The following is a 57,671-nucleotide window of genomic DNA, read 5'->3' as shown; positions in this document are numbered from 1 at the left end:
CCGGCCGGGCCTCGATGCTGAAGCGGCGCAGCCCCCCGAGGAAGTTGCGATCTTCCCACCCGGCGACGAGGTGCGCCTCGACGCGCGAGCCGACCTCGGCGCCTCCGCCGAGCTTCACGGCGCGCAGCGCGGACGGCTGCACGGAGAAGGTCACAGGGACGACCGGGTTCCTGGGCTGTCCGGGCGGCGCGAGCTCGGGCTTCACGGCGACGGAGCCGAACACGCCGAAGTCGGCGAGCGCCTGCTCTGCGTCCGCCAGATCCGCGGTCGAGAAGCGCTCGCCCTCCTCGATGCCGATCGCCGTCCTGACGGGCCCCTCGGGCAGCTCGCCGAGCCCCTCGAGCTTGACCTTGCCGAACCTGCACTCGGGGCCGAGCTCGATCGTGTAGCGGACCCGCGCCTCGTTCTTCACGAGGTCGACGTCGACGTGCCCCTCCACGTTCGCGTAGGCGAAGCCGCGATCGGTGAGGACCCGGAGCAGGTTCTTCTTGAGCTCCTCGTACCGGGCCTCGTCCAGGCGCTCGCCGACCTTGAGCTCGTCCTTCGCCTCGGTCACCGGCCGGCCGATGTCCCTGCCCTTCTCCAGGGTCCAGTCCCGCCACGCGAGATCCACCGACGCGATCTTCACCGGCGCGCCCTCGGAGACGACGATGCGCACCCGCACGCGCCCCTCCTTGCCGGGGCCGCCGAAGCGCTGCACCCGCGCCGCCCGCACCCGCGCCCCGTAGAACCCGCGCGCGCGGTAGTACCGCTCGATGCGGGCCAGGTCCCGCTCGAGGACGAACCGGTCGAAGCGCTCGTACTCGACCGTGAGCGCGTCCCAGACGCTCAGGATCGGCACGGGCTCGAGCGCGCCGCCGAGGAGGCGCGAGCTCTCGGCCGTCGCGATCCGCGCGGCGAGCTCGTCGCCGCTGATGACGTCGTCGCCCTCGAACGAGACGTCCTCGATGGCGCACCCGCTGAGGTCGGGACGCGTACACACCGGCGGTTGACGCGTGGCGGCACACGCGGAGGACCCGAGCACGGCGAACATCACGAGCGCTGCGGCGACGGGACGAGGCATCGGGACCTGGACAACGGAAGGAGAACTTTCGGCTGTGCCGGCCGAAGCGCAATCGCCCCGATGTGCGCGATGGCGAGGATTCAACGTCACGCCTGTGTTTTCGATATGCTGCGTCCGCTTCGGCCGCCGGGGGCCCCGCTCCAGTCTGGGCGGCCTTCGGAGAGCGGCGCGAGCGAGGGAGAGCCTACGAGATGGCAGAGCCGACGCAAAAGGAACCTGGTGCCGGTGGGTACCTCGGACATGGATTGGCGCACGAACCTGGGCCTCACGGGGTGCCCGCGAGCGCCGGCGCGCCGTCCGCGGGCCCGGCCCCCGAGGAGCGGCGTGGCGCCCTGAAGGCGCTCGTGGCGATCGGCGGTCTGGCCTGCGCCGGCGCGATCGCCGTGCCGGCGGCGAGCTTCATCGCGGCGCCCGCCGCGGGCAGCGCCGGCGCCGCGGGCGGGCGCGAGCGCTGGGTCCGGGTCGGGCGCCTCGCGGACCTCCCGCCGGGCGAGCCGCGGCGGCTCAAGGTGATCGGCGAGGAGCGCGACGCCTTCACGGTCGCGAAGGACCAGATGCTCGGCGCCATCTGGGTCATCCGGGAGGGCGAGAAGATCCGCGCGATGAGCGCCACGTGCCCCCACCTCGGCTGCGGGATCGAGCTCAACGACGACAAGAAGAGCTTCAACTGCCCGTGCCACGCGTCGCGCTTCGGCCTGTCGGGTGTGCCTGAGACGGGGCCGTCCCCGCGCCCCATGGATCCGCTCGCGACGCGGGTCGTCGATGGATGGCTCGAGGTGGATTTCCGGCGCTACCGTGACGGGGTCGCCGAGCTCCAGGAGATCGCAGGATGAGCCTCGGCGACTGGCTGAACGAGCGCATAGGGCACCGCGAGCCGCTGCGCCGGTTCCTCGACGCGCCGATCCCCGGCGGCGCGCGCATCGGTTACGTGTGGGGAGGCGCGCTCGCGCTGCTGCTGCTCGTCGAGGTCGTCACGGGCGCGCTGCTCATGTCGGCGTACGCCCCGAGCGCGACAACGGCGTGGGCGAGCGTCGCGCACATCAACTTCACCCTGCGCGCCGGGTGGCTCATCCGAGGCCTCCACTACTTCGGAGCGCAGGCGCTCGTCATCTTGATCGCGATCCACGTGGCGCGGATCGCGCTCCACGGGGCGTACCGCGCGCCGCGCGAGATCGGCTGGTTCTTGACCCTCGGCCTGCTCGGCGTGATCCTCGGCTTCACCTTCACGGGCAACCCGCTCCCGTGGGACCAGGACGGCTACTGGGGCGCGCGCGTCGAGACCGGCATCATGGGCTCGGTCCCCGTGGTCGGGTCGTTCACGCAGCAGCTCGTCGTCGGCGGGAGCTCGCTCGGCCACCTGACGCTGACGCGGCTCTACGGCCTGCACGTCTTCGTGCTGCCGGCGGTCATGGCCTTGCTGCTCGCCGCGAGCTTCGCGCAGTTCCGCAGGCACGGCTTCGGCACGCCGCACGGCGCCGACCTCGGCAAGGCGGATCGGTTCTTCCCGAAGCAGCTCGGCCTGATCCTGCTGGCCGTGGCGCTCGTGCTGGTCGTCGTGTTCGATCTCGCGGCCATGGAGCACGGCGCCCCGCTCGAGGCGCCGGCGGATCCCGTCAGCGACTACAACGCCCGCCCCGCCTGGTACTTCCGCCCGCTCTTCGAGCTGCGCAAGTACTTCCCCGGCTCGTTGGAGCTCATCGCGACCGTCGGCCTGCCGGGGGTGGTCGGGCTGTACCTTGCGCTGCTGCCGTTCATCGACAGGAAGCCCGGCCCGCTCCGGGCGCGGCTGCCGGCGCTCGCGCCGCTGTTCCTGATCGGCCTCGGGGCCGTCGGCCTGCTGGCGACGTCGTTCGTGAAGGACGCGAAGGACGAGGGCTTCCAGCGCTCGGAGGCGCAGAGCGCCGCGCGGACGGCGCGCGCGGTGGCGCTGTTCAAGCAAGGCGTCCCGCCCGAGGGGGCGCTCGCGATGCTCCGGAACGACCCGGAGACGCGCGGCGAGGACCTCTACAAGAAGGAGTGCGCGAGCTGCCACCGGCTCAACGATCTCGGGCCGCCCAAGGACAAGCAGACGGCGCCGGACCTCACCGGGTTCGGGACGAAGGCCTGGGCGCTCGAGGTGCTGAGGGATCCCGACGCCGACCACCTCTTCGGCAAGACGGCGTTCAAGGAGATGATGCCGTCGGCGGTGAAGCCGCCCGCGGATCCCGAGGCGGCGAAGGTGTTCACGCCGATGAGCGAGGCCGACCAGGAGACGATCGCCGCGTTCCTCGAGGGGCAGGCGCGCGGGGAGCCCGGCGCCGGGACGCCCGGCGAGAAGATGGTCCGGCAGCGGTGCACGAGCTGCCACCGGCTCGACGGCAAGACCGACGACGAGGAGTCGGCCGCCCCCGAGCTCCGCGGCTGGGCCTCGGTCGCGTGGATCGAGGCGCAGATCACGAACCCCGGCAGCGGCAAGGCCTACCCGCCGGCCGCGATGGCGAAGGACCTGGAAGGCCACATGCCGGCGTTCGAGGAGAAGCTCTCCGCGAACGACCGGAAGGTCCTCGCCGCCTGGGTGTACCGCCGCGGCCGCGGTGAGCCCGGGGCGACGGCCGCCGCCAAGGCGCCCGACAAGAAGCCCTGAGCGAGCCGCCCGCCGGCGCTCGCTGCCCCGCCCTTTCCTCCTCTCGATCCCCTTCTCGATGAGCGCCGCCGCGGCGCGCGCGCGGCTCGTGGACGCCCGCGCGGCCCGTGGACGCGCGCCGATCCGTTCGGGTCAAGGCGCGCTCTGACAGGCGCTCGCGCGGGCGCGCCGGCGCGACGGGCCGGCACGCGCGGTGCTGCGCGTCCCGGGAGGGAGGGTCGGTGGCGACATTGTGCACGGTCGCCTCCACGCCGGCGTGCGCGTGGCGCTCGCCTCGATCGCAGGCAGCGGTCGTGCCCCAGAAAGAGCAGGACCCGTGGACCTGGATGCGGCTGTGAAGCACCACTTCCTGTGGATCGCGGGCACGATGATCGCGTCCGCCGCCTACTTTCAGGCGTCGGGGGTGTCTCACTTGATCGGGAGGACGATCATCCCGGACAGAGCCACGAGGCTCTCTTCCTTGCCCCCGGCGCCCCACCGCGCGCCGCGCGACGGCCTCCACGCGACGAGCGCTGAAGCGATCCTCCAGCGCAACCCGTTCGACTCGGCGACGGGGCCGCTCCTCCCGCCCCCGGGCGGCGCGCCCGAGGAGCGCGCGCCCGCGGCGCACGGCGATCCGTGGAGCGATCCGACCTGCGACGCCGGACGCGTGGTGCTGATCGCGGCGTCGCAGGACGCCGCGTGGTCGTTCGCGGCCATCGAGGGCCCCGACGGGCAGACGCAGCTCCGCCGGCTCGGCGGCGACGCGGCGGGGGGCACGCTCACGCGCATCGCGTGGGACCGCGTCTGGATCACCGCGGGCGGCGCCCGCTGCCAGATGCAGCTCGGGAAGGCCGGGAAGAGCGCGCGCGAGGAGGCGCCCGCGCCGCAGCCCCGGCCTCAGGCGAGGCCGGTCGGGAGCGACAACAGCCTGAACTCGATCCCGCCGGAGATCGCCGCCCGCATCCGGCGGGTGAGCGCCACGGAGTTCAACGTCGACCGCGCGGCGGTCGATCAGATCCTCGAGCAGCAGGCGCTCCTCATGCGCTCCGCCCGGGTGACCCCGGAGCGACGAGGAGACCAGGTCGTCGGGCTGAAGCTCAGGATCAGGCGAGGCTCGCTGCTGGAGACGCTCGGGCTGGAGAGCGGAGACACCCTGAGGTCGATCAACGGCTTCGACGTCACCGATCCCCAGAAGGCGCTGGAGGCGTACGCGCGGCTCCGGACCGCGGACCGCCTGTCCGTCGCGATCGAGCGCGGCGGACAGCTGATGACGGTCGACTTCAACATCCGCTGAGGACCCGGGCCGGGCGCGCGCGGAGCTCAGCCGAAGGCGTCGACGGTCGCCCTGGCCGCCTGGCCCGAGAGCGACGGCGGCGCGATCGCCTCCCACCACGCCGCCGCGTGCTGCTCGGTCCAGTCGGCGTCCATGCGGAGCGCGGCGAGCCGCTCGGACAGCTCGCGCGCCGACTGCGGCCGCCGCGCGGGGTCCTTCTCGAGGCAGTCGAGCACGATGCGGTCGAGCGCGGGCGGGATCGCGCGCGCCGCGCGCTTCGAAGGCGCGACGGGCGCCTCCGTCGCGTGGAGCAACATCGTCTTCATCGCCGTCTCGGCGTCGAACACGAGGGCGCCGGTGAGCAGCCAGTAGGCGACGCACCCGAGCGCGTAGATGTCGGTCCGGCCGTCGATCGGGCGGTCGCCCAGCACCACCTCCGGGGCCATGAACGCGGGCGTGCCGGTGATCGCGTTGTCCGCCGTCAGCTTGGAGGGATCCGCGTCTTTCCTGCGCTGGGCCACGAGGCCGAAGTCGAGCACCTTCAAGAAGTCGAGATCTGCGCCGTAGCGGCACAGGAAGAGGTTGGCGGGCTTGATGTCGCGGTGCACGAAGAGGGCCTTGTGCGCCTCGTGGAGCGAGTGGCAGGCCTGCCGGAGCAGGTGGACCACGCGCGCGGGCGGCTGCGGGCCGTCCAGCTTGACGAGGGTCTCGAGGTCCATGCCGTCGAGCAGCTCCATCACGTAGTAGAACGACCCGTCGCGGGCGACGCCGAAGTCGAAGATGCCGATCGTGTGCGGCGATCGGAGCGCGGCGGTCGCCTGCGCCTCGCGCTCGAACCGCGCCTTCGCGTTGCCGTTGCTCGATGGCTCGCCCTGGAACGCCTCGGGCCGGATCAGCTTCACGGCCGCGGGGCGGGCGAGCATCCGGTGCTTCGCCCGCCACACCTCGCCCATGCCGCCGCCGCCGAGCCGCTCGACGAGCCGGTAGCTGCCGAGCTCCCGCGCCGCGTCGAGCTTGCGCCCGAGCCCGAAGACGACGCGCGACACGAGGACGGAGAGCGCGAGCGCGATGACGCTCGGGAAGAAGCGGCGGAGCATCGCCTCGCCCGAGGGCGGCTCCATGAAGCCCGAGCGGACGAGCACCCAGAGGCAGGCCGGATCGGTGAGGATCGCCAGCGTCGAGGTGAACAGCGTGCGCACGCTCGGGGCGGGGACGATGATGGGAAACATGAGCACCCAGACGGCCACCGGCGGCCATCCCGGCAACACCGGCCCCTCCGGCCACGGCTGCGCGTTGGAGATGACCGAGAGCAGCGCGGCGCCCAGGATCTTGTAGGCGAACGAGAGATCGACGATCCGCGGCGGCGACAGGAGCCCCTTCCGCGCGATGACGAAGAGCGCGGCCGAGACCAGCATGAACGGCAGGAAGACCGCGACGCGGATCGGGGAAGGGCCGAGCTCGAGGCCCGGGATGAGCTCCGACACGACGAAGCCGAGGGCGCCCGCGACGATCGTGCAGAGCGCCATCCACGCGACGCGCCTCGTCGCCTCCTGCTCGAGGTCCGGGGGGAGGCGCGGCGACAGCCACTCCCAGCGCTGCCTCGCGCAGGTCTTGCTGGCGTCGGGGCCGAGGAAGACGGTCTCGCTCATCGAGTCGCGCGCGCGACCCACGGCCGCGTCGGTCTGCTCTAGGGGAGGAGGAAGGCGGCGGGAATAGAAGAGTCGCGCGAGGCGCGCGCCTCTCGGCACGCGCACGGCCGGGCGTCTTCGCGTGCGGGCGGACTCGACTCGGCCAACCCGCGCGAGGGAGCGTTACTTGATGAAGACCTGCGCGGCCGCGATCCCCGCGCCCTTCGTCGCCTTGAGGATCACCTTGCCCGGACCGCCGATCGGCAGGGGGTTCTTCCAGCAGCCGGAGGCCTTGCCGCCGAGCGTCGCCGCGGCGCCGGTGGTGCTGTCCTGCGCGAGCACGACGGGCGGCAGCGCGGGCGCGGGCTGCGAGACGAGCTGGATGTCGAGCTCCTGGACCCCGAGGCCGATGCCGACGACCGTGTAGCACTTGCCGGGCGAGATGTTGATCTGCTGCTCGAGCGCCTGGCCCTCCTGGAACTGCCCCGCGAACGGCCCGCCGTCCGGCTTCATCCCCGGGGCCTCCGTCGTGCCCATCCCCTGCAGGATCGGCGTCGCGGCCACCGCGGCGACCGGCGGGATCGGCGTGGCGGCGGAGCCCGCGGGCGCGGCGGTGGTGGTGGGCGTGGGCACCGCCGTCGCCGGCGTGGTCGGCACGGCGGAGGCGCACCACTGGCCCGGAGGGCACGGGTTGTTCGGGTCGATCGTCGGCTCGGGGGTCGACGAGCACGCGAGCGCTCCGAGCGCGGCGAGGGAGAGCGGGAGTACGTGGAAGACACGCATCATGAGAATGCTCCTTCGATGGGCATGAGCTCGCCCGATCGCAGAACGAGTGCCAGCGCTTCTTACACCGGCTGCGGTTCGACGTGTGGGCCGAGCTCACGGAGCAGCGATCTCTACAGCGCGCGGGGTGCAACCCGAGCGCAACGGGCGCAACGGGCGCAACGGGCGCAACGGGCGCAACGGGCGCAACGGGCGCAAACGGATGCGAGCGGATGCAACCGGACGCAAGCGGACGCAAGCCGAACGCAAGCCGAACGCAAGCCGAACGCAACCGCGCCGCTTTGCGCCCCGCGCGTGGCGTGCTACCGAAGTCGGGCACGCGTGGTCTTGCAATCCCGAGTAGCTAAACTATACACGTGATCCGCGTCATCTGCGTGGGGACGGCAGTGCGCGCCCAGTGGCGGACTCCGCAGCGTGCCTTGCCTCCTGGCCACCTCTGGCCCGGGCGGCGTGCTCACGCCGCACAGGGCCCGAGCCGCTGCATCCTGTGCGCCCGGCGTCGTCGCGCGGACAACGCGCATCGCCGGAGCAGCCAGCAGCCATGAGCCAGGATCAAAAGCCCCCTCCCGCCGAAGGCAGCGCCCTCTGGTACAAGGACGCCATCATCTACGAGGTCCATGTCCGCGCGTTCAGCGACTCGAACGCGGACGGCATCGGCGACTTCGAGGGGCTCGTCGACAAGCTCGATTACCTCCAAGATCTCGGCGTCACCGCGATCTGGCTCCTGCCCTTCTACCCCTCGCCGCTGCGCGACGGCGGATACGACATCGCGGACTACGCCAACATCAACCCGTCTTACGGGACCCGGCGCGAGTTCGCCCGCCTCCTGCGCGAGGCGCACCGCCGCGACATCCGGGTCATCACCGAGCTCGTCCTGAACCACACCTCGAACGAGCATGAGTGGTTCCAGCGGGCGCGGACCTCGCCCAAGGGCTCGCGCTGGCGCGATTTCTACGTGTGGAGCGACACGCCGCACCGCTACAAGGACGCCCGGATCATCTTCAAGGACTTCGAGACATCGAACTGGGCCTGGGATCCGGTCGCCAACGCCTATTACTGGCACCGCTTCTACTCCCACCAGCCCGACCTCAACTTCGAGAACCCGGACGTCCACGCCGCCGTCTTCAAGGTGGTCGATTTCTGGCTGGAGATGGGCGTCGACGGGCTCCGGCTCGACGCCGTGCCGTACCTCTACGAGCGCGAGGGGACGAACTGCGAGAACCTGCCGGAGACGCACGAGTTCTTGCGGAAGCTCCGGCGCCACATCGACGCGAATTTCGCCGATCGCATGCTCCTCGCGGAGGCCAACCAGTGGCCCGCCGACGCCGCGGCGTACTTCGGGAGCGGCGACGAGTGCCACATGAACTTCCACTTCCCGCTCATGCCCAGGATGTTCATGGCGGTCGAGCTCGAGGACAGCTTCCCGATCGTCAACATCCTGAAGCAGACGCCCGTTGTCCACGAGACCTGTCAGTGGGCGACGTTCCTCCGGAACCACGACGAGCTGACGCTCGAGATGGTGACCGACGAGGACCGGGACTACATGTACCGCGTCTACGCGCAGGAGCACACCGCGCGCATCAACCTGGGCATCCGCCGGCGGCTCGCCCCGCTCATGAAGACGCGGCGCAGGATCGAGCTGATGAACGCGCTGCTCTTCTCGCTGCCGGGGACCCCCGTCCTTTACTACGGCGACGAGATCGGGATGGGCGACAACATCTATCTCGGCGATCGCGACGGGGTGCGCACGCCGATGCAGTGGAGCGCCGATAGGAACGCCGGGTTCTCCAGGGCGAACCCGCAGAAGCTCTATCTGCCGATCATCATCGACCCCGAGTACCACTACGAGGCGATCAACGTCGAGGCGCAGCAGCAGAACCCGGCTTCGCTCCTCTGGTGGATGAAGCGGCTCATCACCCTGCGCAAGCAGAACAAGGTGCTCGGCCGCGGGACGATCGAGTTTTTGCACCCGGACAACAGCAAGGTGCTCGCGTTCATCCGCGCGCACGCGGACGAGCGGCTGCTCATCGTCGCGAACCTCTCTCGGTACGCGCAGCACGTCGAGCTCGATCTCGCGCGCTTCGAGGGCATGGTGCCTGTCGAGCTGTTCGGCAGGAGCCGCTTCCCGGAGATCACGAGCCGCGGTTACTCCCTGTCGCTCGGTCCGCACGACTTCTTCTGGTTCGCGCTGGAGCCGGCGACGCCGGCGACCTCCGCGGGCGACGCCGAGGCGGCGCCCGCGATCGCGACGAAGGGCTCGTGGCGGGCGCTCCTCTCCCCGGAGGGGCGCAGGGTGCTCGAGCCGGCGCTCGGGAAGTTCATCGCGGCGCGGCGCTGGTTCCGCGGCAAGGCGCGCACGCGGCGCGCCACGACCCTCGCGGACGTCATCCCGATCCTGCGCGGCGAGCAGACCGCGGCGGAGCACTACCTCCTGCTCGCGCGCGTCGAGTACACGGACGGCTCGCCGGAGACGTATGTCGTGCCGATCGGCTTCGCCACGGGCGAGCACGCGCGGACGCTCGCGACGCGCGCGCGCCACGCGGTGATCGCGGACGTCACGATCCGCGATCCCGAGCCGGAGAGCGCGGCGGCGCCGGAGGGCGTCCTCTACGACGCGCTGGCGACCCCGGAGTTCGCCGCGCTCGTCCTCGCCGCGATCCGGGCGCAGGGGGTCGCGACGGGCTCCTTCGGCGAGCTCCACGCGCTGCCGCTCGGGACGACGCTCGAGACGCTCGGCGCCGAGGGAGAGCTCCCGGCGCGCATCTCCGAGACCGAGCAGAGCAACACGACCATCATCTACGGCGACAAGCTCCTCCTCAAGATCTTCCGGCAGGTCGAGGAGGGCATCAACCCGGAGCTCGAGATCGGCCGGTACCTGACGGAGCACCAGTTCCCTTCCACGGCGCGGCTCGCCGGGGCGATCGAGTACCAGGCCCGCGGCCGCGAGGCGACCACGGTGGCGATGCTCCAGGAGTACGTGCAGAGCCAGAGCGACGCGTGGACGAGCACGCTCGAGGCGCTGAACCGCTTCTTCGAGCGGGTGCTCGCCGACGAGACGGCGAAGGGGGGCGCGCCGCCGGTGCCGGCCGGCACGCTGGTCGACGCGTCGCGCGCGACGCCGCCGCCGCTCGTGAACCAGCTGATGGGCACCGAGCTCGTGAGGATGCGGCTGCTCGGCGAGCGCACAGCGCAGCTCCACCTCACGCTCGGCAAGCACAGCAAGGACCCCGCGTTCGGGCAGCAGTCGTTCTCGACGCTGCACCAGCAGTCGATCTTCCAGTCGGCGCACGGCATGCTCGCGCGCACCTTCGCGCTGCTGAGGAAGCGCGAGCGCTCGCTCCCCGAGAGCGTGCGGGAGCAGGTGTCGGCGATGCTGCCGCGCGAGGCCGAGATCAACGCGAAGCTCCAGCAGATCGTGTCGAGGAAGTTCGACATCCCCCGCATCCGGACGCACGGCGACTTCCACCTCGGCCAGGTGCTCTCGACGGGCGACGACTTCATCCTGATCGATTTCGAGGGGGAGCCGGCGAGGCCGCTGAGCGAGCGCCGCTACAAGCGCGGCCCGCTCCGGGACGTGGGCGGGATGCTGCGCTCGTTCGACTACGCCGGCGCCTCGGCGCTCCGGGACGCTCGCCTCCGGCCGGAGGACGTCGCCGTCCTCAAGCCGTGGACCGACGCCTGGGTGACGTGGATCTCCGCGAGCTACCTCGCGGGATACATGGAGACGGTCACGCGCGCTCAGGCGACCGCAGAGCCGCGGACCGACGAGACGGCGCCGTACGTGCCCGCGAGCGACGCGGACACGGTGCTCCTCATCGACTTCTACATGCTCGAGAAGTGCATTTACGAGGTCGGCTACGAGCTCAACAACCGGCCTGACTGGCTGGACATCCCGCTGCGCGGGCTGGAGCGTCTGATCACGCCCAGAGGATAGGAGCGCTGGTGGCGCGATGATCCGGCTGGAGCTCGCGGGCATGCATACGCGGTTGCACTCGACGTTGTGCGGCTCGTGCCCGCAGGGCCCGACGGGCTGCTGCGCCAGCCCGCCTGGTGTCGAGTGGTCGGACATCGGGCGGATCGTCTCGCTCGGCGGCGCTGGCTGGCTGCTCGATCAGATGGCCGCGGGCACCCTGCGCCCGGGCCAGCGCGGCCTGCTCATCCAGCGGGTCGAGCCCCAGGGCAGCGATGGTGGAGCGCTCCCCAAGAGGTGCGCTTTCCACGGTCATGAGGGCTGCACCATCCCCCCCGAGCGGCGCGCGGCGACGTGCAACTACTATGTTTGCGATGACGCCTTCGCGCACGGGGGCGAGCCTCGCGGGGCCCCTGAAGCGCTGGCCGGCCGCAAGGCGCATGACGCGCTCGTGGATCTCTACGGGAGCTGGGATCTCGAGCTCGCCGCCCGCATACGCGAGCGCTGGCCCGACGGCCCTCCGTGGAACCTCGATTTCCTCGACTGGCTCGGTCGAGAAGTCCGCCGCCTCGCCGCCAAGGCAGGTTCCTCCATGCGTGTCCTCCGGGCCGGCCCCTGAAGTATCCCCTCGAATTTGTCAGGGGAATTCAAAGGGAGACGGGGAGATCTAATTGGAGGGTATCGTGCTGATGTCCTGACGCCGGAGCGCGACGGTGCGCTCTACGACGTCCGACGCGGAGAGCTGCAGGAAGATCGACACGTCGACCCAACCGGCCCTGGACACCACGACGACCTGCATCCCTTGAGGCAGCTCGACGCTGAGGGGCGTCTTGCCGAGCATGGTCCCGTTCCAGCTCACGTTCGCGTCCGCGGGCTCGCTCTTGATGGTGACCTTGGCCTTCATCAGGCCCGGATCGAGCGCCGTCGCAGCCGTGGACACGGCAGCAGGCTGCTCCGACGCGACGGGCTCCACCGAGCGCCCGCGGAACATCACGAAAGCCCCCGCGGCGAGCAGCGCGACCACCCCGAGCACAGAGGCGAGATACCCACGCTGCCGCCAGGACGAGACGCGCCCCACCGTCGCGCCCAGGCTGCCGGGATCGACGGCCGGGGGCTCGTGATGATGGTGGGCGGGGAGGCTGTGGCTGTGATCGCTGAGGAGGGGTAGACCGGCCGCGGTCGCCGAGGGCCACATCGAGCGGTTCATCCCCATGACCATCGAGGCGCGGGGGAACTCTCCGACCATCGAGGCGCGGGGGAACTCTCCGACCATCGAGGCGCGCTGGATGTCGCCCGCGACGTCCAGCGAGCTCAGGTACTCGAACTGCGCGGTGACCTGCTGGCGCACGAGCGCCCGGCTCTCCGCGAACATCTCGAGCACGTGCGCGCCGAGCTGCTCCGTGCGGACGTCCTCACCCGAGCCCCGCAGATAACCCTCCAGCGCGTCGCCCATCTCCTGCGCGGAGGCGAACCGTCGATCGGGATCCCGCTGGAGGGCCCTCGCCACGATCTCGTCGAGCGCCGGATCGATGTCCGGCACGACGGTGGAGAGCCGCGGGATGTCCCGCGTGAGCAGCTGGTGCATCACGGCGACGTGGTCGCCATCGAACAGCCGCCGCATCGCCAGGAGCTCCCAGAGCACGATGCCGATGGCGAAGATATCGGCCCGCCGATCGACGTCGCCGCTCGCCATCGCCTGCTCGGGCGCGGCGTAGGCCATCTTGCCCTTGAAGGTTCCGCTCTCCGTGTGCGCCGCGTTGAGGGCCGCCTTCGCGACGCCGAAATCGACGATCTTCACAGCTCCGTCGTACGTGACGAAGATGTTGTGGGGCGAGACGTCGCGGTGCACGATGCCGAGCAGACCGCCATCGAAGTCCGCGAGCTCATGCGCGTAGTGCAACCCGCGCAGCGCCTCGGCGATGACCCTGACCCACGCCCCCCGCGTGAAGCTCGCGGCGCCAGGACAGCCGCTCACCACCGCCCTCACGACGTCCTTGAGCGGCTGGCCCTCGAGGTACTCCATCACGATGAAGTACCCGCCGCTCTCGCCCCCGATCTCGTACGTCTGAACGACGTTGGGGTGATTGAGCCGGGCCGAGAGCTTGGCCTCGTCCAGGAACATCAGGACGTAGCGCGGGTCATCCGCCATCCCGACGCGGAGACACTTCACAACAACGAGCTTGTTGAACGACCCGGGCCCGCGGGAGACGGCCAGAAACACATCGGCCATCCCACCACGACCCAATTTTGCAATCAGGCGGTATCGACCAAGCAAGCTGTTGCTCGCTTGCTGGGTCGAAGAGATGGTTTGGCCGCCTGAATTCACGACATCCCCCGCTATAAGAGCTTAATTAGCCCGTTGACCTGGAGTTTGCAAAGACTTTTACGCCTGGAAACAATCCGCGCCCCCTGTAGACGCGTGCCGCGTTGCTCCATCGCCTGACCAGCCATCATGGTGTCCTGGCGCAGCGCTCCATCGCCGGATTGCTGCACAAGGACACCCCTCCCGGGTCGCAGATGTCATGGTCCTAACGAAATGGCCCCCGATCGAACCGGCACGCACGTGACCACACACACCGGGTGCTCCTGTCGGCACACCCGGTGTTCCGCCACCGCTCCATTGTACACCAGGTGCTCCAGGAGCGGTGAAACTGGATGCGTGTCGCAGGTCGATCCTCGAGACCCTGCTCGGGTCGCACGAAACCAGCGGAGCACAGGCCCGCTGGCACGAGAAGGGGCCAGTCAGTAATGGCGCATACATGTTCGGCGTCGAGGGCGGCGGCTCCTGGGCGGACCGGACGACCTCGGCCCTGCGGAGCCCGGGGGCTCCGCAGGAAATCGACGTCCGCCCTGCGCGGAGCTCTCTACCAGGCTGTCCTGGTCGTTCTGTGGAAGAGAGCTACCAAGGGTCCTGCGCCCAGAACCTGCGCACGACATCGAGCGTGGCGTCGAGCTGCTCGAAGTGCGGGAGACCCAGCGTGGGCGCGACGCGGGCGGCCTCCACGCGGGCGTTCTGCTGCGTGAGCTCGGCGAGGCGGTCGAAGCGCGAATACGGGTCACGGTCGTGGAGGATCAGCGTGGCGACGGGCAGGCGCGCATAGAGGCGCTGGAGAGCGTCGTTCGTGAACAGGGCACCGGCGATGAACGCGAGGGGGGCCCGGTGAGCCAAAGGCTCCTTCGACGCGCGGATGGCATAGTCGACGAGGCCTGGATCCGGCGCGCCGACGAAGCTCTTCTTCAGGAACCAGCGAATGCTGGGCGGCGCGGCCAGCACGCGAAAGAGCGCCTCCGCGGCGTAGGGGACGCGCGAGACGGCCCGGAGGAGGGCGCTCGCGCCGGGAGGCTCACGGCCGAGCCCCGTCGGGGAGATGAGCACGAGGCTGTGAACGATGCTCGTCTCCTCGCAGGCGACGGCGGCGGCGAACTCCGAGGAGAGGGAGAGCGCGATGACGTCGGCGCCGCCCGGCGCGCGGACCACGTCCGTGAGGAAGCGACGCAGCGCGGCGCGGTAGAGCTCGCGATCGTACACGCGGTCCGCTCGCTCCGAGAGGCCGAAGCCGGGAAGATCGAGCGCGTAGACCGGCCGCTCGCCGCGGAGCGCATCGAACAGGGGCGCCATCTCCCTGGACGAGGCGGCCGCGTCGACCCCGTGCACGAGCACCACGGGGCGCCCCGCAGCGCGGGCGTCCACGTAATAGGCGAGGCGCCCCGCGCTCCACGTGTCGACGTGCCGCACCTCCGCGTCGAGCGCAGGGGCGAGGGGCGCGCGCTCCGCGGGGCGGAGCGCGCCCGGCACGAGCCGATCGACGAGCCCATCGAGGCTCATCGCGCGTGCGCTCATCACGTCTCCCCCGGCGGCAGCATCCCCTCGTTGTCCGCGCGCTCGAGGTCGGCGATGCTCGGATTCCTCGGCGCCGGACGCGACTTGACGCCGCCGTCGCCGGGCCTCGCCTCCTGGCCCGCGTCGCTGCGCTTCTCGCGCTCTCGACGCTCTGCTTGACCGGCGATCTCCTGCGCTGCGCGCACCAGCCGGTCCAAACGATCCACCTCCAGCTGATGGCGAGATCCATCGGGACCACCGTGCCGATCCTCGAAACGGTGGTGCCCAGCGTCAGCGCGGCCATGAGACACCGTGCGATCAGGTCGAACTGTCATGCTCAGCTCCTTCCGCACGAGGTCAAAGCACGGACCGTGCCCCCGCGGGCCGCGGCCCCAGCAGCGCTCGTCGAGCCGATACCGGGCTGAACAGGCGCCAAGACGCCTCGAATGTGACCATTTGCCTCGGTCACCCTCGTCATCCCCTGATGGCAGGCCGCGATTCCCGGGCTCCGGACGTCAGCCGGCGACTTCGAGCTTCCGGCCGGCCGGCTTGTTGATGTCGGCGAAGAAGTCGTTGCCCTTGTCGTCCACGACGATGAAGGCGGGGAAATCCTCGACCTCGATCTTCCAGACCGCCTCCATGCCGAGCTCGGGGTACTCGAGCACCTCGACCTTCTTGATGCAGTCCTTCGCGAGGCGCGCGGCCGGACCGCCGATCGAGCCCAGGTAGAAGCCGCCGTGCTTCTTGCACGCCGCGGTGACGGCGGGCGAGCGGTTGCCCTTCGCGAGCATGACGTAGCTGCCGCCGTTCGCCTGGAAGAGGTCGACGTACGCGTCCATCCGGCCGGCCGTGGTGGGGCCGAACGAGCCGGAGGCGTAGCCCGCGGGCGTCTTCGCGGGCCCGGCGTAGTAGACCATGAACTCCTGCAGGTAGCTCGGCATGCCGTCGCCGCGATCGAGGCGCTCCTTGATCTTCGCGTGCGCGATGTCCCGCGCGACGATCATCGGGCCGCTCAGCGAGAGCCGCGTGCGGATGGGGTACCTCGAGAGCTCCGCGCGGATCTCGCTCATGGGACGGCGGAGGTCGAGCTTCACGACCTCGCCCTCGAGATCCGCGTCCGTCGTGTCGGGCAGGTACTTCGCGGGATCGGTCTCGAGCTGCTCGAGGAAGATGCCCTCGCGCGTGATCTTGCCGAGCGCCTGACGATCCGCGGAGCACGAGACGGCGATGCCGACAGGGCACGAGGCGCCGTGGCGCGGCAGGCGGATGACCCGGACGTCGTGGCAGAAGTGCTTGCCCCCGAACTGCGCCCCGATCCCCGTCCGCTGCGCGAGCTCGAGCACCTTCTGCTCGAGCTCGCGGTCGCGGAAGCCGCGCCCGCGCGCGTTGCCGTCGGCCGGGAGCGTGTCGAGGTAGCGCGCCGAGGCGAGCTTCGCGACCTTGAGCGTGTACTCGGCCGACGTGCCGCCGACGACGATGGCGAGGTGGTACGGCGGGCACGCCGCGGTGCCGAGCGCGCGGATCTTCGCCTCGACGAAGGAGAGCAGGCTCTCCGGGTTCAGGAGCGCCTTGGTCTCCTGGTAAAGATAGCTCTTGTTCGCGGAGCCGCCGCCCTTCGCCATGAACAGGAGCTTGTAGGCGTCGCCGTCCGTCGCGAAGATCTCGATCTGCGCAGGGAGGTTGTCGTTCGTGTTGACCTCCCGGTACATGTCGAGCGGCGCGAGCTGCGAATAGCGCAGGTTCTGCGCGCGGTAGGTCTCGAAGACGCCGCGCGCGATCGCCGCCTCGTCGCCGCCGCCCGTGAAGACGAGCTGGCCCTTCTTGCCCATGACGACGGCCGTGCCTGTGTCCTGGCACGACGGGAGCACGCCCCCCGCGGCGATGCTCGCGTTCTTGAGGAGCTCGAGGGCGACGAAGCGATCGTTCGACGAAGCCTCGGGATCGCCGAGGATCCGCGCGAGCTGCGCGAGGTGACCGGGCCGGAGGAGGTGGGCGATGTCGCGCATCGCCTCGCGCGCGAGCAGGGTGAGCCCCTCCGGCTCGACCTTGAGGAACGTCGAGCCGGCGGCCTCGAAGGTCGAGACATGGTCGCGGCTGACGAGGCGGTACGGGGTCTCATCATGGCCGAGGGGGAGCATGTCCTGGTACTGGAAATCGGTCATCGTTCGGGTCTCCGGGGAAGCAGAGGGGCAGACAGGCAGAGAGAAAGAGAAAGAGAGGAGAGAGGCAGAGAGGCTGCGGGTCCCTCCTTCTTTGCATGGCTCCCGCCCCGGGCTCAACACCCACCCAGCGTCGGCCGTCACGCGGGGAGCGCGCGCTCGACGTCGCCGAGGACGGCCGAGATCGACCGCAGGAGCGGCTCCCGGGCGCTCCGCAGGAAGAAGTGTCCGCCGGGGAACATCTCGACCCGGAAAGCTCCGCGCGTGTGAGGGCGCCAGCCCTCGAGATCGGCGCGGTCCGCGCGCTCGTCGTCGAGGCCCCCGAACGCGGAGATCGGACACTCGAGCGGGGCCCCCGGGACGAACGGCTCGACCTCGTTGACCGCGAAATCCGCGCGCAGGACAGGCAGGAAGAGCGCCAGGAGCTCCGGGTCGCGCAGCACCTCGTCGGGCGTGCCCCCCATGCGGCGGATCCGCTCCAGAAACTCGGGCTCGGGCAGGCCATGGAGCGGATCCGAGCCGCGAACGTGAGGCGGGCGCCGGCCGGACACGAAGAGGTGGCGCGGCAGCGGTGCTCCCCGACGGCGGAGCTCGCGCGCGAGCTCGAAGCAGACGAGCGCGCCGAGGCTGTGGCCATACAGCGCGAACGGCTTCGTGAGCCATGGGTCGAGCGCGGTGGCGAGGGCCTGGACGAGCGGCGTGAGGCGCTCGAACGGCGGCTCGCTCATGCGCGCCTCCCGGCCGGGGAGCTTGAGCGCGCAGAGCTCCGTGTGCGCGGGAAGCTCGCGCCACCAGGCGCTGTAGATCGACGAGCCGCCGCCCGCATAGGGCGCACAGAAGAGTCGAAGCCGGGCAGCAGGGTTCGGCCTCGGCACGCCGACCCAGGGGTCGCGGCTCGGGCTGGGGGTCGTCATCACGGGGCGCTCAGCGTAGCTCGCCCCTCCGGCGCTCGCTCCCTACCATTTGCTGCCCAGGGCGACGCGGATGGTGGCGACCTTCCCCTGATCGAGGCCGAAGCCGAGATCGTCGTCGAGCGCGACAAGCGCGCCGACGCGGGTGAAAGAGCCCTTCACGAGCGGCTCCCAGCCGACGAACGGCTCCGCCGCGAGCTGGGCCGAGTTGCTCGAGGAGAGAGGGAACGCCGCCTGAAGGCGCATGCCGATGCCAAAGTTCCCGAACGGGCGGAACTCGATCTCGTTTCCCTGCTCGATCACGGTCTTCGTGTCCTCCCCGTCCCGGGTCGGAAAGAAGACCTGACTCGCGAGATCGTGAGTGAAGAACAGGACCTTGCCGACGTTGATCTCGGTCCCGACGCGCGCCCGGAAGGCCCAGTGCGCGAGCAGCACGCGCTGCGCATCGAAGTAAGCCCGCGCGGGGAAGTTCGCCACCGACGCGACCTCGAGCTCCGCGCCCGGGTGCGGGTGGAGCGGGATCGTCAAGCTCATGCCGCCGAAGAGCGCGAGGATGGGAAGGGCGTTGGCAGCGTAGTGGAGGCCGAACGTGGGATTGCCGATGAAGAACTGGCTGTATCCTGCGCCGCTCGTGAACCGCCTGCCGAACAGGTCTGTCGACTGGGGGCCCGAGACGTCGCCGTAGGCGAACGGGATCTCCGCGTCGAGGTGGAGGCCCGCGAAGAGCTTGTACTGGGCGGCGGCGGTGATGGCGACGCCGAGCCGCGACGACTCCTCGACGGACGCCTCTTCGCCGGCGGCCGCCGCGATCTCCCGCTGGTAAGACGAGCTCAGGACGTCGATCTCGAAGCCGAACCGGCCTCCCTGGCTCTTCGCCCAGCGCTCCTTCGTCTTGTCCGTGACGGGCTGCCGCGGCGCCGCCTCTTGCGCGAGCGCAGGCGTGGCCAGGGAGAGCATGAGGAACAGGGTCCCAAGAGACGCTTTGGTCGTGCTCACCTGGTGTCTCCCATCTCGTTCTCGACTCGCGGGCAGCGCGGGTGATTGACCACCTTGTCGCACCGTCGCCGCGGCGTCGCACGGGAGAAGCCCCCATGACCGCGGCGATCGCCCGGATCAATGCAGCTCCAGCGCGCTGGATGCAAGCGTTTTGACCGTCGCGACCCTGCGACGCTCTGCGTCGGTCCTAGAAAGAGCCCGCGAGCTCGAGAGACGCCGGCGCGATCGTGAGCCTCACCGGAGGAGATGACGCGCGCTCTCCATCGCCGCGCTCCGGGCCCGCGCCAGCGACAGTGAGGTAGATCGAGATGCCGCCGGCGAGCACGGCGGCGCCCGCGAGCAGGTCGGTGGTGAGCGCGAGCGCCTCGCTCCTCGCCCGCGCTCGCTCGACGGCGCGGGCGTCGCCGGGATACCGATCGAGCTCCGCGTCGAGGTCCCCGGAAGCGCCGAGCGCGAGGACCCCGGTGGCGGCCGCGCCCACGGCGAGCGCGCCGGTCGCGAGCCAGGGGAACGCGGGCACGCTCCGCTGCTGGCGAGGCGCGCGGTCCATCCGCAGCGCGCCCGGCGGCGCCGGCGGCGGAGCCGGCGCGCCGCCCGCGCCCTCGCCGGGGCTCTGCAGGGCCCGCGCTTCGGGGAGCGCGATCTTGAGCCGAACGTGATCGCCGCCGGCCACGTCGACGACCCTCAACACGGCCGGGCGGCCCGGCGCCTCGGCGGCGATGCGGCGGCGCCCGGCGCTCATCAGAAGGGGCTCAGGGAGCGGCGTCTTGCCCGCCGGCACGCCGTCCACGGTGATCTCGACGTCCGGCGCCGAGGTCGAGATCTCCACCGTCGCGACGCGGCTCCGCAGGACGGCGATGTCCCGCTCCACCTCGGCCCGCCGGCCGCCCGGGATCCGCTCGCCACCGTCGGCGAGGTACCTCTCGAAGGCGCGCAGCGCGCAGGCGTAGTCCTTGAGCTGATAACACGTACCTGCGATATTGTAGAGCACCTGATATGCGGGCGCGAGCTCGTAGGCGCGGCGAAACTCGATGAGCGCAGCGCCATAATCCACCTCGTTGTAGAGCTCGACGCCTCGCCGGAAGCGGGCGTCGGCCTCCTCGGTCTTGTTACCGGCAGGCTGAGCGAACGCGCCGAGCGGGGCGCTGAGCACGATCGCGGCGCAGAGGGCGAGCGCTCTCGGGGTGTTCATCGGGCGTACGGGCTCTCCAGATCGATCCCCCGCTTCGGCTTCTGCTCGGCAGACGGCGGCGCGGGCGCGCTCGACGGCGGCGCGGGCGCGCTCGACGGCGGCGCGGGCGCGCTCGACGGCGGCGCCGTGGCGACGCTCACCGGGGCGCTCCGACCGATGGCGGCGAGCCTCCCTGGCTGCGCTTCCGGTTCGCTCTTCAACGCGAGGCTCAAGAAGAGATCGTTGCTCGCCGTGACCTTCTCTTCCTGCGCGAGGAACCCCGGCGCCTCCGCGCGGATGACGTGCGCGCGGCCATCCCTGGCGAGGCGGCCCTCGTAGGCGCCGGTCGACATCGGCGAGCCGTCGATGGAGACCGTCGCGTCGACCGGCGAGACGCGGACGACGAGGCGGATGGCCTCTTCCTGCTTCGGAGCGGGCTCCGCCGCAGGCCGCGCGGCGACCTGCGCCTCCTGGTGATCGCTCGCGGCGATCCTCCATGGCTGCGCGCGCAAGACCCCGACGCTCACGGCTCCGCCGATGGCGACGAAGGTGACCGCGATCACGACGATCGCGCGGTTCGGGCGCGCGGGGCGCTCCTTCGCGCCGGTCATGCTGACCGAGGGCAGCATCGAGCTCCCGTCCGAGGAGGCGCTGACCGCCGCAGGCGCAGTCAAGGTCGGCGTCATCGACATCGGACCGGCGCTCAGCTTCGGCAGGTCGGGCGTCAGCGTGACCCTCGGAGAGCTCCCGGTCCAGCGCACGCCGCGCAGCTGCTCCTCCACGACTTGCTTGATCCGCGCCCGGTCGTCCGCGAACTGGCCGGCAACGATCTCGCCGGCCTCCCGCGCGGACATGCCCCGGTGGCGCTCGCCGAGCCAGCGCTCGAGATCCGCCTGCAGCTCGGCCGCGGAGGCATGACGGTCCTCGAGCGCGGGCGCGAGCGCCCTCTGGCAGATCCGCTCGATCTCGGGGTCGAGCTCGACCCTGGACGCCTCTTCCGCGAGCCTCGGGACCTCTCCGATGGCGAGCCGCCCGAGGATCGCGAGGTCGTTGAAGCCCTTCCACATGCGCCTCCGGGCGATCGCCTCCCAGAGGATCACCCCCACCGAGAAGACGTCGGAGCGCCGGTCGACGCGCTCTCCGCGCGCTTGCTCCGGCGACATGTACGAGACCTTGCCCTTGAGCGTTCCGGTGCGCGTCTCCGTCAGCGAGTCGGCCGCCTTGGCGATGCCGAAGTCGACCACCTTGATCACGCCATCATAGGTGACGAAGATGTTCTGCGGGCTCACGTCGCGGTGGACGACGTGGAGGGGTGTTCCGTCGAAATCGCGCAGGTCGTGCGCGTGATGGAGCCCGGCCAGCGCGTCGCACAGGACGCGAACCTGGAGCGGGAGCGGCACCTTGTCGTGCCCCATGCGGGAGCGAATGCTGCCGAGCGGCTGGCCGTCGAGGTACTCCATGGCGATGAAGAAGCGCGCTCCCTCGTCGCCGACCTCGTACGTCTGAACGACGTTCGGATGATTCAATCGGGCCGCGAGCCGCGCCTCGTCGAGGAACATCGCGAGGATGTCGGCGTCCTCCACGAGCTCGGGCCGCACCCGCTTCAGCACGACGAGCTTGTTGAATCCCACGGGGCCCTGGGCGACCGCGAGGCAGACGTCGGCCATACCTCCCCTGCCGATCTCGGCGATCGGGCGATATTTCCGCCAACCATTGGGATCGCTGGGAGCGCTCATTCGACCTGTGCCGGATCGATCCCCAGAGGGAGGCCAGCCCGGCCCGGAGAATGCCCGCGACCTGTTACCTCGAAGCGGCCGTCATGTGACGTTCTCGCGAATGCGATGGCCTGTCAGCGACGGTTTCGCCACGTCCCTATCGGCCGGACAGCGCGGCCCTGCTTGACAGAGACGATTCACTTGCCATCGGGTGATTGCAATGAACCACGAGCGCAGCCCCGTCGATTCACCACCTGCCGCCGCCCTCGCGCTGGCCATGGGCGCGCTCGCCACCAGCGCCCTCGCGTGCTCGCTCATCATCGAGCAGCGGGATGTGCAATGCGCTTCCGACGCGGACTGCGCGCAGTTCGACGGCGCCATCTGCGATCGCACGGACAGCGTCTGCGTCCCCTCGTCGAGCGGCTCAGCCGGCGGCGAGGGCGGCAACACGCCAGGCGGGTGCGCGGCGGCCGACAAGCCGACCGTCGAGATCACCGGGGATATCACGGAGGATTTCACGCTCAGATGTGACAAGAAGTACATCCTCAAGGGCCAGGTGAACGTCTCGGCCGGGGCGACGCTGACCATCGAGAAGGGCACGACCGTCCTCGGCGAGACGAACCCGCAGGTCCCCGCGACGCTCGTTGTGCACCCCGGATCCAAGCTCATCGCCGTGGGCACCCGGGATGAGCCCATCGTGTTCACGAGCAGCAAGGCCCCGGAGGATCGCATGGCCGGCGATTGGGGCGGCGTCATCCTCCTCGGCAACGCGCCGACCAACCACGTGGACGCGAACGGCGCACGCACCCCGGGCCAGATCGAGGGGTTGACGAACAACGGGCGATACGGGGGCATCGACGAGAACGACTCGAGCGGCACGCTCAAATACGTGCGCATCGAGTACTCCGGCGTGAAGCTCGCGCCGAACAACGAGATCAACGGGCTCACCCTCGGCGGGGTCGGCAGGGGGACGATCATCGATTTCGTCCAGGTGAGGCACGTGTCCGACGACTGCTTCGAGTTCTTCGGGGGCACGGTGAACGCAAAGCACCTCGCCTGTCAGTACAGCGGAGACGACGCCTTCGACTGGGACCAAGGTTATCGCGGAGAGCTCCAGTTCCTCGTGGCGCAGCAGGACCCGAACGTCGCGGAGGAGACGAACGGGTTCGAGGGGGACAACGACCCGCTCGCGCTCACGCCGGCGCTCGAGCCTCGGAGCGAGCCGACGATCTACAACGCGACGCTCTGCGGGAAAGGCGTGGACGTGGGCAAGGAGCAGTACGGCATCCTCCTCCGCCGATCGACGAAGGTGAACATCGCCAACACGATCGTCACGGGCTTCGAGTCGGGCCTCGACGTGCGCGACCCGGATCCCGAGCAGAACATAGCGAGCTCGATCTTCTTCAATCTGGTGAATGACCTCGCCTACGCCGAGACGAGCGACGGGACAGGCATCCTCCAGGACGACGACGGCGGCTTCGATGAGATCGCGTTCCTGAGCGAGCCCGATCGGAAGAATCGGGAGGAGGACCCGGGTATCCAGGGCTGCTTCGACCCGTCCGCGCCCGTGTTCGGTCCCGCGACGTCCCTGACGAAGGACGCGGTCGTGCCGCCGGACGGGTTCTTCGACGCGAGCGCCGCGTTCATCGGGGCGTTCAAGGATGCGAGCGATACATGGGCCACGTCGGGAAAGTGGGCCGTGTGGAGCCCGAAGTAGCGCTACGGTGGGAAGTCAGACCGAAAGCCAACGGCCATGACGCCAAGGACGCCAAGGACGCCAAGAGATCGGGGGAATAGGACCGAAGAGTGTCAGGGCGACGCGTCCACATCTCTCCTGGCGTCCTTGGCGTCATGGCGGTCGTTCTGCTGATCCGGCGCAACGTCCCGCAGGAGAGCTAGCGCGGGCAGCGCTCCAGGCGCCGGGCGAGGTTCCCGCGCTCCGCCGACTCCGCGCCCCCCCGAGCGCGCAGCGCGAGCGCGAGCGCGCGCGGGAGATCGAGGGCCGCGCCGCGCGCGCGCATCTCCAGATAGGACCGCTCGTAATCGCGAGGGACCCGCAGCGACCAGTTGTGGTCGCCCACCGTGCCGGGCGTGTTGTAGATCTCCTTCATCCCGAGCAGATCGGCGAAGAAGACCATCACGTTCGACGCCGGGCTGGCGAAGAGGTCGGCGATCTTGGCCTGCGCCAGCGCGCGAGGGTCGGACGCGAGCGCGCGCGCCATCGCGCCCTCCTCGGCCGGCGAGGGCGCGAGGCGCGTCGCCAGGTACGCCGCCTGCCGCCCCAGCGCGGCGTCGCGCTCCCAGGTGTCGAGGAGCCTCCAGAGCGGCGGCGTGTCGTGGGTCCCCACCATGATCCAGTCGGCGTGCGCGGCGTTCTCGCTGCGATAGACGTCCTTCGGGTTGTCGAGATCGGCCTTCTGCGTGACCCGGAAGCGCCCCAGCCCGTGCCTATCAAGGACGGCCCCGAGCGGGTACGGGAGCGTGCTCAGGACCTCGCACACGACGTCGGAGATGGCGCGCCCGCGGGCCTCCGCGCAGCGCGCGATCGTGTCGAAAATGACGCTGTAGCGCCCGACCTGCTCCGGAGACAGCGAGGTGACCCAGCCGTCGGCATACCGGGGCACGGCGCGGTTCAGCTGCCCGGGCGAGACGATGGCGTACCGCGCGAGCAACGGGTGCTCCGGCAGGTCGGGCGACGAGAAGAGCCGCGCCCCGCCCTGGACGGCGCGGAGCGGATCGGGGGCGTCGGCCGCATAGACCCAGGGGCAGACGAGCCCGTGCGGATGATCGAGGCGCACCCCGTCGAACTCGTCGAACATCTTGTCCATCCGCGCACGGACGAGCGCGAGCCCGCCGGACGACGCATCCGCGTACTGCGCGGGATCCAGGACAGGGTAGCTCCACACCTGGCCCTCCGGGTTGGTCCGGCTCGGCGGCGCGCCCATCAGATACCCCCTGAGGAAGACCGATTGATAGGCCCAGGCATCCTGAGGCGAGTAGCCTATCTGCAGATCGCCGTAGAGCTTGAGCCCGAGCTCGGCCGTCACCGTCCGGAGCGCCGCGTGCTGCTCGTGCGCGAGGAGCTGGCAGAACGCGTAGAAGCGGAGCTCGTCGCGGTACAGGTCGAGGAGCGCTCTCCTGCGCTCCCGGCACGCGACCACCTCGCCAGGGCCAGGCGCATAGAGGCGTCGGTCCAGCTCCGGCTCGCCAGACCAGCCGTGAAACCAGCCGCTCCGGTGCTCGGCGCAGAGGGGGCCGTAGAGCCCGTCCCTCTCGAGCCACGCCGCGTTCCGCCGTGTGAAGGCGTCGAGGCGGCGCTCGAGATCGCCTAGCTCGCCAAGGTCGCCGGGCTCGCCGCGCCTCCGCCGGCCCTCGAACGACGCGTACGCCTCGCGGAGCGCGGCGCGCTGGGCGCGGTAGGCATGGCCGTGGTGCGCGCGAGCCTCGCTGCCAGGAGGCCGGCCGGCGACGATCTCCCGGAGCGACTCGGGGCGGAGGAGCGCGCCGGAGGGGCCGTCCTCGACCAGCCGGGCGAGCGCGATCGACAGCGTGCTCCGCGAGAAGATGGTGCCGTCGTACGGAGACGCGTTGTCGGCAGAGGTCTCCCCCTGCGGCCCCAGCTGGACGCCGTTGAAGCCGAGATCCCGCGCGAACCGGAGGAATCGGCGCCCCCCCTCGGTATTCGGGGATCCGCGCCCGATGTCCTCCGCGTCGTCCGAGGGAAAGCTCGGATCGTGGATCGCGAGCACGAGGTTGCGGATGCCCAGCAACCCGAGCGCGGCCTCGACGAGCGCCCGCTCGTCATCGCTCCATCGAGCCTCGGCCGGCGCCGCTTCGCCCCTGTCGTTCCCGACGTCCTTCATCGCGGCAAGGTATAGCGATGAACGGATCGGACCGCCAACGCGCAAGGCGAAGAGCCCCTCCTGCCTCGGTGATGTGATGACACCGCTGTACGGCAAACCCCGAATGCCGCTGTCAGGCCCCGAGGCGCGTGCCTGCCGCGACTCCCGATGTCGCGCTCGTGGCCTCCACCATCGGCAGCGTGAAGAAGAACGTGCTGCCCTCGCCCACCTTGCTCTCGACCCAGATCCGCCCGCCGTGCACCTCGACGAGCGCCTTCGCGATCGAGAGGCCGAGCCCGGTGCCCTTGTGGGCCGTCTCCTTCGCCTGCCAGTAGCGCTCGAAGATCCGCGCCCGCTGGTCCTCCGGGATGCCCGGGCCGGTGTCCCGCACCGAGAGGCGCACCTCCCGGCCCCACGGCTCGGCCCGGATCGCGACCTCGCCGCCGGCCGACGTGAACTTGATCGCATTGCCGACGAGGTTGGCGATCACCTGCAGGATCCGCTCGCGATCGCAGAGCGCTCGATCGACGCCGAGCTCGACGCTCTGCTCGAGGCGCAGCGACTTCTCCGCCGCCTCCTCCCGCAGGAGCTCGATGGCGTCGCCGAGCAGGCCTGCGACGTCGTGGGGCACCGGCTGGATCGAGATGTGGCCGCCGTCGAGCTTCGCCAGGTCGAGCAGATCGCGGATGAGGCGGTTCATGCGATCGGCCGCCTTCTGGATGCGCTCGACGGGGCGCCGCACGTCGACCGCCTCGTCCGCGCCCGGCAGCTTCCGGCGCAGGAGGCTCGTGTTCATGACGATGGTGGCGAGCGGGCTCTTGAGATCGTGCGACACCACCGCGACGAGCTCCTCCCGGGCCCGGATCGCCCGCTGCGCGCTCTCGTACAGCCGCGCGTTGTCGATCGCCAGCGCGGCCCTGCGCCCGAGATCCTCGGCGAGCGCCCGGTCCTCCACGCCGTACATGAGATCGTCGCGGCCGGACGCGATGGTGAGCACGCCGAGCATCGTGCCGCGCGTGACGAGCGGCACGGAGATGTAACGCCGGAGGCCGAGCTCCATGAGGAGCGCCTCGCTGGCCGACACCGGCGGCTCGCTCTCGTACGAGCCGCGCTCGCTCTCCGGGGCGAGGGGCGCGCCCGCGACCTCGCAGAGCGCCGCCTCGCCCGTCTCCAGCACGCGCGCGACGCCGGACGGGAGGACCGAGTCCATCGGCGTCTGGCCCTGCAGGAGGCGCGCGAGCTCGCTCTTCTGGGGATCGGCGTGGACGACGACCGCGCGCCGGAGCATCGCCTCGCGCTCGATGATGTCGACCATGCACCAGTCCGCGACGAACGGGACCGGCAGGCGCGCGACGCGCACCAGCGTCGCCTCGTAATTGAGCGAGCTCGAGAGCAGCCGGCTCGCCTCGGAGAGGAAGGCCGCGCGCCGCTGCGCCGCCTCCGCCGCCGCGCGCCCCGCCTCCGCGGCGGCGAGGTTCCGCGCCCGCTCGCGCTCGTTCTCGATCATGCGGGCGTAGAGCAGGCGGTGCACCAGCGCCGTGCGGAAGGTCGCCGTGAGCCGGCGCATCATGCCCCGGTACCGGGGCGCGAACGGGGGCTCGCTCTCGAAGCAGAGGAGGAGGCTGGACGCGCCGCTGTCGCCCTGCCCCTCCAGCGAAAAGTGCCACGTCACGAGCCCGGGCCGCGCGAGCTCGGGGTACGGCAAGGAGAGGCCCGCGCCCGCGCCGTTGGGCTCGCCCGCCCCGGCGGGCGAGCGCGGCGGGATGGGCAGCGCGCGCGAGCTCGCCGACAGGCCGGCGGCGTCGAGGAGCCGCGGGGCCCGCGGGGCCGGCTCGACGAGCACGAGCACGGCGATGCAGCTCAGGCGCTCGGCGAGCCGCTCCAGGAAGACCGCCATCGACTGGTGCGGATCGAAGAGGTCGAGCGCCGCGACCGTGAGCTCCTGGAGGACGCTGAGGAGCGCCAGCCGTTCCTCCTGGATCTCGTGCTCTTCGCCGCTCGCCATGACAGGGCTCCAACCGCTCCCGCGCTCAGGCCCCCAGGGCGAGCACGACAGCGGTCTTGTTGTGAAACTGCGGTACTCCCCGGCCCAACGTACCGACTTCTCCAAAGGTCAGACATCCCATCACCGGGACGCTCTCGCCGAGCTCGCTCTCGAAGGTGGTCAGCTCGTCGCGCACCGTGTCGCCGAGCATCATGCACCGCGAGATGCAGTCGAAGACGAACGCGCCGGCGATGGGCCCGGCCACCGCTTCGCGCGCCGTGGTCGCGGCCTCGCGCGCGGCGCCGACGAGGCCGATGGGGTCGCCCTCCATGACGCGGATGAGGCACCCGTCCGGGACCTCGCCGACGCAGTAGAGCCCCCCCGGCGAGACGACGCGCAGCGGGTCGCGGATGACGTGCTCGCCGTCGGCCTGCGGGATGCCGAGCGGGTGGGTCATGGCGAACGTGGCGAAGCCGTCGATGTTCACCTGATCCCCCCTCGCCCGCGCGGTGCGCTGGTAGACCGAGAAGGCGCCCTCGTACTCGAGCTCGGCGAGGACCGTGCCCTCGGCGCGGGTCACCATCGTGGGCGGGCCATACGGCCGGAAGCCGTGGCGGATGCCGGTCGCCATGCGCGCCGGCGAGTCGATCGCGACAACGACAACGCTGTCCGAGAAGGCGCTGCCGCCCGCGAACTGCGCGGTGCGCACGAAGCGGAGGTTGTCGCCCGCGCCGCCGCCGGCCCAGACGACGCCCGTCCCGCCGACCTCGACCGCGCCGCGCACCACGTCCGCCGCGTTGCCCGTGACCGCGTCCGGCAGCACGATGAGCGCGCGGCTCCACCCGGGGGCGACGGACGAGGGAAACCTCTCGAGGGCGCGCGAGGCGGCGAGCACGCCGGCGCGCCGCCCGTCCTGGCTCACCGGCTGCGCGACCCCGACGCCGACACGCACCGTCTCCGAGGCGACGAGCCCCACCACGAGCCCCTGCCGGAGCAGCCGGCTGCCGGCGAAGACGCCAGCAGTGCAGCACCCCGCCCAGGGGACGCCCGGCAGCTGGCTCGTCACGGCCGCGGCGAGCGCGTCGGCGTCGTACTGGTCCGTCGATAAGACGAGGGCGAATGCCGGTCGCGCCGCATGCTCCGTACGGGAAGACCCGCGGAGCGCCGTCGCCACGGCCTCTGAAGCAGCCTCTCTCGGATCCGCCGCGGAGCTCGCCCCGACAAATACCTGTGTCGCCATGTTCCCTCCCCCCCTCGAAATTTCGGCACTCGCGTTATACTGGAGATTCATCCGATCGTCACGGCGGGTGATTGTCTCATGATGTCATCCGTACAGGGCGCTCCCGTCCGTCGAGCGACTCACGATTTTCCCGGCGCGACGCTCCTTGCCGAAGAGCCAGGCACAGCCGTGAAGAGGCCTGCGAAGCGCTGATCTGCGAGGAGAGAGGGAGGCGCCTGAGACCGAGGGGGCAGGCCCCTCATCCTCCGATAAGACAACGCGCACTGCAAGCGCGGCAGACACGCCGGACACACTCGAGTCGGCCGTACAGGAGCAATCAGGGTCTTGCGCAAAACCTGGACAACACGCCACCACACGGCAGGATCGTGGCATTGCGAACCGCGCTCGATGGGGCCTTGATGCCCGAGGCGGAATCAAGGCGAGTTCACGGCGCGCTGCCAGGCGAGGCGTTGTCGTTCCGTCCGACGAGAGACGGTGAACCCCGGAACCTCGCCGGGAATGGGATGATCCGGGAACAAGCTCAGGGATTCGCCCGCAAGAGCGAGTACGTCAGGGGGTGCCAGAACCCGCCCTGTTCCGCCCCCGGAGCGGCCCCGACGGCGACAAGCACGAACCCCTGACCGTCCCCGATGTCCGCCGCCGGCACGTCGCTGCTCGCCAGGATCTCGCGCATCGGCACCGACGACGTCACCGTCCCCGCGATGGGATCGCGGGTCTCGATCGCGACCTCGTCGAGCGCGCCGAGATCGCTCACCGAGAACCCGGTGAACGGTGGGAACGGCGCGATCGCGCCGTAGGAGAGGTCCTGCGCGAGCGTCGCCCCGGTCGCGTCCTCGCGCCCGGGCGTCAGATCCACATGGACCACCGGCGTCGCCGCGCTCGCGTGCGCGACCTGCAGGCTCACCCTGTCGAACCTCGTCCGCCGCGACATGGCGACCGCGACGAGGCCGGCGGTCGGCGTGTCGATCGAGTAGGCGTCGCCGCAGCCTTCCTTCTCGCTCTCGTGTGTGTGCCCCTCGCCGCCGAGGCATCCGGTGGCGACCACGAGGAGGCTCTTCTCCTCGGCGAACACGGGCGCCGGGAGAACGGGGAGCCCCGCGGCGACGATCGGGGCCGCGGGGCTCCCCGTGCTGCCGGCGAGCGCGAGGATCTCCGCGCAGTCGAGCCCCTCCGTCGCGCGGAGGTCGCCGGCGATCACGTGCGCGCGCAGGCTCGTCCCCGCGGGGATCGCCGCGCCGAGCGGCTCGACCTCCTGGGCCCGGGCGAACGCGAGGCCCGCGGCGGCGGCCGGCCAGGGGTCCACGCCGGCGCCCGTCCCGTCGGGGTACGCGAGGAAGCAGAAGCGGACCGCGTCGTGATCGCTGATGCCGTTGACCACCGTGAGCTTCGTCGGCCCCGGCGGCTCGACCGCGCCGCCGCCCGCGCCCGTTGTCGTCGTCGTCGCGCCGCTCGTTGTCGCTCCCGGGCCGCCGCCGGCGCCGGAGGTGCTCGCCCCGCTCGATGGATCCCGGCCGAGGACGCCGTGGTCCTGCGTGCAGGCTGCCGCGACGGCAAGCGAGATCCCCCCGAGGCAGGCCCATCCGGACGAACGAACTCGGTGCAGCACGCTGCGAGCTTACCGTGCTAGGCGGGGTCGATGCGGGTCCATCTCACCGCGCCAGCCGCCGCCGCCGTCCGCCGCGGCCACCCATGGGTCTACCGAGACGGCATCGCGGACGGCGGGCACGGAAGCAAGCGCGGCGAGGGCAAGCGCGGGGAGCGCGCGCACCGCGGCGGCGCCGCGGCGTCGGGCGACGTCGTCGAGCTGTCGGCCGAGGGCGCGCCGTTCCTCGGGCGGGGGCTCTGGGACGCGGACTCGGCGATCGCCGTCCGCGTCTTCCAGCGCACGCAGGCGCCGCAGCTCGACGAGCGGGCCATCGCCGAGCGGCTCGAGCGCGCCTTCGCCCTGCGCGACGGCTGGTTCGACGGCCGCGACACGACGGCCTACCGGCTGTGCAACGGCGAGGGGGACCGGGTGCCGTCGCTCGTCATCGATCGGTACGACCGCGCCGCGGTGCTCCGCCTCGACGGCGACATGCTGGCGCCCTGGCTCGATCGCCTGCTCCCGCGCCTCGCGCGCGCGCTGGGCGCCCGCGGCGTGCGCTCGATCGGCCTGCGCGCGCGCGCGTCGGCGGCGGGCGAGGACGCGGACGGGAAGAAGCTCGCGCACCTGCACGGGCCGCCGCTGCCGGATCGCCTCTTCGTGAGGGAGACGGGGGTCGCGATGGAGGTCGATCTCGCGCGCGGGCAGAAGACGGGGGCGTTCCTCGACCAGCGCGACAACCGCGCCCGCGTGCGCGCGCTCGCGGCCGGGCGCCGGCGCGTGCTGAACCTCTTCAGCTATGCGGGGGGCTTCTCGGTGGCCGCGGCGCTCGGCGGCGCGGCCCGGGTCACCTCCGTCGACTCGGCGTCGGCCGCGCACGCGTCGGCGCAGCGCACGTTCCGCGAGAACGGCGTGGATCCGGCGGCCCACGAGTTCGTGACGGCGGACGCGTTCGACTTCCTCGAGAAGGCCCGCGCGCGCGGCGACCGGTACGATCTCATCATCTGCGACCCGCCGAGCTTCGCGCCGAGCGAGCGCGCCAAGCCGCGCGCGCTCGGCGCCTACCGGCGGCTGCACGCCGCGGTCGCGCGCGTGCTGGATCGAGGTGGCGTGCTCTGCGCGGCGTCGTGCTCGAGCCACATCACGGCGGAAGACTTCCTGGCGACGCTGGACGACGCCACGCTGGAGCGGGACGACCTGCGGATCCGGGCGATCCACGGGCAGCCGGAGGACCACCCGACGCTGCCGGCGTGGTGGGAGGGGCGGTATCTGAAGTTCGTGGTGCTGGAGTGACGCGCTGACACGCCCGCCGGATTCGCGGCCGGTGACGCAGGCGCTGCCGGCCTGGCGGAAACGGCTGTCCCTGGAATTCGCCAATGACCACGGCGCTGCCGGCCTGGCGGAAACGGCTGTCCCTGGAATTCGCTAATGACCACGGCGCTGCCGGCGCAGCGGAAACGGCTGTCCCTGGAATTCAATGTCGTTCACAAAGGCATGACCGACAGGCGCCGCGGCCGTATCGGCTCTCCGGCGCTCCGCGGGATCGGCAGCATCGCGTCTCCGTCTCGAAGCTTCCGAGCTCCTCCAGAGATCGGCCTTCCCGGGCCACGCTACTACACTGGCCCAGTATTGTCCATTGCTCAGCCAACACACGGCTCACGCGCGTCACCCACGGCGATACGCGCGGCGACAGCGAGCGATAAAGTCGATTCGAAGCAGGGAATCGATCGAGCGCACCGCCATAGCCCGCGGTATCTTTGGAGAAGAGCCGCGCCGATCGCTCCAGGAGCTCGGACGCGGCAGGAAGGGGGATCTATCATGACGACGCTGAAGATCACCCCGGAGCAGATGCGCTCGCGCATCGCGCGGTTCGGCGAGCTCCGGGCTTACGTGAATCACACCGTTGACACCAGCATCCCACAGGAGGCGTTCGACGCCGTGAACCCTCCTCTGTATCTCCTGATGGCGCACGCGGCGGGGGACGCGCGCGAGGGGACAGCGCCGGCCATCGTCGGCCCCAAAGGCATGAGCGTGGGCATCGTCAGCTGCAGGCCTGGCGACAAAGTCCCTATGCACGCACACCGTCGCTCGAGGGAGGTATTTCTGTGCCTCACTGGACGCTTCGCGCTGCGCTGGAACGAGGGCGCCACGGACGAGACGACGCTCGAGCCGTTCGATATGATCGACGTGCCCGTGGGCGTCTACCGGCAGTTCGAGAACGTCGGCCAGGAGCCCGGGCTGCTCCTCGCCATCATCACGGACGAGCGCGAAGACGAGCCGGGCGACATCGTCATCGCGCCCGAGGACAGGGCGCGCTTCGCCGAGCGCTTCGGGCCCGCAATCCTCGAGAAGCTCACGGCGACGACTGGTATGCTCTTCACCGATCCTCCCACAGAGTAGCGCCTGCCCTCGCGGTCCATCCGCGGACAGCCTCCGCCGAGCCACGGAGGCGCCGGCTGTTCAGGGCCAAACGCGGTCCCCTGCCGGCGCGGCCCCGGGCGCGGCGCCGCGCCGCGCCGACCAGAGCAGGGCGCGTCGCGGCTGAATTGTTGGGGCGGGAACTCGGGCGGGAACTCGGGCGGGAACTCGGGCAGGGACTCGAGCGGGCACTCGAACCTGATCGAGATGAGCCTTCTGCTCGTCGCACGAACGATTTTGATCATTCCGCTTGGCAATACCAAGATAAAGGATCATTATTAATTCTGTAGACCAAGAAAAGGTGTCGCCGGGGGAGGCGAAGACGTCGAGTTCTCGCGTGATGGTTCCGTGACAGGCGCACGCCTGATGCGCGCTCTGGGATGAGCTGCGCGCTCGGGAGGAGGAGCGCCATGTCACCGAGGACATCGCTGAGCCGACAGCCGGCGCGCGAGTGAATGGAGTGCCTGACAACCTGCATGGGTGCGCGCCGACGCGGCGCGCGTGAGCCCATTGCAAGGGCCTCTCCGAACGCTCGGAGCGGGAGGAGGGAGGTGCTCTCTGACATCAACGGACAGGAGGGCATGCGCCATGGTTGAGCTGACTTACGCGCCACTTTCCTTCGAGCAAGAGACGAAATGGCTCCTTGCTCGAGTCCATGGTCCCGCGCCGGTCATCCATGAAGGCGGCGCGGCCTGGCTCGACGGGGATCTCGATGTACCCAGGCTGCGCCGCGCCATCGAGGCGATCGCGGCGCGCCACGAGCCGCTCAGGACCTCCTTTATCGAGCGCGAGGGAGAGCCCGCGCAGGTCGTCAGCCCCGCGGTGGCGATCGACCTCGGAGAGGTGTGCCTGGCCCCGGACCTACAGCCCACCTCGGACGAGGCGGCGCTCGCGGCCGCCCGCGAGGCGGCCGCTCGCCCCTTCGATCTCGAGCGTGCCCCGCTCTGGCGGGTGACGCTCATCCGGGCGCACCCGCGCCGCCACCTGGTCGCGCTGTCCATGCACGGCCTCGTCTGCGACGGCGCCTTGAGCGTGGGGCTGTTCTTCTCGGAGCTCTGCGCCCTCTACCATTCCATGACGCCTCCGGCGCTGCCCATGCGTTATCAGGACCACGTCCGGCGGCAGCTCGACCGCGCCGCCGGCGATCGCCTGGACGCGCGGCTCGACCACTGGACACGGGAGCTCGCCGGCGCGCCGACTGCCCTGGATCTTCCGACGGACCGGCCGCGGCCCGTCGTGCATGCCTTCGACGGAGGGTCGGTCGAGCGCGCGCTCGATCGATCGCTCCTCCTGCGCCTCGAAGCGGCGGCCCGGGACGAAGGAGCGCGCCTGTTCACCGCGCTGCTCGCGGGGATGCTGGCTGTCCTGCACCGGATCACCGGCGAGGAGGATGTCTTGATCGGCGCGCCCCTGCCCGGGCGCGATGCGCCGGACGTCCGGGAGCTCATCGGCCTCTTCGGCGGCCCGGTGATCGTGCGGGGCAGGTTCGGCGCACAGCCCTCGTTCCGACAGCTCCTGCGCCAGGTACACCGCTCCATCGAGGAGGGCAGAGCGAACAGCGAGGTTCCCGCCAGGGCGCTGCTGGAGAAGCTCGCCGCGCCGCGCGACCCGGGCCGCACGCCGCTCGTCCAGGTCCTCTTCGCGGCGAGGCCCCAGAGCCCCCCGCCGTACAATGGGCCGCTGCTCACGCTGACCCGAACGGACCTCGATCTGCCGTACGTCGCTCATGATCTCGTGGTGAGCGTCGAGGACGCCGCCGAAGGGGCCGTCGCGAGGCTCGATTACCGCCGCGATCTCTTCGAGCAGGCGACGGCGGTCAGGCTGCTCGAGCACTGGCAGGCGCTGCTCGGCGGCGCCGCCGAGGACCCTGATCAGCGGATCTCGGATCTGCCTCTCCTGTCGGCCAACGCGCGGCGGCAGCTCCTCGTCGACTGGAGCAGCGGCGCGGCGACGGCCCCGCCGCGCGAGCTGGTCCACGAGCAGGTCGAGGAGCAGGCGCGCCGCGCCCCTTCCGCCGCCGCGGTGGCGTTCGAGGGCGAGCGGCTCACGTATGCCGAGCTGGATCGGCGGAGCAACCAGATCGCCCACCACCTCAGGAAGAGCGGCGCCGGGCCTGGCGCGCTCGTCGGCATCTGCCTGGAGCGCTCGCCGGACATGATCGTGGCCGCGCTCGGCGTGCTCAAGGCGGGGGGCGCGTACGTCCCGCTCGACCCGGCCTATCCGCCGGCTCGGCTCGCGTTCATGCTGGAGGACGCGAAGGTGTCGGCGCTCCTGACCCGCGACCACCTCGTCGGCCGCGTGCCGAGCCGCGGGCTCAACGTCGTTCGCCTCGACGCGGATCGGGCGATGCTCGATCGCGAGCCCGCGGACAAGGTGCCTCCGGCCGCTGGCCAGGCGCCGGACGACGCAGCGTACGTGATCTACACGTCGGGCTCCACGGGCCGCCCGAAAGGCGTGCTCGTGGAGCACCGCGGGCTCACCAACCTGGTCGCCTGGCACAGGCGGCGGTTCACCCTGTCCAGCGCCGATCGCGCCACCCTCATCGCGAGCCCGGGCTTCGACGCCTCGGTCTGGGAGATGTGGCCCGCGCTCTGCTCCGGCGCGTGCCTGTACATCCCCTCCGAGGCCGTCCGCCGCTCGCCCCTGGAGCTCCAGCAGTGGCTCCTCGAGCAGCAGATCACCGTCTCCTTCGTCCCCACCCCCATCGCCGAGGAGCTGCTGCGCCTCGACTGGCCCGCGCGCTGCTCCCTGCGCGCCCTGCTCACCGGCGGCGACAGACTACGGCGCTGGCCTCACCGCGCCATCCCCTTCGAGGTCGTCAACAACTACGGCCCCACCGAGGCCACCGTCGTCACCACCTCCTGCGCCCTCCCCAGGGACGCCCACGACGACCGCGGCCCCTCACGCGAGCCGCCCATCGGCAGGCCCATCGACAACGTCCGCGTCTACCTCCTCGACCCGCGCCGACAGCCCGTCCCCGTCGGCGTCCCCGGCGAGCTCTACATCGCCGGCCACGGCCTCGCCCGCGGCTACCTCCACGACCCGGAGCTGACCCGCGACCGCTTCCTCTCCGACCCCTTCTCCTCCGACCCCGGCGCGCGCATGTACCGCACCGGCGACCTCGTCCGCTGGCGGCACGACGGCGACATCGAGTTCCTCGGCAGGCTCGACCACCAGGTCAAGATCCGCGGCTTCCGCCTGGAGCTCGGCGAGATCGAGGCCGCGCTCAGGCAGCACCCCGCCCTCGACGACGCCGTCGTCCTCGCGACGGACGACGCCCACGGCGACAGGCGCCTCGTCGCCTACGTGGTCCCGGCGAGCGGCGGCGGAGCCTCCGCGCGAGGCGTGGAGGGAGTGGAGAGAGTGGAGGCGTCGCCGGCGGCGCTCCGCGCTCACCTCCAGGGCAGGCTGCCCGAGTTCATGGTGCCGTCCACCTTCGTCGCGCTCGACGCGCTGCCGATGACGGCGAACGGCAAGGTCGACCGAGCGGCGCTCCCGGCCCCCGGCCCCGCGCGGACCGCGCTGGCGCACGCCTTCGTCGCGCCTCGCTCTCCCGTCGAGCGGGCGCTCGCCGAGATCTGGCAGGAGGTGCTGCGGCAGGAGCGCGTGGGGGTGCATGACAGCTTCCTCGAGCTGGGCGGCAGCTCCGTCCATGCCGTGCGGCTGCTCTCCCGCGTGCGCAGCGCGCTCGGGGTCGAACTCGCGTTCCAGGAGCTCTTCCGCCGCCCGACCATCGCCGAGCTCGCGCCCCTCGTGAGGCAAGAGCCCGCGGCGCGCGGGGCCGAGCGCGCGATCTCGCCCGTCCCGCGCCTCGGGCCGCTGCCCCTGTCCTTCGGGCAAGAGCGCCTCTGGTTCCTCCAGCGGCTGGCGCCGGAGAGCCGGGCCTACAACTGCTTGTTCCCGTTCCGCCTGCGCGGGCGCGTCGATGTCGGAGCGCTGGACAGGAGCCTCCGCGAGCTCGCGCAGCGGCACGAGATCCTGCGGACGACCTACGCGGAGCGCGACGGGCGGCCGGTCCAGATCATCGCCCCGCAGAGCTCGTTGCAGCTCAACGTGATGGATCTCCAGCACCTCTCCCCGGACGAGCGGGAGGTCGCGGCGCACCAGCGCATCAACGCAGAGGCGCAGACCGTCTTCGACCTCGAGCGAGGCCCCCTGCTCCGGGCTTGCCTGCTCAAGCTCGGGCCGGAGGACCACATCCTGTGGCTCCACCTCCATCACATCGCGACCGACGGCTGGTCCATCGAGCTCGCGTTCCGCGAGCTCGCCCTCCTCTACGACGGCCACCGCCGGGGCGCCCCCGCGGCGCTGCCCGAGCTCGCGATCCAGTACGCCGACTTCGCCGCGTGGCAACGCGAGCAGATGAAGGACAGCGCCCGAGCAGCGCTGCTCGCCTGGTGGAAAGAGCGGCTGCTCGACGCGCCGCCCCTGCTCGAGCTGCCGAGCGATCATCCGCGGCCGGCGATCCAGAGCCTGCGCGGCGCCACCGTCTCCTTCCGGATCGACGCGCCGCTCGCGGAGCGCCTCGGGGAGCTCAGCGCCCAGCGGGGGATGACGGTGACGATGGTCCTCATGGCCGCCTTCGCCGTCCTGCTGCACCGCTACACGCAGCGCGACGACCTCTTGATCGGAATGCCGAGCGCCAACCGGGCGCGCATGGATCTCGAGGAGATCATGGGCTTCTTCGTGAACATCGTGCCCCTGCGCGTCGATCTGTCCGGCGACCCGAGCTTCGACGAGCTGCTCCAGCGGGTGCGGCAGCTGTGCCTGGAGGCCTACGAGCACGACATGCTGCCCTTCGACGTGCTCGTGCAGGAGCTGAGGCCCGAGCGCAGCCCGGGCTACAACCCGGTCGTGCAGATCGCCTTCGCCCCGCAGAGCCCCGCGGAGCGCGATCTCGCGCTCGCCGGGGTCGAGGTCCGCCCCATCGAGGCCGACGCCAAGAAGACGATCTTCGACCTCTCGCTGTACTCCTGGGAGAGCCCCGACGGCGTGACGGGGATGCTCGAGTACAGCACCGATCTCTTCGACCGAGCGACGATCGAGCGGATGGCGGAGCACCTGCTGACGATGCTCTCCACCGCGGCCTCGGGGCCGGATCAGCCGGTGTCGTCGCTGCCGCTGCTCACGCGCGTCGAGCAGCGGAGGCTCGTGATCGAGATGAACGACACGGAGGTCGACCCTCCAGGAGACCGGTGCGTCCTCGACCTGTTCGAGGAGCAGGCGGCGCGCGCGCCGCATGCCCTGGCCGCCGTGGCCGACCGCGGCTCGCTCTCGTACGGCGAGCTCGATCGCCGAGCGAACCAGCTCGCCCACCGCCTGCGCGAGGCCGGCGTGGGGCCGGGGACGGCGGTCGCGATCCACGCGGAGCGGTCGCTCGCTCTCCTTGTCGCCATCGTCGGGATCCTCAAGGCTTCCGGGGCGTACGTCCCCTTCGGCCCCGAGAGCTCGAGCGAGCGGCTGGAGCTCATGCTGAACGACTCCAGGGCGCCGGTGCTCATCACCGGGGCGCGCCTCGCCGACCGCATCCCCGCGTTCGGCGGCGTGGTGATCCGCCTCGACGCCGACGGGCGGGCGCTCACCGGGCAGCCTGATTCGGCGCCGCCGAGGAGCACAGGCCCCTCCGACGCGGCGTATGTCATCTACACGTCGGGCTCCACGGGCCGGCCGAAAGGCGTGCTCGTGGAGCACCGCGGGCTCACCAACCTGGTCGCCTGGCACAGGCGGCGGTTCGCCCTGTCCAGCACGGATCGAACCACCCTCATCGCGAGCCCGGGCTTCGACGCCTCGGTCTGGGAGATGTGGCCCTCGCTCTGCTCCGGCGCGTGCCTGTACATCCCCTCCGAGGCCGTCCGCCGCTCGCCCCTGGAGCTCCAGCAGTGGCTGCTGGAACAGCACATCTCGGTCTCCTTCGTCCCCACCCCGATGGCCGAGGAGCTGCTGCGCCTCGACTGGCCCGCGCGCTGCTCCCTGCGCGCCCTGCTCACCGGCGGCGACAGACTACGGAGCTGGCCTCACCGCGCCATCCCCTTCGAGGTCGTCAACAACTACGGCCCCACCGAGGCCACCGTCGTCACCACCTCCTGCTCGCTCCTCCGGGGCGCCCCCGCCGACCGCGACGCCTCACGAAAGCCGCCCATCGGCCGCCCCATCGACAACGTGCGCGTCTACCTCCTCGACCCGCGCCGGCAGCCCGTCCCCGTCGGCGTCCCCGGCGAGCTCTACATCGCCGGCCACGGACTCGCGCGCGGCTACCTCCACGACCCGCAGCTCACAGAGGACCGCTTCCTCCCCGATCCCTTCTCCGACGCGCCCGGCGCGCGCATGTACCGCACCGGCGACCTCGTCCGCTGGCTGCCCGGCGGCGACATCGAGTTCCTCGGCAGGATCGACCACCAGGTCAAGGTCCGCGGCTTCCGCCTGGAGCTCGGCGAGATCGAGGCCACGCTCAGGCAGCACCCCGCCCTCGACGACGCCGTCGTCCTCGCGACGGACGACGCCCACGGCGACAAGCGCCTCGTCGCCTACGTGGTCCCGACGAGCGGCGGGCAGCCCGCGGCGCACGACGCGAGCCTCCAGGCGGGCCACGTCACGGAGTGGCGCGCGCTGTACGACGATACCTACGCGAAGGACATCGCCGCCACCGATCCGGACCTCGACACGACGGGCTGGAACAGCAGCTACACGGGCGCGCCCATCGAGGAGGCGGAGATGCGCGCGTGGCGCGATTTCACGGTCGAGCGGATCCTGTCCTTCCAGCCGAAGCGGGTCTGGGAGATCGGCTGCGGGACAGGCCTCCTGCTCCTGAAGACGGCGCCCCGCTGCGAAGCCTACCTGGGGACCGACTTCTCCGAGCAGGCCATCTCCCTGCTCCGCCCCAGGCTCGCCGCCAGGGGGTACGCGCACGTGACGCTGGCGCGCCGCGAGGCCAACGACTTCAGCCGCGTCGAGCCCGGGAGCTTCGACGCGATCGTCCTCAACTCGATCGTGCAGTACTTCCCCGGCGCCGACTACCTGCGATCGGTGATCGAGGGCGCCGTCCGCTCGGTCGCCCCCGGCGGGCTCGTGTTCATCGGCGACGTGCGGAGCCTCCCCCTGCTCGAGGCGTTCCACGCGTCGGTGCAGCTCCACCGGGCGCCGCCGGACACCGCGGCCGAGGAGCTGCGCGGCCGGGTGCGGCGGGCGATCTCGACCGAGGAAGAGCTCGTCGTCGCGCCCGAGTACTTCCGCGCCCTGCGCGGCCAGATCCCGGGCGTGAGCCAGGTGGAGATCTGGCTCAAGCGCGGCCACGGCGCCGAGGAGATGACCCGCTACCGGTACGACGTCGTGCTGTTCGTGGGCGCTGCGGCGGAGCCGGCCGCGATCGCTCGATCGATCGGCGGGCCGCCGGCGGACATCGATGAGATCGAGCGAACGCTGCGGGAGGACCGCCCCGAGGCGCTGGAGGTGCTGGGCATCCCGAACGCGCGCGTGCACGCGGACGTCGCCCTGGCAGCGGCGCTCTCGACGGCGAGCGGGACCAAGGAGGACCTCTGCGCCGCGGGCCCCGCGCGCGCCGGCGCCGCGATCCAGCCGGAGGCGCTCTGGGAGCTCGGCGGCAGGCTGGGCTACGCGGTCCGCGTCACCTGGTCGCGGACCGGAGGCCCCGAGCGCATGGACGTCCTCTTCGAGCGCGACGGGGATCCGCGGAGACCGCGCGCGCTCCCCAGCGCGAGCGCCGCCGAAGGACAGGCGCGCGCGCCGCTGGTCAACGACCCGCTCCGCGCGAAGCAGGCGCGCGCGCTCCTCCCGGCCTTGAGGGCGTTCCTTGCGGCGAAGCTCCCCGAGTACATGGTCCCGGCGATCTTCGTGAAGCTCGACGCGCTGCCGCTCAACGCGAGCGGGAAGGTCGATCGGCGCGCGCTCCCCGCGCCCGAGCGCCCGACGCCGAGCGCCGAGCCGAAGATCGCCGCGCCGGCCTCGGACATCGAGGCCGTCCTGAGCGAGATCTGGCGCAAGGTGCTCGACCTCGACCGCGTGGGGCTCGATGATCGGTTCTTCGAGATCGGCGGCCACTCGCTCCTGCTCGTGCAGGTCCAGGCCGCGCTGAAGGCGCGCCTCGGCCGGAGCGTGCCGATCGTGGAGCTGTTCCAGCACCCGACGATCCGCAGCCTGGCCGCTCACCTCGGGGCGGCCTCGCGGGCCGCGGAGGCGGACGAGACCGCGGCGCCGGCGCCGCCGACGCGCCCCTCGAGCCGCCGGGCCCCCGCGCCGGAGCGCAAGGCGGCGCCCGCGAACGCCGTCGCGATCGTCGGGATGGCCGGGCGCTACCCCAGGGCGCGCGACGTCGACACGCTCTGGTTCAACCTGCGCAACGGCGTCGAGGGCATCCGCTTCTTCACGCCCGAGGAGCTGGAGGCCTCGGGCGTCGATCTGGACCTGATCCGCGCGCCGAACCTCGTGCCGGCGTGCGGCGTGCTGGACGACGCGATGTGCTTCGACGCGCGGTTCTTCGGCTACAGCCCGAACGAGGCGATGCTCATGGACCCGCAGCACCGGATCTTCCTCGAGTGCGCCTGGGAGGCGATGGAGAGGGCCGGCTACGACCCGCTCTCGTGCGAGCAGTCGGTCGGCGTCTTCGCCGGGAGCGAGGCCCCGCTGTACTGGCTGGAGCGCGTCGGCATGCCCAAGGCGCCGCTGAGCGCCGAGTACTACCGGATCCTCACCGGGAACGTCACCGACGGCCTGACGACGCGGGTCGCGTACAAGCTGGGCCTCCGCGGGCCCGCCGTGACGGTGCTGACCGCGTGCTCGACGTCGCTCGTCGCGGTGCACCTGGCCTGCCAGAGCCTCGCCACGAAGGAGTGCGACATGGTCCTCGCGGGCGGCGTCGTGGTCCTGCCGCCGACGCGGCTCGGCCACGTCCACGAGGAGGGCTCGCTCGCGTCGCCGGACGGACACTGCCGGCCGTTCGACGCCGACGCGCAGGGGACCGTGGCCGGCAGCGGCGTGTCGGTCGTCGTGCTCAAGCGGCTGGAGGACGCGCTCCGCGACGGCGACCACATCCACGCCGTCATCCTCGGATCCGCGATCACCAACGACGGCTCGCGCAAGGTCGGCTACGCCGCGCCGGGTACGGACGGACAGGCGCAGGCGATCCTCAAGGCGCACGCCGCCGCGGGGGTGGAGCCGGAGAGCATCACCTTCGTCGAGGGCCACGGGACGGGCACGAGGCTCGGCGATCCGATCGAGGTCGCCGCCCTGTCGCGCGCCTTCGGAAATGGCACTGACAAAGTCGGGTTCTGCGCGCTGGGCTCGCTGAAGAGCAACCTGGGGCACCTGGGGGCGGCCGCCGGGGCCACCGGGCTCATCAAGGCCGCGCTCTCGCTCGAGCACGAGCTGATCCCGCCCACGCTCCACTTCCGGCGCCCGAACCCCGAGCTCCACCTGGAGAGCAGCCCGTTCTTCGTCAACGCCGCGCCGCTCGCCTGGAAGCGCGGGGCGCGCCCGCGCCGCGCCGGGGTGAGCGCCTTCGGGATGGGGGGCACGAACGCCCATGTGATCCTGGAGGAGGCGCCCGCGATGGATCCTTCCGGCCCGTCGCGGCCTTGCCAGCTGCTGGTCCTGTCCGCGCAGACGAGCGAAGCGCTCGAGGGCATGACGGATCGGCTGGCCGGGCACCTGCGGCACGCGGCGCACCTCTCCCTCCCCGACGTCGCCTTCACGCTCCAGCAGGGGCGGGCGCGGTTCGCGCATCGCCGCGCGGTCGTCTGCCGCGAGCCGGTCTCGGCGGCCGCCCTCCTGCGAGCGCGCGATCCCGCGCACGCCTTCAGCGACGTCGCCGAGGGCCGCGCGCCGAAGGTGGTGTTCCTCTTCCCCGGCGGAGGCTCCCAGCGGGTGGACATGGGGCGAGAGCTGTACGGGAGCGAGCGCGTCTTCCGGGAGAGCCTCGATGAGTGCGCCACGCTGTTCCAGCGCGCGCTCTCCATGGATATCCGGGCGCTGCTCTTCCCGGGCCCCGAGGAGCGGGAGCGCGCGGCCGAGCAGCTGCGCGCCCCCTGCGCGAACATGGCGGCCATCTTCTCGATCGAGGTCGCGACGGCGCGGCTCCTCCTGTCGTGGGGCATCCGCCCGGCGGCGGTCAGCGGACACAGCCTGGGCGAGTACACAGCCGCCTGCGTCGCGGGCGTGCTGTCGCTCGAGGCCGCGGTGACGCTCATCGCGGCGCGCGGGCGCCTGTACGAGCAGCTGCCCAGGGACGTGGCGACGCTCGTCGTGCACCTCTCCGAGGACGCGCTGCTCGCTCGGCTCGGCGACGGCCTCTCCCTGGCCGCCGTCAACGGCCCGGAGGTGTGCGTCGTCTCCGGGACGCTGCCGGCGATCGAGCGCCTCGAGCGGGAGTGCGCGCGCGAGGGCCACGAGACCCGGCGCTTGCCGATCGCCACGGCGGCGCACTCCTCGCTCGTCGGCCCGATCGCGGACCGCTTGACCCAGCTGGCGGCCTCCCTGGAGCGACGGGCGCCGCGCATCCCGATGCTCTCGAACCTCACCGGCACGTGGATGACGGACGCCGATGCCCAGGATCCGTCCTACTGGGCTCGGCACCTCCGGGGGACCGTCCGCTTCGGGCGAGGGCTCGCGGCGCTGCTCCTCGACCCGGATCACGTCTTCGTCGAGGTCGGGCCCGGGCGGACGCTGGCCACGCTGGCGAGCCAGCACCCCGACGCCGGCGCGGGGCGGCTCATTCTCACCACGATGGCGAGCTCGGGCTCCGATCGGACGGACCTGGAGGCGCTGCTCGCCGCCGTCGGCCAGCTCTGGTGCGCCGGCGCCGACGTCGACTGGGCGGCGTTCTCCCGGGACGAGCGGCGCCGGCGCGTCCCGCTGCCGACGTACCCGTTCAAGCGCACGCCGTACGTGCTCGGCGCCTCGCGCCCGGCGCCCGCGACGAAGGCGGCGCCCTCGTCGGCGCTCGACAGCAGCGACGCGGCGTCGCGCCCGGCGCCCGCGACGGACCGGAGCGACGCGAGCTCCGAGCCGAGGGCGGGGGCGCCTGCGGATCACGTGGCGCGCGCGCTCGCGGACATCTTCAGGGAGGTGCTCGGCGTGGCCAAGGTGCGGCCGCACGACAACTTCTTCGACCTCGGCGGGCACTCCTTGAGCGCGATCGAGGTGCGGGCCCTGATCAAGGAGCGGCTGAAGGTCGAGCTACCGGTGCACGCGCTGCTGGAGCTCCGCACCGTCGCGGCGCTCGCCGAGCACATCCACGAGAGCCAGCCTTCCAGCGCCTCCGCGCCGCCCACCTACAGGAGCGCCAGCGCCGCGCCGGGGCGCGGGCGCGGCCGGCTCATCGTCCCGCTCCACGTCGGGTCGCACCGCAGGGCGCCGCTGTTCCTCGTGCAGCCCATCGGTGGCACGATCTTCATCTACCGCGAGCTGGCGCGGCAGATGGGCGCCGAGCTGTCCATCTACGGGATCCGCGCGTCGGGGATGGAGCCCGACGAGCCCGTCTTCACCGAGATCCCCGCCATGGCGGCGCGGTACGTTCAAGAGCTGCGCGCCATCCAGCCGGAGGGCCCGTACCTCCTGGGCGGCCACTCGGCCGGCGGCGTGATCGCTTACGAGATGGCGCAGCAGCTCCTGGCGGAAGGGAAGAAGGCGCAGCTCCTCCTGCTGGACACCGGATCCCTGGCGTCCGTGCGGGGCGCGTCGATCGAGAGCGCCGACGACGTGCTCCGGCAGCTGATCGGGCTCAAGGACGCGGCCCCCAAGGCGTACCAGGGCTTCGTCGCCGCGCTCCAGGAGGACGCGCCGTTCCGCGCCATCGTGCTGAGCACCTGGCGCGCCATGACGCGCTACGAGCCGCGCCCGACGGAGGCCAGCGTCCTGTTCGTGCGCGCGCGCGATCAGCTCGACGCGAGCGAATCCGACGACGTCGACTACTGGAGGGACCTCGCCCGCGGGCGGTTCGTCATGCACCAGGTCCCGGGCAACCATTTCACCATGATGGAGCCGCCTCAGGTCGCGTCCGTGGCCCGCGTCGTCCGGGCGCACATCACGGCGCGGAGCCGCGTGCGGGCCAGGATCCCCGAGGGCGCCGCGCGTTCGGGGTTGAGCCGATGGAGCTCCCGGAGGAGCGGCCCGGACAGCAGCCCCGACAGCGGACAGGCGAGGACCTGAGCCGGTCGCGCCGGCGCCGCGCTCAACGCGCGGCGCTCTTCACGAGGCCGTCGGTCCTCCCCGTCCTCTGCAGCGCGTACGCGATGCCGCTCTGGAGCGTCCCCCGCGTCACGATCTCCCTGAACTCGATCTGCAGGCCGGTGAGGGTCGTCGCGACCTCGGGGCGGATGCCGGTGAGCACGGCCTGCGCCCCGAGCATCCGGAGGGCCTTCGCCGTGGCCATCAGCGTGCTCGCGACGTCGCTGTCGACGAGCTTCACGCCGGTGATGTCGATGATCACGACCTCGGCGCCGTTCGACTCGACCCCGTGCAGGGCGGTGCTGAGCGCCTGCTGGGCCCGCGCGCTGTCCATCATCCCGATCAGCGGCATGACCATGATCCGGTCGGTGATCGGGATGATGGGGGTGGACAGCTCCGCGAGCCGGTCGTTCTGCACCCGGATGATCTCTTCCTGCAGGGACAGGCGCTCCCGCTCGCTCCGCTCCCGCCCGGCGAACTCGACCCCGAGCCGCTGCTCGGCCTCCTGGAGCGCCGCCGTGCGGTGCTCCAGGTGCTCGTAGAGCAGCGCGTTCTCCACGGCCGTCCCGGCCTGCGTCAGAAGGAGCCTGACGAGCTCCTGCCGCGCCGGCTTGAAGGTGCTCGGGGCGAGCCGGTTCTCCAGGTAGATGATCCCCTTGGTCCGGCCCTGGTGGATCATGGCCAGGCACAGGATCGACCTCGGGGCGCACGCGGCGATGTACGGGTCGCCCGCGAACCGGGACTCCTGGGTCGCGTCCGCCAGGATCACGGGCTCCTTCGTCCTCGCGACGTACTGCACGATGGAGACCGGCACGTCGGCGCTCCCCTCGAGCGGGGCGGCCAGGCCCGCCCGGAGCGAGCTCGGCTCCGCGATGACGACCGCCTCGACGAGCAGCTGCTGTTCGCGCTCGAGGATGAGGGCGCCCTTCTGCGCGCCGGAGTTCTTGATGACGATCTCCATCAGCCGGCTCACGACGCTCTCCAGGACGACCTCGCCCGCGAGCGCCTGCGCAGCCTGGATGACCGCCTCCACGTCGAGGATGCTGGTGCTGAGCCGCGTCGTCGACGTGGTCTGCGCCCTGCCGGAGCGCGATGAGGCGACAACGCTGCGCGGCCCGAGGAGCCCTCCGTCGGCGGGCACGAGGTGGGGAGCGACCCGCGCCAGGCTCTCCACCTTGGCCGTCGCCCCCCACAGGAGGTACGCGTGGTAGGCGTCCGTCATGAAGGCCCGCGCGGACCGGAGCAGCCCCTCGGCCTCGTACAGCTTCGCCGCGAGCTCGTTCGCGATCGCCTCGTCGCGCACGAACCGGCTCGCCCTCGCCGCCTCGATCGCCTTCTCGTAGAGCATCATCGCGTCCCGCGTCCTCCCCGAGAGGCGCGCCACCTCGGCCGCCACGAGGGTGCTCTTGTGGGCGTAGTTGGACGGGCTCAGCTCCGCCCAGTGGTTCAGCTTCGCCTCGAGCCTCGCGAGCGCCTCCATGTGCTCTGCGCGCGCGCCGTCCGGCGCCCCGTCGCACGACGCCGCGAGCGTCAGGCAGCCGAAGAAGACGATCTCCGTCGCCCAGGCGTGGCTCGACCACCCCACGCTCTGCTGCTCGGCCGTGGCCAGGAACGAGCGCGCGGCCGCGTAGTCCCCGTGGAGGTAGCTCAGCTGAAGCTTGAAGGCGCTGTGCCAGCTGACCACATAGGCGAGCTCCGGCCCCTCGATCGACCTCGTGAACTCGGCCTCGTCGAACGAGCCGCCGCTCAGGGAGTGCCCCCCTTCGGTTCGACCCGTGAGGTTCGCGACCACCTGCTTCGCGCAGACCAGGGCGTGGATCGTGGTCAGGTCGCCGATCCGCCGCACGAGCGCGAGGCTCTGCTCGATCTCGTCCGCGAGCCCGTCCAGATCGTCGCCGAGGTTGAGCTTCGCCGCCGCGATGTGCATGCAGCAGTACGACGCGTAGACCAGGTCGCCGCTCGCCAGCCCGGCCTGGCGGGAACGCCCGAAGCAGTCGATCGTCTCCGAGAGATGCTCGAACAGGTGGAGTATCGCCGCGAAGTAGATCAGCAGCTTGCAGGTGAGACGAACGTTGTTGAACTTCTCGTTGAGCGCGATCCCGAGCTTCGCGAACTCGTATCCTTCCTCGTATCGCTGAGGGTTGTCCCGGAACAGGGGCAGATCGTTCCCTAGCATGCTGCCGAACGAGACGTACCCCAGGGCGGACATGGCCGAGTTGCCGTGCTTCATCGACAGGTTGATCTGCTTGACCACCGCGAGCAGGGCGAGGGTGGGGTCCACGGCGTTCGCCGGCGTCGCCAGCTCGCCGAGGAGGCCCAGGATCATCTGGGTCTCCGCGCCGGACGCCTGCGGCAGGTCGATGAGACTGGCTATTTCGCGCGTCTCCAGGCTCGCCCGCAGGGCGGCGAGCTCCTCGCGCAGCATCACCTCGCGCGCTTCGGCGGCCTGCGGGAGCGCGACCCCGAGCAGCCCGAGCGCCTCCAGCGCCTGGTCTATCACCCGGTTGATCTGGCCGAGCATCAGGTAGAAGGTCATGCGCAGCGCGCAGACGTTCGCGCGATCCAGCGTGGTCCTCGCCTGGGTCGAGAGGACGTCGAACAGCGGCTCGGCCGCCTCGAAGCCGCCGCTCAGGCACCTGCACTCCGCGAGCTCCGTGTGGAGCCCGAACGCGAGCTCGTACTCGCTCTTCCAGCTCTCCGCGTCGAGCAGCGATGTCCCGATCTCGAGGTAATGAACCGCGGCGTCATAGGCCGCCCCCATCTTCGCCCGCTTGCCGGCGTCGAGGTTCAGCCGCGAGAGCGCCCGCTTCTCGCGCTCGTCCGTGATCAGGGCGACTCCCCGGTTCATGTGGCCCACGATGTCGAACAGCTCGGCCTCGGACTGATCTCGCCTGCTGTCCTCCAGCATCAGCCGCCCGATCTGGAGGTGCGCCGCCTGCTTGTCCGCGTCGTCCATGAGCGCGTAGGCGGCCTGCTGCACGCGATCGTGCAGGAACCTGTAAGAGACGTTGAGCTCCTCGTCGGAGCCGTCCTCTGCGACGGCGAGCTCACCGTCCATGGCGATATCGAAGAACCTGGACTCCGCGTCCACGGGGAGGATGAACCCCTCGCGGAGCACGCCCCAGAGCTCGCGGGCCGCCTCCTGGCGCGACCGCCTCGTCACGATCGCCAGCGTCGTCAGATCGAACTGGTGGCCGACGCACGCCGCGAGGGAAAGGATACGCTGGGCGCGCTCGGGCAGCCGGCGCATCTTGCCCACCATGAGCTCGATCACGTTCTCCGAGGCCTTCGCCTCGCGGATGCGATCGAGGTCCCATGTCCACGAGAAGCCGGCGGGGTCGAACGAGAGGAGCCTCTCGGCGTGCAGGCTCTTCATGAGCTGGCTCATGAAGAACGGGTTACCCCGGGTCTTGTCGAAGATGAGCCTCGCGAAGGGCTCCGCGCGGTGAGGATCGCAGCTCAGCGTGTCGGCGACGAGCTGGTTCACGTCGGAGAAGGCGAGCGGCCTGAGCATGAGCTCGCTCACCGCCGCCGCCTTCTTGCGGAGCTCCCCGAGGACCACGGAGAACAGGTGGCTCGCGTCGACCTCGTTGTCGCGGTACGCGCCGATCATGAGCATGTAGGGGATCCGCGCCTCGGCCGCGATGTTCTGGAGGAACTTGAGCGACGCCGCGTCCGCCCACTGCAGGTCATCGAAGAAGAGGACCAGGGGGCGCTCCTTGGAGGGGAAGGCGCGGCAGAAGTTCTGGAGCGTCAGCTGGAACCGCGCCTGCGACTCGGTGGGGCCGAGCGCCGGGACGGCCGGCTGAGGGCCGATGAGGAGCTCGAGCTCCGGTATCAGGTCGATGAGGAGCTGCCCGTTCGAGCCGACCGCCGCCGAGAGCCTGCGCTTCCACTGCGCCAGCACGTCGGCAGACTCCGCCATGATGTTGCGGATGAGCTCCTGGTAGACGTGCGCGACGGCCGCGTACGGCGTCGTCCGGTTGAGCTGGTCGAACTTGCCGGTCGCGAAATACCCTCTCTCACGAACGACGCTCTTCTGGAGCTCGTTCACGAGGACCGACTTGCCGATCCCGGAGTAGCCGGAGACCAGGACGGACTCACTCCCACCCTGCCTCGTACGGACCCACGCGTCGGAGAGGAGCGCGACCTCGGTCTCCCGGCCATAGAGCTTCTGAGGCGCCCGCAGCTCATCGACGTAGTCGTAGCGGCCGGCGGGGAACGGCTCGATCTTCCCCTTCGACGAGAGCTGCGACGAGCACTCTTCCAGGTCGACCTTGAGCCCGTGGGCGCTCTGGTACCTGTCGTCTGGGCTCTTGGCGAGGAGCTTCATCACGATGTCGGAGACGGCGCTCGGCACCGCGGGCGACACGGCCTGCGGCGCCGGCGGGGTCCGCGCGATGTGGCTGTGCACGAGGTCCATGAGGTCCGTCGTCCGGAAGGGGAGGACGCCCGTCACCATCTCGTACAAGGTGACGCCCAGGGAGTAGAGGTCCGTGCGGCGATCGATGACGACGTTCAGCCGCCCGCTCTGCTCCGGCGACATGTAGGCCAGGGTCCCCTCGAAGGACGCGAAGCGGTTTGCCTTGTGGGCTTCCTGCGACAGGCGCGTCGCGCTGCCGAAATCCGTCAGCTTCGCCTCCAGCGTCTCCGCGTTGACGAGGATGTTGTGCGGCTTGACATCCATGTGAGTGACGCCTCGTCGATGGATGGACTCCAGGGCGTCGGCGATCGAGATCGCGATACGGAGCGCGTCCTCCAGCTTCAGCTTGCTCGCGCCGATGATCTCGTTGAGCGGGCGCTCGCCCGCGTCCTCCATGATGAGCGCCAGGCCGCTGCCCACCTTCTCGATCCCATAGACCTTCACGACGCCCGGCAGCGCGAGGTCTCGGGCGATGGCGTATTCGTACTTGAGCTTCGCGATCTCGACCGGCAGCGGGCGCTCGCTCTTGAGCCGCTTGATCGCCACCGGGGAGCGGTCGCTCTCTCGAACTCCCCGGTAGACCGTCGTCGCCGAGGATTCGTGGATGACGCCCGTCAATGTGTAAGCAGCCCCACTTGCCATAAATACATTCTCGCGGGTTCGCGTCATCGCAGCAAGGGGATCCCTTACAGTCGCGACCCGAGGCCGCCGCCCAGGTGATCCACTGGGGTCGCACGTCGCAGCCCGCGGCAGGCGAGCGTCGGAGTCGCGCGCGCCGCCCGTCAGCCCCTCAGGCGCGCCGGCCCAGCAGGAACGCCGCCAGCGCCTCGGCCTTGGGGACCAGCGTGCTCACCTCGACGAGCTCGTCCTTCGTGTGGAAGCCGCTCCCCCGCGGCCCCAGCCCGTCGATGGACGGGATCCCGATCTCGGCCGTCGAGCTGGCGTCGGATCCGCCGCCGAGGAGGGGCGCCTCGGCGTCGCCGAGCCCCGCCGCCCGCGCGCAGGCCGCGTACTCACGGCAGAGCGCCGCGCTCGCGTCGGTCCGCGCGAGCGGCGACCGCGCGATCTCGCCGTCGACCTGCACGGCGGTGCCGGGCACCCCGGCGGCCGCCTCGCGCGCCGCCGCGGCGAGCGCCGCCAGCATGGCCTCGCCGTCCGCGCGGCTCACGAAGCGGAGGTCGACCTGCGCTTCCGCCGCGTCGGGCACCGTGTTCCTGCCCTGCCCTCCGCTCACCTTGCCGACGTTGACGGTCACCCCCCGCCCGTAGTCGGTGAGCTGCTGCGCCCGGTCGACGAAGCGCGCGAGCGCCCAGACGGCGTTCGCGCCCTGCCGGTGCGCGTTGCCGGCGTGCGCCGCCTTGCCCGTGGCCCTCACCGTCGCGCCCCCCGTGCCCTTGCGCGCGGTGATGATCCGGTCCCCCTCGCGCCCCGCCTCGAACACGAGCGCGCACGCGGCGCCCGCGAGCTCGCGCTGCAGCAGCGGGCGCCCCTCGGGCGACCCGACCTCCTCGTCCGCCACGATCGCGAACCGCACCGGGATCGCCGGCAGCGCGCCGATCCGCTCGAGCGCCCTGAGCGCCTCGATCACCACCACGAGCCCGCCCTTCATGTCGAGCACGCCGGGCCCGCGCGCGAGCTCCCCGTCCAGGCGGAAGCCCTCGAAGACCCCCGGGGGGAACACCGTGTCGAGGTGCCCGACGAGGGCGACGTGCCCCGCCGGCGACGCCTTGGCCGCCTCGCTCTCCGCCACCCAGTGCGCCGCGTAGCGCGCGCTCGCGAACCGCCGCACGCACAGGCCGGGGATCGTCGAGAGCTCGTTGGCCAGGACCTCGCCCACGGCGTCGCCGCCGCGCGGGTTGTCCGTGAAGGAGTTGAGGTTCACCAGCCGCTCGAGGAGCGCGAGCATCGGCTCCGCGCGGCTGGACAGCGCCTGTCGGAGGGCCTGGATCACGGCGCCAGCATGCCACGGAAGCCACCGAAGGCCGAGCGCCGCCCCGCGCGAGGTCGCCGGCGCCCGCTCGCGCTGCCACGCCGCCACCACGCCGCCCGCCACCCCCCCGCGCGCCGGCGACCTCTGCCCTGGCCGCAGCAGAAGTGGTACGTGTGCCCCTCATGAAATGTCCCAGAGCAGCGCGGAGGCACCCGTGACCACGGCGACGGGTCCGCTCGTCATCAAGCTCGGCGGCGAGGTCGTGGGCGGCCCCGCCCTCGCCATCCTCTCCAGCGACCTCGCGGCGCTCACCCGCGCGGGCGCGCGCGCGATCGTCGTCCACGGCGGGGGCGCGCAGGCCACCCGGCTGCAGGAGCGCCTCGGCATCCCCGTCCGGCAGGTCGCCGGTCAGCGCGTCACCGACGCGGACACGCTCGACGTCATGAAGATGGTCGTCGCGGGCAAGCTCAACGTCGACCTCTGCGCCGCGCTCGTCGCCGCGGGCGCGAGGCCGGTGGGGCTCCACGGCGCGAGCGGGCCCGCCCTCTCGGCGGTCAAGCGGCCGCCGCAGGTCTACGCCGGCGCCGGGCCCGAGCCGGTGGACCTCGGCCTCGTCGGCGACATCACGGGCGTCGATCGCGGGCTGCTCGAGCTGCTCGGGAGCGGCGGCTACTTGCCCGTCCTCGCCTGCCTCGGGGCCGGCGCGGACGGGCAGGCGTACAACATCAACGCCGACACGGTCGCCAACCGGGTCGCCATCGAGCTCGGCGCTGCGGGGCTCTTCCTCGTCAGCGACGTGCCGGGCGTGCTGCGCGACGTCGCCGATCCCGCCTCGCGCATCCCGAGCCTCACGGTCGCCGAGGGGCGCGCCCTCATCGCGAGCGGCGCCGTCACGCGCGGGATGATCCCGAAGCTCGAGGAGTCGTTCGCCGCGCTCGCCGAAGGGGTCCGCCGCATCCACGTCCTGGGGCGGCTCAAGCCGGGCGATCTCGCGCGCGAGGCGAGCGAGCCCGGCTCGATCGGCACCGTGCTCGTCCCCTGAGCTTCTGGGCCCACCTCGCCCGAGCCGGCCCCGCGCCGTATGCTCCCCGCCTCACCGCCGTATGTTACCCGCCTCATCGATGACGGATGCCGCCCGAGCAGCGCGTGCGTTCGTCGACGCGCACCGCGAGCAGCTCGCCATCGGCGTGGGCGTGTGCCTCGCCAGCTTCGTCGCGGGCATGGCGCTCGTTACTGTCGTGCTCGTCCGGTTGCCCGCGGACTACCTGGAGAGGCAGGAGGAGGCGCCCTTCCTGGAGGGGCGTCCGGCCTGGGTGCGCATGGCGGCGCGCGTCGGAAAGAACCTGCTCGGCGTGATGGCCGTCGCGCTCGGGATCCTGCTGTCGCTGCCCGGCATCCCCGGTCCGGGCGCGCTGGTGATCCTGATCGGCGTGATGCTCCTCGACGTCCCCGGCAAGCGGCGCCTGGAGCGGCGGCTCCTCGGCGCGCCGCGGGTGCGCGCCGTCGCCGACCGCGTGCGCGCCCGCTTCGGCCGCCCTCCGCTGCGCGTTCAGGCTGGCGCCCGCGGCTCTTCACCCGGCTCACCCGGCTCACCCGGCGCGCCCTGAGCGCCGCGGGCGCCCTGCGCGGGCGCCGCCGGCCTTCCCTTCGGGGCCGCGGCGCGCCGCCGGAGGTGCCACCCGAAGAGCGCCGCGGCGAGCGCGAGCGAAAGCCCCGCCGAGATCCACTCGCGCGGCGCGAGCAGGATGCAGCCGGCCACGAAGGCGCAGCTCGCGAGCGCGAGGCGCTCTTCAGCGTCAGGCGCGTCGGGCGCGTTGGACATGGAGCGCACGTCGCCCTCCTCGTTACCGTCCCGCGCCGCGCGCATCAAGCGCGCCGTGCGGTCGCGATCCTGCCCACAGGGCGCGACCCGGCGCGCTCGCACGTCGCGCCCCTGGTCGCCTCGTGCGGCGCCCGCGCGGTTGCGGTAGGTAGGGGATGGAAACGGCGAGCGCTCCGCTCGCGCAGCATCGATCTCGACGCCTTATGAACGCAAAAGACGATCGCGACGAGGGTGGGCCCGAGGGCGCGCTCCGGAACGAGGACCCCGGCGAGAGCCGCGAAGCAGGCCCGGAGGCCGCCGCCGCGAGGGGCTCCGGCGCGGGCGAGGGCGCGCGCGCGGACGACGGCGCAGCGCGCGCGGGCGACGGCGCAGCGCGCGCGGCGCAGCGCGACGCGGCCGCCGAGGACGACGGCGCCGCGGAAGGCGAGCACGACGAGGAAGACGGCGCGGCGCCGGAGCCGCCTCCGCGGCCGCGCGGGCCCTCGATGTGGGACATCCTCCGGGACAGCTTCTTCACGTTCGACCGGCGGACGCTCGGCTTCACGCGCATCCTGCTCGGCTTCTTCCTGATCGGCGACCTGTTCCGCCGCAGCTGGGCGTGGTCCGACATGTTCGCGGACATCGGCGTCCTGCCGAACCACGTGAACCTCTGGCGCCCGCAGGGCGGCGGGAACTTCTCGCTCGTCAACGCCTTCTCCACGCCGGGCGAGCTCTGGGTCCTCTGGGCCGTGATCTTCGCCACCTACGTCTGCCTGCTCATCGGCTGGAAGACGAAGCTCATGCAGGTGCTCTCGCTCGTGTTCGTCACGAGCATGAACGGGCGCGTCCTGCTCATCGAGAACGGCGGCTACGTCGTCCACAACCTGCTGCTGCTCTGGACGTGCTTCCTGCCGATGGGCGATCGCTTCTCCGTCGACGCGCTCCTCGCGTCGCTGAAGCGGAGCCGCGAGCGGACCGCGGACGATCTGAACGACCGCGCCACGCTCGACGACCCCCGGAAGCCGGACGCCTATGTGACCGTCCTCGGGCCCGTCCTGCTGATCCAGCTCTCGGCGATCTACTTCTTCAACGTGGTGCACAAGACCGGCCCCGCCTGGAAGAACGGGACCGCGGTCCACTTCGTTCTCTACGTCGACCGGATGGTGACGCCGATCGTGGCGGACATCCGCGACTACGCGCCGAAGTTCCTCATCCTGTTCATGACGAGGATGGTGATCTCGTTCGAGGCGGCCATCCCGGTGTGCCTGCTGTCGCCCCTCGGCCGGGTGTGGGCGCGGCGGCTCACGCTCGTGATGATGAACCTGCTCCACGTCGGGTTCGGCACGACGTTCGTGCTGGGCCCGTTCGCGTGGGCGCTCTGCGTGTTCTCCACGCTCCTCATCAGCCGCGAGGACTGGGAGATCGCCGCGCGCACGATGCGGCGCGTGCACCGGGCCCGCGTGGTGCTGTTCGATCCGCGGTCGCCGGGCGCCGTGCTCGCCTGCCGCATGCTGAAGCGGATGGACCGGTTCGGCCTGCTCACCTTCGAGGCGTCGAGCTCCGCGCCCTTCGGGCTCGCGGCGCGGCGTCCTGGCGGCGAGGCGGCCGAAGGGGCGGCGGCGCTCGCCGACATCGTCGCGGCGATCCCGCTCGGCCCCACGGTGGCGTGGGTGCTCCGCCTGCCGCTCGTGCGCGACGCGGCGACCGCGGCGATGGCGGCGGCGCACCGCCGCAGCCTGGGCCGGGCGCTCGGCGCGCGGCTCCCGGAGCGCTCCGAGATCGCGCCCCCGCCGGCGCCGCTCCGGCTGGCGGGCCGGAAGGTGCTCGCGACGTTCCGCGAGCTCGCCGTGCTCGTGATGTTCGTCGGCGCGGTCAACCAGGCGGCGGTCGAGCTCTGGGTCATCAAGAACCGCTGGAAGGTGCCTCACCCCGAGCCGACGCGTGTCCTGTCGCAGAAGCTCCGGTTCCTCCAGGGCTGGTTCATGTTCTCACCGAACCCCGTGATGGACGACGGGACGATCGTCGTCGACGCCATCACGGTCGACGGCCGCCACATCAACCCCTTCACCGGCGAGCCGCCGAACTTCGACCTCCTGCACGCGAAGAGCTTCGCGTACACCCAGATCTGGTGCGACTACTTCGCCCGCATCAAGCTGCCGGCGAACACCGCGTACCGGGACGCGATGAAGGAGTACATCTACCGCTACCCCGAGCGCACGGGCCGGCCCGAGGACGCGATCGTCTCCGGGGAGGTGTACTGGGTGAAGGACTGGAACCCCAAGTGGGGCAGCACGGAGAGCTACGGGGAGGAGCGCGAGAAGCTCTTCCTCTTCCAGAACCCGAAGGCCCAGGCGCGCGCGCAGGCGGAGCCGCCGAGCCTTGCCAACTAGGGCGCGGGGAACGCGGGGAACGCGGGGAACCAGGGGAAGCACGGCAAGCAGGGGGACCTGGTGGGGCGCCCAGGGTCCCCCCAACGACAGACAGGCGGCGGAGAGAAAACCGCGATCGATGCTTGACAGGAGCGTCCCGGCGAGTAGAGTCCGCGCTCTCGAAAGCGAGGGCCTGTAGCTCAGTTGGGAGAGCGCTAGAATCGCACTCTAGAGGTCGCAGGTTCGATCCCTGTCAGGTCCACCCTCGAAGCAGCTCAATCCTCTTTCTTAGCCGTTCTTCTTAATTCCACGCCATCGCCACGCTCTCGAAAGCGTGCGACCGCACCAGAAGCGGTCCGCCGAGAGCGTGCGCGCTCGCGCAGAAGCGTGGCCAGCGCCTGGATCGGGTGCGAGGTGACCGCGATGCGGCGCTCCCGTCAGTACGGGGGCCGCTCGCAGCGCGCTGCGCTGAGCACCCGCCGCAGGACGCTCGTCGACGTCGCCGTGTGCCCCGCAGCGCTTCCCGCGCGGCTGCGCCTGGCGCTCACCCCGCCGCGTGCGTCAGGCCGATCCGTGGGGGATGGGGTGAAGCGCCCCCCGGGACCGCGCGCGGCGCGAGTCCGAGGAGAGCACATCGGTGCGGGGAAACCGCGCAGCCGATGTGCTCACGCTGCCGGCGTCTCCGCGCCGCCTCTCGCGAGGCGCGCCGAGACGGCGCGGAGGCTCGGATCGATCACTCGTCGATCGGCTCGAAATCGGCCTTGGTCGCGCCGCACTCCGGGCACATCCAGGAGTCGGGCAGGTCCTCGAACGAGGTCCCGGGCGCGATGCCGGTGTCGGGGTCACCGACCCCCGGGTCATAGACGAATCCGCACACCAGACACCGATATTTCTTCATCCGTGGTCCTCCTCAGGAGCTCGACGAGCGGCGCAAGACGCTACCACGAGGGCGGACACGACCGCAGATGAACCGTCTGGTCCGCAGCTCTCGCCGCGGCGCCCAGGTCCTGCGCCTCGGCGCGCCGCCGCGGCGACCGTGGCCGCCGAGACGCGCGCCTCAGGGCGGCGCCGGAGCGTCGCGCACCGCGAGCTGCTTCTTCCGCAGCACGCGCGCGATCGGCCAGTAGGCGAGCCGGAGCAGCCACCGCGGGCAGAGGACGCCGAGGTGGATGACGAGCCACGCCACCGCCCCGGGCACCACGAGCGCGCGGCCGCGGTCCACCGCGCGGACCAGCGCGCGCGCGCAGCGCTCCGGGGAGATCGACAGGAGCGCGGGAGGCTCGAGGCCCGTGAAGTTGCCGGCCACCTCGTTGAACTCAGTCCGCACGGGCCCCGGACAGACCTGCGTCACCCGCACGCCGGAGCCGGCGAGGTCGAGGCGGAGCGCTTCGGTAAAGCTCGTGACGAAGTGCTTCGTGCCGACGTACGACGCCATCCCGGGCCCGAACGTCAGCCCGAAGCCGGAGCTCACGTTCGCGATCGCGCCGCGCCCGCGCGACACCATCGGGCCGACGAGCCGGTGCGTGAGGTACGCGAGGCTCGTCACGTTCAGCGCGATCATCTGCTCGGTGCGCGACCACGCGGAGAGATCGAACACGCCGATGTCGCCGAAGCCGGCGTTGTTGACGAGGACGTCGACCCCCCCGACCTCGGCCTCGACGGAGAGCAGCATCGCGTCGACCGCCGCCCGATCGGTGACATCGCAGCCGAAGGCGAGCACGGCGAGCGCCGGGCGCGCCGCGGCGAGCTCGGCCCGCAGCGCCTCCAGGCGATCCTTGCGGCGCGCGACCAGCACGAGCGCCCGGGCGCGCCGGGCGATCTCGTGCGCCAGCGCGCGGCCGATGCCCGACGACGCGCCGGTGATGAGCACG

Annotated in this window: 32 protein-coding genes and 1 tRNA gene (2 of these 33 running past the window's edge); 13 read left to right on the top strand and 20 right to left on the bottom strand. The window is 71.4% G+C overall.

Going from position 1 to position 57,671, the window contains the following annotated elements:
- Nucleotides 1-1,063, bottom strand: the 5' portion of a protein-coding gene (locus WMF44_RS02120; protein WP_437297452.1) for an autotransporter assembly complex protein TamA. 1,298 nt of this gene lie to the left of the window's left edge; 1,063 of the gene's 2,361 nt are visible here — the first part of the coding sequence; the start codon lies at nt 1,061-1,063; the stop codon falls past the left edge of the window.
- Nucleotides 1,064-1,335: 272 nt separating this feature from the next.
- On the opposite strand from WMF44_RS02120, the gene WMF44_RS02115 reads away from it, so the two are divergent.
- From WMF44_RS02115 to gspC, 3 genes are all read left to right on the top strand, one after another.
- The gene (locus WMF44_RS02115) at nt 1,336-1,896 is read left to right on the top strand and encodes a ubiquinol-cytochrome c reductase iron-sulfur subunit (RefSeq protein WP_437297451.1); all 561 of its coding nucleotides are present in this window, start codon (nt 1,336-1,338) and stop codon (nt 1,894-1,896) included.
- Entirely contained in the window at nt 1,893-3,686 is a 1,794-nt protein-coding gene (locus WMF44_RS02110; RefSeq protein ID WP_437297450.1) for a cytochrome b N-terminal domain-containing protein, read from the top strand. Before WMF44_RS02115 ends, WMF44_RS02110 begins: the two co-directional genes overlap by 4 nt.
- A gap of 316 nt (nt 3,687-4,002) precedes the next feature.
- Entirely contained in the window at nt 4,003-4,962 is a 960-nt protein-coding gene (gene gspC, locus WMF44_RS02105) for a type II secretion system protein GspC (protein ID WP_437297449.1), read from the top strand.
- Between the two features lie 26 nt (nt 4,963-4,988).
- Here the strand turns inward: gspC and WMF44_RS02100 are convergent, their stop codons facing one another.
- Entirely contained in the window at nt 4,989-6,590 is a 1,602-nt protein-coding gene (locus tag WMF44_RS02100) for a serine/threonine-protein kinase (protein WP_437297448.1), read from the bottom strand.
- A gap of 162 nt (nt 6,591-6,752) precedes the next feature.
- The gene (locus tag WMF44_RS02095; protein WP_012232997.1) at nt 6,753-7,355 is read right to left on the bottom strand and encodes a hypothetical protein; all 603 of its coding nucleotides are present in this window, start codon (nt 7,353-7,355) and stop codon (nt 6,753-6,755) included.
- Between the two features lie 538 nt (nt 7,356-7,893).
- Here WMF44_RS02095 and treS point away from each other — a divergent pair.
- Nucleotides 7,894-11,286, top strand: a complete 3,393-nt coding sequence (treS, locus tag WMF44_RS02090; protein ID WP_437297447.1) for a maltose alpha-D-glucosyltransferase — start codon at nt 7,894-7,896, stop codon at nt 11,284-11,286.
- 40 nt (nt 11,287-11,326) lie between these two features.
- Nucleotides 11,327-11,881: a hypothetical protein gene (locus WMF44_RS02085; protein ID WP_437297446.1), complete on the top strand. Its 555-nt coding sequence runs from the start codon at nt 11,327-11,329 to the stop codon at nt 11,879-11,881.
- 48 nt (nt 11,882-11,929) lie between these two features.
- Here WMF44_RS02085 and WMF44_RS02080 read toward each other — a convergent pair whose 3' ends face one another.
- From WMF44_RS02080 to WMF44_RS02045, 8 genes are all read right to left on the bottom strand, one after another.
- Nucleotides 11,930-13,588, bottom strand: coding sequence for a protein kinase domain-containing protein (locus WMF44_RS02080; RefSeq protein ID WP_437297445.1), 1,659 nt, complete (start codon nt 13,586-13,588; stop codon nt 11,930-11,932).
- 573 nt (nt 13,589-14,161) lie between these two features.
- Nucleotides 14,162-15,103 carry an alpha/beta fold hydrolase gene (locus WMF44_RS02075; protein ID WP_437297444.1) on the bottom strand — a complete coding sequence of 314 codons (942 nt, stop codon included), beginning with the start codon at nt 15,101-15,103 and terminating at the stop codon, nt 14,162-14,164.
- Entirely contained in the window at nt 15,103-15,309 is a 207-nt protein-coding gene (locus tag WMF44_RS02070; protein WP_157906384.1) for a hypothetical protein, read from the bottom strand. Before WMF44_RS02070 ends, WMF44_RS02075 begins: the two co-directional genes overlap by 1 nt.
- A gap of 288 nt (nt 15,310-15,597) precedes the next feature.
- Entirely contained in the window at nt 15,598-17,244 is a 1,647-nt protein-coding gene (locus WMF44_RS02065; protein WP_437297443.1) for a fumarate hydratase, read from the bottom strand.
- Nucleotides 17,245-17,381: 137 nt separating this feature from the next.
- Nucleotides 17,382-18,155 (bottom strand): thioesterase II family protein, encoded by a 774-nt coding sequence (locus tag WMF44_RS02060; RefSeq protein ID WP_437297442.1) that lies wholly within the window; start codon nt 18,153-18,155, stop codon nt 17,382-17,384.
- A gap of 42 nt (nt 18,156-18,197) precedes the next feature.
- The gene (locus WMF44_RS02055) at nt 18,198-19,148 is read right to left on the bottom strand and encodes a hypothetical protein (protein WP_437297441.1); all 951 of its coding nucleotides are present in this window, start codon (nt 19,146-19,148) and stop codon (nt 18,198-18,200) included.
- Between the two features lie 187 nt (nt 19,149-19,335).
- The gene (locus tag WMF44_RS02050; protein ID WP_437297440.1) at nt 19,336-20,340 is read right to left on the bottom strand and encodes a PEGA domain-containing protein; all 1,005 of its coding nucleotides are present in this window, start codon (nt 20,338-20,340) and stop codon (nt 19,336-19,338) included.
- Nucleotides 20,337-22,055, bottom strand: coding sequence for a serine/threonine protein kinase (locus WMF44_RS02045; RefSeq protein ID WP_437297439.1), 1,719 nt, complete (start codon nt 22,053-22,055; stop codon nt 20,337-20,339). Before WMF44_RS02045 ends, WMF44_RS02050 begins: the two co-directional genes overlap by 4 nt.
- 199 nt (nt 22,056-22,254) lie before the next feature.
- On the opposite strand from WMF44_RS02045, the gene WMF44_RS02040 reads away from it, so the two are divergent.
- The gene (locus WMF44_RS02040) at nt 22,255-23,751 is read left to right on the top strand and encodes a hypothetical protein (RefSeq protein WP_437297438.1); all 1,497 of its coding nucleotides are present in this window, start codon (nt 22,255-22,257) and stop codon (nt 23,749-23,751) included.
- Nucleotides 23,752-23,929: 178 nt separating this feature from the next.
- Here the strand turns inward: WMF44_RS02040 and WMF44_RS02035 are convergent, their stop codons facing one another.
- The 4 genes from WMF44_RS02035 to WMF44_RS02020 form a co-directional block, all read right to left on the bottom strand.
- Nucleotides 23,930-25,897 carry a 4-alpha-glucanotransferase gene (locus WMF44_RS02035; RefSeq protein ID WP_437297437.1) on the bottom strand — a complete coding sequence of 656 codons (1,968 nt, stop codon included), beginning with the start codon at nt 25,895-25,897 and terminating at the stop codon, nt 23,930-23,932.
- A 112-nt stretch (nt 25,898-26,009) separates the two neighbouring features.
- Nucleotides 26,010-27,881, bottom strand: a complete 1,872-nt coding sequence (locus tag WMF44_RS02030) for a sensor histidine kinase (protein ID WP_437297436.1) — start codon at nt 27,879-27,881, stop codon at nt 26,010-26,012.
- A gap of 25 nt (nt 27,882-27,906) precedes the next feature.
- Complete coding sequence (locus tag WMF44_RS02025) at nt 27,907-29,100, bottom strand: FIST signal transduction protein (RefSeq protein WP_437297435.1); 1,194 nt, start codon at nt 29,098-29,100, stop codon at nt 27,907-27,909.
- A 520-nt stretch (nt 29,101-29,620) separates the two neighbouring features.
- Nucleotides 29,621-30,706, bottom strand: a complete 1,086-nt coding sequence (locus WMF44_RS02020) for a hypothetical protein (protein WP_437297434.1) — start codon at nt 30,704-30,706, stop codon at nt 29,621-29,623.
- Nucleotides 30,707-30,736: 30 nt separating this feature from the next.
- Between WMF44_RS02020 and WMF44_RS02015 the strand changes: the two genes are divergently transcribed.
- The 3 genes from WMF44_RS02015 (at nt 30,737) to WMF44_RS02005 (ending at nt 45,259) form a co-directional block, all read left to right on the top strand.
- Nucleotides 30,737-31,975 carry a class I SAM-dependent rRNA methyltransferase gene (locus WMF44_RS02015; protein ID WP_437297433.1) on the top strand — a complete coding sequence of 413 codons (1,239 nt, stop codon included), beginning with the start codon at nt 30,737-30,739 and terminating at the stop codon, nt 31,973-31,975.
- Between the two features lie 525 nt (nt 31,976-32,500).
- Nucleotides 32,501-33,082 carry a cupin domain-containing protein gene (locus tag WMF44_RS02010; protein ID WP_437297432.1) on the top strand — a complete coding sequence of 194 codons (582 nt, stop codon included), beginning with the start codon at nt 32,501-32,503 and terminating at the stop codon, nt 33,080-33,082.
- A gap of 606 nt (nt 33,083-33,688) precedes the next feature.
- A complete protein-coding gene (locus WMF44_RS02005) occupies nt 33,689-45,259 on the top strand; it encodes an amino acid adenylation domain-containing protein (RefSeq protein WP_437297431.1) in 11,571 nt (3,856 codons plus the stop codon).
- Nucleotides 45,260-45,281: 22 nt separating this feature from the next.
- On the opposite strand, the gene WMF44_RS02000 is transcribed toward WMF44_RS02005, so the two are convergent.
- Nucleotides 45,282-50,342 carry a protein kinase domain-containing protein gene (locus tag WMF44_RS02000; protein ID WP_437297430.1) on the bottom strand — a complete coding sequence of 1,687 codons (5,061 nt, stop codon included), beginning with the start codon at nt 50,340-50,342 and terminating at the stop codon, nt 45,282-45,284.
- Nucleotides 50,343-50,490: 148 nt separating this feature from the next.
- A complete protein-coding gene (locus tag WMF44_RS01995) occupies nt 50,491-51,651 on the bottom strand; it encodes a M20 family metallopeptidase (protein WP_437297429.1) in 1,161 nt (386 codons plus the stop codon).
- A 166-nt stretch (nt 51,652-51,817) separates the two neighbouring features.
- Between WMF44_RS01995 and argB the strand changes: the two genes are divergently transcribed.
- On the top strand, nt 51,818-52,672 hold the full coding sequence (gene argB / locus WMF44_RS01990; protein WP_437297428.1) for an acetylglutamate kinase: 855 nt from the start codon (nt 51,818-51,820) through the stop codon (nt 52,670-52,672).
- A gap of 79 nt (nt 52,673-52,751) precedes the next feature.
- Entirely contained in the window at nt 52,752-53,237 is a 486-nt protein-coding gene (locus tag WMF44_RS01985) for a hypothetical protein (protein WP_437297427.1), read from the top strand.
- Here the strand turns inward: WMF44_RS01985 and WMF44_RS01980 are convergent.
- Nucleotides 53,180-53,461 carry a hypothetical protein gene (locus WMF44_RS01980; RefSeq protein WP_437297426.1) on the bottom strand — a complete coding sequence of 94 codons (282 nt, stop codon included), beginning with the start codon at nt 53,459-53,461 and terminating at the stop codon, nt 53,180-53,182. The genes WMF44_RS01985 and WMF44_RS01980 overlap by 58 nt on opposite strands.
- Nucleotides 53,462-53,655: 194 nt before the next feature.
- Between WMF44_RS01980 and WMF44_RS01975 the strand changes: the two genes are divergently transcribed.
- Both WMF44_RS01975 and WMF44_RS01970 read left to right on the top strand, forming a co-directional pair.
- A complete protein-coding gene (locus tag WMF44_RS01975) occupies nt 53,656-55,821 on the top strand; it encodes a hypothetical protein (protein WP_437297425.1) in 2,166 nt (721 codons plus the stop codon).
- A gap of 168 nt (nt 55,822-55,989) precedes the next feature.
- Nucleotides 55,990-56,062, top strand: a tRNA-Ala gene (locus tag WMF44_RS01970).
- Between the two features lie 471 nt (nt 56,063-56,533).
- On the opposite strand, the gene rd is transcribed toward WMF44_RS01970, so the two are convergent.
- Nucleotides 56,534-56,698: a rubredoxin gene (gene rd, locus WMF44_RS01965; protein WP_012232973.1), complete on the bottom strand. Its 165-nt coding sequence runs from the start codon at nt 56,696-56,698 to the stop codon at nt 56,534-56,536.
- Between the two features lie 159 nt (nt 56,699-56,857).
- Nucleotides 56,858-57,671 carry the 3' portion of an SDR family NAD(P)-dependent oxidoreductase gene (locus WMF44_RS01960; RefSeq protein ID WP_437297424.1) on the bottom strand. It continues 26 nt past the right edge of the window, so the window shows 814 of its 840 coding nt (coding positions 27-840); the start codon falls outside the window, past its right edge; the stop codon is at nt 56,858-56,860.

The organism is Sorangium sp. So ce426 (assembly GCF_051475585.1).
Taxonomy (GTDB): domain Bacteria; phylum Myxococcota_A; class Polyangia; order Polyangiales; family Polyangiaceae; genus Sorangium; species Sorangium cellulosum_B.
This window is presented reverse-complemented; position numbering and strand designations above follow the sequence as displayed.

Excerpts from the sequence above, each read along its gene's own strand:
- WMF44_RS02110 (WP_437297450.1), top strand. The coding sequence starts at position 1,893 with ATGAGCCTCGGCGACTGGCTGAACGAGCGCATAGGGCACCGCGAGCCG.
- WMF44_RS02100 (WP_437297448.1), bottom strand. The coding sequence starts at position 6,590 with ATGAGCGAGACCGTCTTCCTCGGCCCCGACGCCAGCAAGACCTGCGCG.
- WMF44_RS02095 (WP_012232997.1), bottom strand. The coding sequence starts at position 7,355 with ATGATGCGTGTCTTCCACGTACTCCCGCTCTCCCTCGCCGCGCTCGGA.
- treS (WP_437297447.1), top strand. The coding sequence starts at position 7,894 with ATGAGCCAGGATCAAAAGCCCCCTCCCGCCGAAGGCAGCGCCCTCTGG.
- WMF44_RS02085 (WP_437297446.1), top strand. The coding sequence starts at position 11,327 with ATGCATACGCGGTTGCACTCGACGTTGTGCGGCTCGTGCCCGCAGGGC.
- WMF44_RS02075 (WP_437297444.1), bottom strand. The coding sequence starts at position 15,103 with ATGAGCGCACGCGCGATGAGCCTCGATGGGCTCGTCGATCGGCTCGTG.
- WMF44_RS02065 (WP_437297443.1), bottom strand. The coding sequence starts at position 17,244 with ATGACCGATTTCCAGTACCAGGACATGCTCCCCCTCGGCCATGATGAG.
- WMF44_RS02060 (WP_437297442.1), bottom strand. The coding sequence starts at position 18,155 with ATGACGACCCCCAGCCCGAGCCGCGACCCCTGGGTCGGCGTGCCGAGG.
- WMF44_RS02050 (WP_437297440.1), bottom strand. The coding sequence starts at position 20,340 with ATGAACACCCCGAGAGCGCTCGCCCTCTGCGCCGCGATCGTGCTCAGC.
- WMF44_RS02045 (WP_437297439.1), bottom strand. The coding sequence starts at position 22,055 with ATGAGCGCTCCCAGCGATCCCAATGGTTGGCGGAAATATCGCCCGATC.
- WMF44_RS02040 (WP_437297438.1), top strand. The coding sequence starts at position 22,255 with ATGAACCACGAGCGCAGCCCCGTCGATTCACCACCTGCCGCCGCCCTC.
- WMF44_RS02035 (WP_437297437.1), bottom strand. The coding sequence starts at position 25,897 with ATGAAGGACGTCGGGAACGACAGGGGCGAAGCGGCGCCGGCCGAGGCT.
- WMF44_RS02030 (WP_437297436.1), bottom strand. The coding sequence starts at position 27,881 with ATGGCGAGCGGCGAAGAGCACGAGATCCAGGAGGAACGGCTGGCGCTC.
- WMF44_RS02025 (WP_437297435.1), bottom strand. The coding sequence starts at position 29,100 with ATGGCGACACAGGTATTTGTCGGGGCGAGCTCCGCGGCGGATCCGAGA.
- WMF44_RS02015 (WP_437297433.1), top strand. The coding sequence starts at position 30,737 with ATGCGGGTCCATCTCACCGCGCCAGCCGCCGCCGCCGTCCGCCGCGGC.
- WMF44_RS02010 (WP_437297432.1), top strand. The coding sequence starts at position 32,501 with ATGACGACGCTGAAGATCACCCCGGAGCAGATGCGCTCGCGCATCGCG.
- WMF44_RS02005 (WP_437297431.1), top strand. The coding sequence starts at position 33,689 with ATGGTTGAGCTGACTTACGCGCCACTTTCCTTCGAGCAAGAGACGAAA.
- WMF44_RS02000 (WP_437297430.1), bottom strand. The coding sequence starts at position 50,342 with ATGGCAAGTGGGGCTGCTTACACATTGACGGGCGTCATCCACGAATCC.
- argB (WP_437297428.1), top strand. The coding sequence starts at position 51,818 with ATGTCCCAGAGCAGCGCGGAGGCACCCGTGACCACGGCGACGGGTCCG.
- WMF44_RS01985 (WP_437297427.1), top strand. The coding sequence starts at position 52,752 with ATGACGGATGCCGCCCGAGCAGCGCGTGCGTTCGTCGACGCGCACCGC.
- WMF44_RS01975 (WP_437297425.1), top strand. The coding sequence starts at position 53,656 with ATGAACGCAAAAGACGATCGCGACGAGGGTGGGCCCGAGGGCGCGCTC.
- rd (WP_012232973.1), bottom strand. The coding sequence starts at position 56,698 with ATGAAGAAATATCGGTGTCTGGTGTGCGGATTCGTCTATGACCCGGGG.